Origin of the sequence: Pseudomonas sp. MAG002Y, from assembly GCF_019400845.1 — a bacterium.
In the GTDB taxonomy this organism is placed as follows: Bacteria; Pseudomonadota; Gammaproteobacteria; order Pseudomonadales; family Pseudomonadaceae; genus Chryseomonas; species Chryseomonas luteola.
Genome location: NZ_WOEJ01000008.1, coordinates 57,265 through 114,935, shown reverse-complemented (window position 1 = coordinate 114,935; position 57,671 = coordinate 57,265). Strand labels below are relative to the sequence as shown.

Sequence of the window (57,671 nt, the reverse complement as noted above, 5' to 3'; positions counted from 1 at the left end):
TGAGCGGACAGTCGCTGGAACTGCTCTTCACGGCCGAAGACCAAGCCCGCCAGCTTCCCCAGACCTTGCTGATCTACGCTCGGCAACAAGGGCATCATCAGGGCGAAGGGCTTTACCTGCGCAAGGACAAGCACATCCTGCAGGCCAGCTACAGTCTCCACGCCTTGCAGACCGAGCGGGACGAGACCAACGGATTCCTTCTGACCCTGCAGGACCTTACAGCTGAACGCCTGCAACAGCGGACAGCGGAGCAAAACGAAGCCCGTTACCGGGCTTTAATGGATGTCAGCCCACAGATCGTCTGGTTTGGTGACCGCCACGGTTTCATGGAATACACCAACCGCTATTGGTACACCTATACCGGCCTTGACCCGGACGACATGAATCCGGACAGCTGGATGCGCGCGGTCCACCCGGATCATATCCAGCGCGTCAAAAACACCTGGCGTGACACCATCCTTCGCCGTACAGCCGCCAAGATCGAGGCGCCCTTCCGTGCCGCAGACGGCCAATACCGCTGGTTTGAAGCGCGCGTCACCCCGGCGTTCAACGCAGCCGGCGAAATCGAGCGCTGGGTGGGCGTGGCGCTGGACATTGATGACCGCAAGCGGGCAGAAGCGGCGCGCCTTGAAAGCGAAGCCTTCACACGCCTCTTGATCGACTCGATCAGCGAAGGGTTCTACTCTGTAGATCAGCAGGGCAGGACCACACTGTGCAATGAGGCGTTCTTGCGCATGTTGGGCTTTGCTGACCGCAGCCAGGTTCTCGGGCGAGCCCTGCACGGCATCATCCACCACAGCCGTGCAGACGGGACGCCGCTCCCAGAAACCGAATGCCCGATTTTCCAAACAGCCAACACCGGCACGCCCCACCATATCGAGCAGGATTGGTTTTTCCGCCAGGACGGTAGCCGCTTCCCCGTCGAATACCGCTCCGAGCCCATCTGGCGTGACGGCGAGCTGCAGGGCGCCATCTGCACATTCATGGATATCAGCGAGCGGATTCGTACCCACGACCGCCAGCGCTTCCTGCTTGAACTGGGGGACCGCCTGCACGGCACCCTGACGCCTACCGACGTGGCCGACGCCCTGGGCCAAAGTCTGGGCAACGTACTGGGCGTACAGCGTATCGGCTATGCGCTGCTCGACCGCTTTGGCGCGCTTAATGCCGAGAGCAGCTGGAACGATAATAGTGTTACTCCAGAAATCGGCAGCTTTTCGCTCAGTGACTTCAGTGCGGATTTGAATGCCGACCTGATTAGCGGTGCGATTATCGTGGTAGACGATACGGCTACCGATCCACGTACTCATGCCCAGCGGGAAAATCTCGAACAATGGGCTATTCGCGCCATGATGCTGGTTCCCCAGCATGACAAGGGCCAGCTCAAGGGCGTGCTGTATGTCCACGCCAGCACCCCGCACAGTTGGTCGGCCGAAGATATTGCGCTGGTTCGCGAAGTGGCTGAACGCATCCGTGTAGTCGTCGAGCGTACCCGTGCTGCAGAAGACCTGCGGCTGGCTGAACAACGGATCAGCCTTGCCGTCGATGTCGCGGCGCTGGGTGTCTGGGATTACGATATCGACCGCGATGTGATCACCTGGGACAACCGAATCACCGAGATGACCGGTATTCCAGCCAGCGCCTCCCGCAGCGTGACCGATCTGCTCATCAACATTCTGCACCCGGAGGACAGCGAGAGCGTCCAGGCTATGTTCAGGACGGCTACCGCTGGCGATAGCGATAGCGAAGCACAATTGGAATTTCGCGTACGCGCCCATAGCAGCACCGAACCGGTCTGGCTAAGCGTGAGAGGCCGCCGAGTGACCGATCCGGATGGCACCCGCCGTATCATTGGCATTGCGCGAGACATCAGCAAGGAGCGCCGGAATGCCGATGCGCTCAACGCCATCAATCGCGAGCTCACTCGCCAGATTCAGGAGCGCACCGCTGCCGCCGAGCGACAAACGGCGCTGATCGAGCTGGGTGACGCCCTGCGTGAAGCAAGCGACACCGATGATATCGGCGGTATTGTCTCCCGCACCCTCGCGCACATCCTGAATGTTTCACGGGTTGGTTATGCCCAAGTCGAGCCTGACGGTGAAACAGCCGTTGTTACCCATGACTGGAGCCATAGTACAACTAGCCTGACCGGCACGTTCCATATTAGTGACTACGGCACCTACCTTGACGAACTGCAACGGGGCGAGGCTGTTGTGGTTCAGGATGTCGAGCAGGATCCGCGCACCCGGGACTATCAAGCCTTGTATGAGCCCAACGATGTTAGGGCCTTTGTCAGCGTCCCTCTGATCGAGCATGGCCGCTTTGCAGCCTATCTGTTCATCTGCGATAACCAGGTACGCTCCTGGTCCAATGAGGAAGTCAGCTTTTTGCGCGATATCGCCGATCGCGTCTGGGCGGCTATCGAGCGGGCTCACTCTGAACAGGCGCTCCGGCAGAGCGAGGCGCGCTTCCGGCTGATGGCGGACAACGCACCGGCCCTGATCTGGGCCGTAGATGCCGAAGGTAACACCCTCTTCGTCAACAGCCGCTACGAACGCGAGTATGGCCTTTCTTATGAAAGTGCCCGGGACGGTGGATGGACACGCATGATTTTCGAGGAAGACCGCGAACACTGCGTTGCCGAGTACCAGCAGGCCTTCGAAGCGCGTCAACTCTACCGCAGTGAAATACGGATGCGAGACATCCAAGGTGAGGTTCGCTGGTTACGCTGCGAGGCCGTCCCCCGCTTCGACGACAAAGGCGGGTTCCTGGGTTACATCGGCTGTAATGTCGACATTACCGAGGCACGTCTAGCAACCGATGCCCTGGAAGCCAAGATTGCCGAGCGTACGCAAGAGCTGGGCGAAAGCCATACACGACTCATTACGGAAATCTATGAGCGTGAACGTGCAGAAGAGGCCTTGCGCCAGTCCCAGAAGATGGAAGCCATCGGCCAGCTTACCGGTGGAATCGCACACGATTTCAATAATATGCTGACCGGAATCGTCGGAGCGCTCGATCTTATCCGCATGCGTGTCATCAGTGGCCGTACCGATGATCTGGATCGCTATATCAATGCCGCCACAGCTTCAGCCGACCGAGCCTCGGCGTTGACCCATCGGTTGCTGGCATTTGCCCGCCGTCAAACCCTGGATACGAAGCCGGTCAATCTGAACGAGCTTATCGATTCCCTGCGTGATCTGTTCGTCCGCACCGTAGGCGAGCAGATCAAAATCCGAACACACCTGGACACTGAGCTGTGGATGGCATTCAGCGATGCCCACCAGCTTGAAAATGCCTTGCTCAATCTGGTCATCAACGCGCGCGATGCTATGCCGGATGGCGGTGACCTGAGCATCGAGACCTCAAATGTTACCCTGGACGCCGAAACGGCACGACGTGAAACCATCGAACCGGGCGATTACATTCGTATCCAGGTCAAAGATACCGGCCAAGGCATGACACCCGAAGTCATGACCAAGGCATTCGAGCCGTTCTTTACCACCAAGCCCTCTGGACAAGGTACTGGGCTTGGTCTGGCAATGATCTACGGTTTTATCAAGCAATCCGGCGGAAACGTACGGATCGATAGTGAAGTGGGACGAGGAACAGCCATTACCTTGTTGTTGCCGCGCCACCTCGACCCTGTAATGGAAACTCTCGTGACCGAAACACCCCATGGAATGCCCCGCGCCCAGGAGGGCCAGACGGTACTGGTGGTCGAGGACGAGGCGGCGGTACGCATGATCGTACTCGAAGTGCTGTCCGAGCTTGGCTACACCGCCTTCGAGGCCGGCGATGCCGAACAGGCCATTCCTCTCCTCCAGAGCGACCAGCGAATCGATCTCCTGGTAAGTGATGTGGGGCTGCCCGGCATGAATGGCCGCCAGCTGGCAGAGGTGGCGCGCAAGCACCGACCGAATCTGAAAGTCCTGTTCATTACCGGTTATGCCAAGAATGCCGAGATCCGTAGCCAATTCCTAGGGAAGGATATGGACATGCTGACCAAGCCCTTCGATATCGATGCATTGGCCAGCAAGATCCACGAAATGATTCAGGCGCCCTAAAGCTAGAACCAAGTACCCGCTCGAAAGCCAAGCGGCTCACGTCCTTTGAAGGCACTTTGCCTTCAAAGGAACTCGTTTGGCCCGCGCCTTATCTAAAGGGAACCTTTAGAAGGAGATGTTGCTATGCGCCTCAAGAAGTTTGCATTGGTTCCCCTTGTACTGCTGCCGTTTGCTGCCGGATCTGCTATGGCCGATGCCAAATTCTGGCGTCATGTCGCCACCTCGGGAGCGACAACCGGCTCGACCTACCTGAGCAGCCGTGACGACCACAAGATGGTCATTGCAACCCAGGACGACGCCAGCGCCTTCCTCGCGAGCAATGGTGAAATTCGCGGTCCTTACCTGGAAGCCGCCCTGCGCGAAATGCGCAACGCAACGCCAGGAAGCTCCGCCAGCGATATCGACCTGGCGACCAAGATCCTGACGGCCCAGCAGTAAAACCATGCGGCCATGAAAAAGCCCCGCCGGAATCGCCCGGCGGGGCTTTTTCTTTGAATGGGATCAGTCGTTAGCGGCGCTATAGGCGTCGGCATCCATCAGCTTGTCCAGCTCAGCCGTATCGCTGGGCTTGAGCTTGAAGAACCACGCCGTGTAGGCGTCGGTATTGACTTGCTCAGGCGCATCAGCCAGCGCCTCGTTTACAGCGATGACTTCACCGGAAACTGGTGCATAGATATCCGATGCCGCCTTTACCGATTCCACAACGCCTGCTTCCTGACCAGCCGCCAGTGTTTTGCCAACTTCAGGCAGCTCGATGAACACCACATCACCCAACGCCTCCTGGGCATGGTCGGTAATGCCGACCGTGATAGTGCCATCGCTTTCCTGGCGGGCCCACTCGTGACTGGATGCATAGCGAAGTTCAGCGGGAATCGTGCTCATGTTCGGCTCCTTGTAAGGCAATCGGCTAATCGTTATAGCCCAAGCGTAGCGTGTCGAATGGTCTGCTCGCCACGCCTGACGTGAAAAAAGCGCAAAATAGCCGATTACCTGTCAACGTGCTCAAATAAGTGTCTTGCCAAAACGTACAAAACACGGCTTGACCACACGCACCGGCAGCCATTTCCCACGAATCTCGACCTCAGCCCGGTCTCCTGTCTCTACCGGTACTCGGGCCAGCGCAATGGACTTGCCCAGGGTAGGCGCATAGCTGCCGCTGGTGATCTCGCCTTCGCCACAACCGGCGATACGTACCACCTGATGCGCGCGCAACACACCTCGCTCCTCCAGTACCAGGCCGACCAGCCGTGAGCGGGGTCCGGCATCACGCTCTTCCTCAAGGGCCTTGCGGCCAATGAAATCACGTCCTTCCGGTGCCCAGGCAATGGTCCAGTCCAGATTGGAGGCCAGAGGAGAGACATGCTCATCCATCTCATGACCATACAAGTTCAAACCGGCTTCCAGGCGTAACGTATCGCGCGCCCCCAACCCCACCGGCCCGATTCCGGCCCCTACTAGCTCATTCATAAAACTGACGACTTCATCCGCAGGCAGGATGATCTCCAGTCCGTCCTCGCCGGTATAGCCGGTCCGGGCAATGAACCATTGCCCCTCCAGCATGGCCTGGAACGGCTTGAGTGAGCGAATCAGCTCGGCGCGTTCCGGCGAGACTACATCCGCAACTTTTTCACGGGCCTCTGGACCTTGAATGGCCAGGATAGCCAGCTTCGGGCGGGGCGTGAGAGTAACGGCGTACCCCTCGGACTGCACGTCCAGCCAAATGAGCACCTTTTCGCGGGTCGAAGCATTGGTAACCAGTCGATAGCCCTGTTCGAGGCGATACAGGATCAGATCGTCCACCACGCCGCCATGGGCGTTGAGCATGATGGAGTACAGCGCCTTGCCCGGCGCGGAAAGACGCGCCACGTCACCGACCAGCAGGCGGGAGAGATAACTTTCAGCCTGCGCACCGTCGATATCGACAATGGTCATATGGGAGACATCGAACACACCACAGTCACGCCGCACCTGATGATGCTCTTCGACTTGCGATCCATAGTGCAGCGGCATATCCCAGCCACCGAAATCCACAAGCTTGGCGCCCAGGGCCACATGCAAGTCGTAAAGCGGGGTGCGCTGTCCCATGGGGATCTCCTTGTTGTCCGGCTGGCTGCAGCGGCCGGCATTGTAGTCGTTCGAGATGACAAGCGGGCGTTTGAATTTCTCCCGTCTGTCTTGATGGCAGACACAGACCGCGGCAGACGCGATCAGTGCCGTGCCGAACGACGAATCAGTCCAATGACCGGCAACAACCCTACCAGGACCAGCGTAAGAGCCGGCAGCGCCGCACGCGCCCATTCGCCTTCACTGGTCATCTCGAAGATCCGTACAGCCAGTGTATCCCAGCCGAACGGGCGCATTAGCAGCGTGGCGGGCATCTCTTTGAGTACATCCACGAAGACCAACAAGGCAGCCGACAGCGCTCCTGGCGTCAGCAGTGGAACATACACACGAAGGAACAGCCCCAGTCCGCCGATACCCAGACTCCGGGAAGCCTCCGGCAACGACCGCCGGATACGCGCCAGAGCGGATTCCAGCGGCCCGTAAGCGACTGCCAGAAAGCGGATCAGATAAGCCAGCAGCAGCGCACCCAGACTCCCCAGCAGAAGCGGCTTGCCCGCACCGCCCAGCCATTGAGACGTCGGCACGATCAGCTCACGGTCCAGCAGACTGAATGCCAGCATGATAGCCACCGCCAGTACCGAGCCCGGCAGTGCATAGCCCAGGTTGGCGAGCCCGATAGCGGAGCGAACCGTGCGGCGCGGCGCCTGACGACGAGCAAACACCAGCAGCAACCCTACGCCTACGGCCAGCAGCGCGGCAATCAGCCCCAGCCCTAGGCTATGCAGGATCAAACCGACATAGCGCTCATCCAGATCGAACCGGCCACGCTGCCAGAACCAGACGACCAGCTGCACGACCGGAACGGCAAAGGCGCAGGCAAAAACAAGGCTGCACCAGCCCGTGGCAAAGATTGCCTTCCAGCCTGTCAGTCGATACAGCGCGCCGCTACGAGCCCGCTCATTGGCGGGCCGGGCTACGCCACGCAGCCTGCGCTCTCCCAGCAGCACCACACCGACCCCAAGCAGGAGCAGACTGGCCAGCTGGGCCGCGCTGGAGAGGCTGAAAAAGCCATACCACGTCTTGTAGATTGCCGTGGTGAACGTGTCGAAATTGAATACCGAAACGGCACCGAAATCGGCCAGCGTTTCCATGATGGCCAATGCCAGACCAGCACCAATGGCCGGCCAGGCCATTGGCAAGGCAATCCGCCAGAAGGCCTGCCAGGGCGAAAGCCCCAGTGTGCGGGCCGCCTCTGTAAGCCCTCTGCCCTGCGCCAGAAAGGCGCTGCGGGCCAAAAGATATACGTAGGGATAGAACACCAGCACCAGGACGACGATGACACCGCCCGTCGATCGCACTGGTGGAAACCGCAGACGCATGTGAAACAGCTCGCGCAGAAAGCTCTGTACGGGACCGGAAAAATCCAGCAGCCCCACGAACACAAACGCCAATACATAGGCCGGGATCGCAAAGGGCAACATTAGGGCCCAATCCAGCCAACGTCGGCCTGGAAACTCGCAAAGGCTGGTCAGCCAGGCCAGGCTTACCCCCAACAGTGTGACGCCCACCCCAACGCCAATCAGAAGCATCACGGTATTGCTTAGCAGGCGGGGCAGCTGCGTACTCCACAGGTGCGACCAGATCTCGGTATCGATGTGCTGCCAGCTAAGCAGGAGCACGCACAGTGGCATGAGCACCAGACCTGCTGCCATGAAAGCAATGACATACCAGCGGCGAGCAGCGAAATGAGACACGGGGTATACCTGAAAGCAGTCCAAGGGCGCGCGGTCTAGGCATCGCCTCAGGACGGTATGGCAGTAGATTCGTAACTGACAGGACTGGGCGCACCGCGTGATAGCGGTGCGCTGGATATCAATTCCAGCCGACGCGGTCCATCATCTTGATGGCTTCCGCCTGACGCCGCCCTGCGACCTCGACAGGAATCGTATCGGCCTTGAACTGGCCCCAGCTGGCAACCTCTGCCGAAGCCGGTACGCTCGGGTTGGCCGGGTACTCCTGGTTGATACCAGCAAACAGCGCCTGGGCATCAGGGCCGGTCATCCATTCGACCAGCGCCTTGGCGGCAGCGGGATGGGGAGCATGCTGCGTCAGGCCTACACCCGACAGATTCACGTGCACGCCACGGTCGTCTTGGTTGGGCCAGAACAGCTTCACGCCCAAATCAGGGTTCTGCTTGTGCATTCGACCGTAGTAATAGGTATTCACGATACCCACATCGCACTGCCCTGCATCGATAGCCTGCAACACGGCGTTATCGTCCGGGAAAACGCTGGTAGACAGGTTGCGTACCCAGCCCGCCAGGATTTCTTCAGTCTTGGCGGCGCCATGGGCTTCGATCAGGGTAGCCGTCAGCGACTGGTTGTATACCTTCTTGGCGGTGCGTAGACACAGGCGGCCCTCCCATTCCGGGCCAGCCAAGGCTTCATAGGTACTCAGCTCGTCTTCGGAAACGCGGTCCGGTGCATATGCAATGGTGCGCGCCCGGAGCGTGAGCCCCGTCCAGCGCCCCGTCGAGGAGCGGTACTGTGATGGAATGTTCTGGTCAATGATGGCCGACTGCATCGGTTGCAGAATACCCATCTGCTCGGCCTGCCAGAGGTTGCCAGCATCGACGGTGATCAGCAGATCGGCTGGCGTGTTGGCACCCTCTGCCTTGATCCTGGCCATCAGGGGCGCTTCCTTGTCGGTGATGAACTTGACGCTTACGCCGGTCTGCTGGGTATAGGCATCAAACACAGGCTTGATCAGCTCATCGATTCGCGATGAGTAGACCACCACCTCATCAGCCGCCTGGGTGACCCCAGCCGTTAGCCACACTGCGCACGCAGCAACCACTTTGCGAAACGGCATGTAAAGCACCTCCGTGAAAGACAGGTGCAAATGATAAAGACTCTCGCTTATCGAGCCGTCTCAACAAATGTGTCGAGTTGTGTCATTACCCTCATCAGACACGGGCCAGTGTCGGCAGATCGCCGGTCTGGCCCAATGCCTGACGGACAAAGACAGCCTTCGCCTCAAAGTGATCGTTGACCAGCTTGAGGCCGGTGTTACGCAGCCAGCGCACGGCCAGACTGTCGTTCTGGAACAGGCGCTGAAAGCCTTCCATCGCGCCCATCATGGCAAGGTTATGCGGCATGCGACGACGCTCATAGCGGCTCAGCACGCGCACATCGGCCAAATGTTCGCCCCGCTTGTGCGCGTGCAGCAGGACCTCAGCCAGCACAGCGGCGTCCAGAAAGCCCAGGTTCACCCCCTGCCCGGCCAACGGATGAATGACGTGGGCGGCATCGCCAATCAGAGCCAGCCCCGGCTCGACATAACGCTTGGCATGGCGCTGGCGCAGCGGAATACAGACGCGCGGATCGGACTGCTCGATCGCGCCTAGTCGGTTTTCAAATGCACGACCCAATGCGGCGCAGAATGCATTGTCGTCCATCGCCATCAACCGCTCGCTTTCCTTGGGCGTGCAGGACCAGACGATTGAGCACCAATGTAAGTCCCCCTCGCGATCCAGAGGCAGGAACGCCAGCGGGCCATCGTCTGTAAAGCGTTGCCAGGCGGTTTTCTGGTGGGGATGCGCGCAGCGGACACTGGTCACGATGGCATTATGCAGATAATCCCACTCCCGCGTCTCGACACCGGCCAGACGCCGTACCGCCGAGTGGGCACCATCCGCCGCAATGACCAGCGAGGTGCGGACGGCCTGCCCGCCAGCCAACTGAATCAGCCAATCGTCACCAGAATGACGCAACAGCTCCATGCGGGCGTCAGGCATCAGCTGGACACTAGAGGCCTGCAGACGCTCCATCAGCGCATCCTGAATGACACGGTTTTCAATGATATGTCCCAGCACATCGGCATGAACGCTACTGGCGGTAAAATCAATGGCACCGGTGCCTGAGCCGTCCCACACATGCATGCGTCGATAGGGACTGGTACGGCGGGAGGCAATACCCTCCCAGGCCCCGAGGTTCTGCAGGATACGCCGGCTGGCTTCGGACAAGGCACTGACACGCGCCTCAAAGGGCTGGATGGAGTCGAAGGGCTTTACCGTCATCGGACCGCGGTCCAGGAGGAGCACCTTCAGGCCGCTGCCCTCCAATGCCAGCGCCAGGGCGCTACCCACCATGCCGGCACCGACAATCGCGATGTCTACTTGGGTTTCCACGGTCAAAGCTCCTTTGCAGCGGTTATAGATCTAACAGGACAGAAATGATCAAAACAGGGCATGGGCCGGGCGTGTCCCGAGTCCCATTGCCTGACGGGCAAACGTCCCCTTTGCAGAGGGCCATAGTTCCAGGCCGATCAGCCCGGCATTACGCCCCGCCGCCAGCCACGGATTGCCATTGGAAAACAGCCGCGTTACCTGGTCGGAGAAACCGATGGTCAGGTGCTGATCAAGACGCTGACCCTCCAGGTACTGTTGCAAGGTTGCAAAGTCACCGGGCTTGGCTTCGCTGTTTTCCAGTGCTTCAGCCAACGCGGACACATCCCGTAGCGACAGGTTGAAACCCTGTCCGGCGATCGGATGCAGACTATGGGCGGCATTGCCCAGCACCACAAGGTGCGGCCTTACCTGCTCCTGCGACTTGATCAGGGTCAGCGGATAACTGTGGCGTACACCTACCTGCCGGAATGTGCCCAGTCGATAGCCGAAAGCCTGTTGCAGCTCAGCCAGAAACGATCGCTCATCGATCGCGGCCAGCCGTTCTGCATCAGCCTGCGGGCGGGTCCAGATCAGGGCGCAGCGGTTTTCAGGCAGCGGCAGCAGGGCCAGCGGCCCGGTATCGGTAAAGCGCTCGAAGGCCCAGCCCTGATGCGGATCACCCGGGGTGATGTTGGCAATCAGGGCCGTCTGGTCATAGGTCGTCTGTTCCATATGAATACTCAGCTGCTCGCGCAGCGCCGAGCGGCCGCCATCGGCCAGAACCGCCAGATCGCAGGTCAGCTCACTGTCATCGTCCAGAGTCAGCGTATAGCCTTCCGGCCCTGCAACCAGACGACGAACCTCGGCAGGACAACGCCATTCGATGATGTCACGATCCAGAGCGTGCCACAGGCAATGCCCCAGCCAGGCATTCTCGATGACGTAGCCCAACGCATCGACGCGCTGCTCGGCAGCATCCAGGCGAGCTGCACCAAAGCGTCCACGATCCGAGACATGGATGTGTTTGATCGCTTCGGCGCGCTCGGCCAGGGCCTTCCATACGCCCAGCCGTTCGTAAATCAGACGCGAGCCATAGGACAGCGCCGAGGAGCGGGCATCATAGCTGGGCTGAAAGGCATCACCCGGCGCGAAGGGCTCGACCATCACGATCTTCCAACCTCGCGCCCTTGCCAGCTCCTGAAGCGACAGGGCCAGGCTGGCGCCTACCAATCCGCCACCAATGATTGCCACCGTGCAGCGCTGCATGTCTTCTCTCCTTACACGGCCGCGTCGGACGCCGAAGCGCCACGGGCATCAGCCATCAATCGTTCAATCTCATCGACCGCCTTGGGTACATGGCGGCTCAAAATTTCGCAGCCGTGGCGGTTGACCACGACATCATCCTCGATACGGACGCCAATGCCCCGCCATTTCTTCGCTACGCGTAGATTGTCTGACGCCACGTAAATGCCCGGCTCAACCGTCATGGTCATGCCCGGCTCCAGCATCCGCCACTGATCACCGATGCGATAGTCGCCAACGTCGTGTACATCGAGCCCCAGCCAGTGTCCGGCCCGATGCATGTAAAAATCACGATACGCGCCCTCTTCGATCAGGGTATTGATCTCACCCCGTAACAGGCCAAGATCGACCAGCCCTTCCGTAATGATGCGGACCGTGACCTCATGGGCCTCGTCCCAATGGCGGCCCGGCGCAATGCAGGCAAAAGCCGCCTCGTTGGCTGCCAGCACGATCTCGTAGATAGCCTTCTGTTCAGGCGAAAACCGACCATTGACTGGAAAGGTACGGGTAATGTCACTGGCATAGCAGTCGATCTCGCAGCCGGCGTCGATCAACACCAGATCGCCGTCCTTGAGCAGCGCGTCGTTCTGCTGGTAGTGCATGATACAGGCGTTGCGGCCGGAAGCGACGATGGAACCGTAGGCTGGCATCCGCGCCCCGCCCTTGCGAAACGCATAATCAAGCTCCGCCTCCAGATGATACTCCCTGAGCCCCGGCCGACAGGCCTGCATGGCACGAATATGAGCATCACCCGACACACTTGCCGCCTCACGCATAACCTTGATCTCAGCCGCGGTCTTGAAGAGACGGGCTTCATGCAGGAGAGGATCAAGTGCAATCAGCTCCTTGGGTGGCTGTGCCCCCTGGTTGGCCTTGGCGCGGATCAGGTTGATCCAGTCCAGTAACTGGCGATCGAAATCCGGGTTTGAGCCCATGGCGTAATAGACCCGCTCCCGCCCTTCGATTAGCCCCGGCAGGATGTCGTGGATGTCGCTGATGGGAAAGGCATCGTCAGCCCCGTATTGACGAATCGCGCCTTCCTGACCGGCGCGCGGGCCCGTCCACATCTCCTGGACAGGATCCTTCTCCCGGCAGAACAGCACGTACTCACCGTGTTCCCGCCCCGGAATCAACGCCATGACGGCATCCGGCTCGGGAAAGCCGGTCAGGTATTGAAAGTCGCTGTCCTGACGGTAGGCATATTCAATATCGCGGTTACGCACACGCACAGGCGCGGCGGGCAATATCGCAATACTGCCCGCCGCCATCTCGGCCATGAGCGCTCGACGCCGACGGGCGAATTCGGCCTTCGGAATGCGGATCATGCGAACTCCTTAACGGAAAGCTCGCCCTCGCCCGCCGGGTCAATCCTCAATGGATTGAAGGCTTGGGTGCAGGCGAAGGATTCTTGCCGTACTCGCTATAAAGAATGGCAGGTGCCACACGAAGATACTCGGTGACCTCCATGTAATCGTTTTCGCCCTCCTCGGACTCCTCGAGCGTGTCCTGCACCTGCGCGATGGCGGCAAGATCCTGCAAAACTTCTTTGGCTTCGTTGGACAGCTCCGCCGTACGACTGGCCAGCCCAAAGCCGGACAGGAAGCCCTGGCACCATTGCGCCATAGCGGCCAGGCGCTCCTTGAGCGGCGCTTCGTCGGTTGGCAGGAGCAGCACGATGGCCACTTCGTTGGTGGCAAATTCCTGCTGTACCATGCCCAGAAGCCCTATCAATGCTGACTTCAGGCGGTCACTTGGCGCCCCGCCCAGGAGGTCGGTAGCGGCAACGAGCCAGTCGGATTCGTCAAACCCGGCGCCGGCGCAGATACGGCCCATCAGATGGCCATGAAGCTCGGCCGGGGAGACAGGAAGAGCCGCTTCGCTCAATAATTGTGTGAACGCGGCGTATGCAGATGATGTACTCGTCATGGATGGCTATGGTCGTTAGTCGACGTGATGGCTAGAATGAACCTTGTATCCTACGCGTTGACCTTGTTACCGGCCAACCTTGTATAGCTCGGAGCAGCAGCCATCCATGCGCGAGTCCTCGATCGAAAACGATCTCCAAGTACTGACCGATAAAATTGAGCAACTGCTCGAACACATCGAACAGCTTAGGAAAGAGAATCGCCAGCTGCGCGCCCATGAGCGTGGCTGGCGAGAAGAACGCGCCAAGCTAATCGAAAAGAACGATTTGGCTCGACATAAGGTCGAAGCGATGATTTTACGCCTGAAAGCCCTGGAGCAGGACTCATGAGCACCGACACCGTCACCGTCCACATCCTCGACAAGGACTACTGCATCAGCTGTCCACCGGACGAGCGCGCCAATCTTGAAACCACTGCGCGCTACCTCGACGGCAAGATGCGAGAAATCCGTGCCAGCGGCAAAGTGATTGGCGCCGACCGCATTGCGGTCATGGCAGCCCTTAACATCACTCACGACCTGCTGCACCGCCAGGATGGCGTGAACTTCGAAGTCAGCAGCACGCGCGAGCGCGTTCGCGACCTGCTGGACCGTGTCGACCGGGCTCTGACGACAGAGCAGGACGAACGGGGGGTTTGATTCTCGTGGCGAAGGGGTATACTGGACACACTCTCTGGTGTGTTTGCCAGTCGGTCATGTCCCTGAGCCGATAAGCAACACCACGGGGGTCGCTCGCTGGGCTTGTGTGCATGTCCGCACGCCGGAAAGCCTAATGGCCCACGACTTCTCCCACCTTGAACTCTCGGGTTCAAGGGCTACACCGGCAGCGGCATTCCGGGGAGCTACCTTCACTCATGATCAAAACTTCTGATCATTCTCGTCCGGCCCTGCGCCGAATCCTGCGTCAGAAACGTCGGGCATTGAGCCCTACCGAGCAAAAGCAGGCTGCTCGACAGCTGCATCGTCAGCTCAGCCATCATCCCTTGTTTCGCCGTGCCCGGCAGATTGCCTTTTATCTTCCCAATGACGGTGAAATCGACCCGCGTCCGCTGCTTCGAACAGCCCAGCGCCGCGGCAAGGCCACCTTCCTGCCTGTATTGAGCCGTTGGCCAGCCACACGTATGCATTTTCAGCGTGTCCGCCCCCACGAGCGCTGGGTGCGCAATCGCTTCAGGATCGTCGAACCCAGACCGAATCGGGTACAGCAGCGCAAACCCTGGACACTCGATCTGATTCTGATGCCATTGGTAGGATTTGACGCACAGGGCGGTCGCCTGGGTATGGGTGGCGGCTTTTATGATCGGAGCCTGGCTTATCTCAAACGTCGCATCGCCTGGCGCTCACCTAAATTGTTAGGATTGGCCCACGAATGTCAGAAGGTGGATCAGCTGGCCTTGGCCAGTTGGGATGTGCCGATGAAGGCAACCGTGACGGATAAGGGATGGTACGGGAAGGAAGAGAAGGCCTGAACCCTGCGCCAGACTACAACGCAGGGTATTCCACAGCGTGTTGCGAAGATTCAGCGGGACACTTGCTGAATCACATGAGCGGACGGTGAATTGTCCTGCTGCTTTTCCCAGAGACTTTGGGTATAGCCTGTCGTCACAACGCCCAAGCTAAACAGCGCGACCAGTACCCAAAGCAAGTCCGGCTTGCGTTTCATCTATGTGCCTACCCCTTCATTGGCATAATTAACGACACCGCCGACCTGTTTATATGCCAGGCCGTACGGCTACTCAAAAACCGCGGCATTCTGCGCTAACCAGTTTTCTGACGCAAACATTGCGTCAACCAACCGTCAGAAAATCCAGAACCGTTTTGCCAGGAGCAATCTTCGTGCCTTATTGGCTGATGAAATCGGAACCCGATGAGTTTTCCATCCATGATTTGCAACGTCTCGGCAGTGGGCGCTGGGATGGCGTTCGTAACTATCAGGCACGCAACTTCATGCGGGCCATGGCTGCCGGGGACCTCTTCCTGTTCTACCACTCCAGCTGCCCCGAACCAGGCGTAGCCGGCATTGGCCGCATAGAAAATGATCCCTTTCCTGATCCGACCGCGCTGGATCCGAAAAGCCCATACCATTCGTCGAAAGCCACCCTGGAGAAAAATCCCTGGATCGCCCGCGACGTCAGTATTGTCGAGGTATTCGATCAGGTCATTTCACTGGCGCGTCTGCGCGAGGTGGCTGCCCTGAGCAGTTTTGCATTGCTGCAAAAGGGCAGCCGCCTGTCAGTCATGCCAGTAACTGACGAAGAATGGCAGGCCATCCTGGCCTGCCGATGACTTAGGGCTGAACGATCAGGTTGTTGAACAACAGGTCCTCGACCATTGGTTTGCCTTCTTCGCCATTGATGATGTCCTGGACCTGCTTGAGCGCCGCCTGACGCAGCGCTTCACGGGCGTCGGCACCGGTCAGGGTCTCATCGGTCTGCTGCTCGAACAGCATGATGAGCTGATTGCGGATCAAGGGCTCATGAAAGGACACGCGCGCCGAGTCTTCCTTACTCATCGTCATCAGGGCAATATCGGCTTTGTAGTACTTGAGCTTTGGACCAGAGCCGTAATTACCGACCAGCGCGGGCGTCAGGTTGATGTAGTTAGGTTGCGGGGCGCCCTCTTCGGCCTCCTTTTTTTCCTCCGCCCAGGCTGGCAGAGCGAGTGAGAAAGCAAGTACGAACGCAAGCAGGGCTTTCACGGGGCAATTCCTCGAACAAAAAGAGTGGTGCATAGCCAACCGATAGCTATGCCTGTCACAGCTTATCGACTAAACGGTGCATTTCTGAAGCCATAGGATTCAGATGGGCAGCCACCCGAATATGACAGACTATAAAGACAGTCTCTTTAGTCGTCGCGGACAGGTTCCGCCCAGGATGGCGCCTTGAAACAACAGGATAGCACCCGCCTCACGCTTGACCTTTCATCAGCAGATGCTCACACCCAACCTCTCCACCTGAGCATGCATCGGCATCGCCGTGTAGGACTGGTACTGGTTGCCGCCTTGTCGATTCTGGCTGGCATGACAGATGCCATTGGCTTCTTGTCGGCTGGTGACTACGTATCCTTCATGAGCGGCAATACGACGCGACTGGCCGTAGCCGTTGCCTTGGGCGACAGCACCACCCTCTTGCGGCTGCTTCTTATTATCGGCCTTTTTATCCTCGGCAATGCACTCGGTATTGTCGTGGTGCGCGTGAGCGGCCGTCGGGCGCTGCCTCTCCTGCTGCTGACATCGGCCTTGTTGGCCGCGGCGGCGGGCTGGTCCACCGGCGGTCTTCCTGGTTCAGTCTTGCTACCTCTGGTAGCCGCCGTGCTCGCCATGGGCATGATCAACGCCGCCGTGGAACAGGTGAACAGGCAGTCCATTGGGCTGACCTATGTTACGGGTGCACTTTCACGACTGGGACGAGGCCTGGGACGCTGGCTGATGCAAGCGATTCCGTGGGGCGGCATGCTAGGCGGCGCCATAATGGGCGCATGGCTCCAATACCACCTTGGCTTCAAGGCTCTCTTTATCAGCAGCGCTTGGGCGGCTCTGATCGGCCTGGCATCCCTGTGGATTCCCAGGCGTTGGCAGTTGCATTACATGCCCAAATAGCCGTTAGGGCGTTACCTCGAAGCGCAAGGTGCCGATCATCTGCCCGTCCTCGGTTATGATCTGTACCTGCCATCGGCCAGCCACATCACTCGGGAAGTTCTGCTTGTGTGTCCAGGCACGGTAGCCAGCCTCGCGGCCTCCGCTGATCTCGAGTGGGATACGGTCGACCTCATCCCCATTATGCAGCCAGACATGGTAAATCCGCTCACTCAGCCCACGGGGCGCGTTGATGGCCGTATAGGCATAGAGACCTTGTGAACGCAGCTGGGCGGCACCGATTTCCTTCAGACTCTTACCCGGTTCGCGCTTGAGGTTGTCAAAACTGCTGGTAACCGCCACATCGGTCAGCCACAGCGTGGCGGGCGGCACCCAGGTACGCAGTACCCATCCTAGGCCTCCCACCATCAGGCTCAGACCAAGCACGACAGGCCATTGCCACAGGCGTCGGATCGAGAGCGCCACAAGAATGCTTGGAAACGACAACAACACCGCCACGCCTAATGCCAGCCGGTAGCTCTGCGTGGTGGTCAGCTGCAGGATGATGGGCAGGGACGTAAGCAGAACGGCAAACAACGTCAGCGTGTGATAGCCCAGAAAGATCCAGCGCCGGCTCGACAGCGCTTTGTAGTACAGTTGGTCGACAATCGATACGACAGCCATAGCGGCCAGCAGGCCGGTAAAGATGGCCTGTCCGCTGTTCCAGGTGGTTGTGACAAACAGGAACGGCAGGACAAAGAACAGGCTTTCCTGATGAATCATCTGGGTTGCGTAGCGAAACAGCCCAGGGGGCAGGTTCCAGCCAAACCGCCTAGTCACCCACTGACGCAGCACGTTCTCAACCATCAGCCATAACCAGCTGGCCAACATTACGATGGCCATTACCTTGGCAAAGCCATGCTGGCGATCAACCAGCAGAAAGCTGCACACACCCGAAACAAAGCCTGCCAGGGCAATCAGGCGTGGATAACGGTTGATCAGGACGGTAGCGAGATCAACCAGACGTGATACGTAGCGCTTCCAGGTGGGCATAACGATCAGAACACAGGCGGTTATGGTTGAGACCCATCACGTGCGGTCAAGTGCGGTCCGGCGGGGCAGCATACGCATCCCCTTATAAAACGCCAACCGCGTTCAGTTCACACGTCACAACCTGTGACTGAACGGGCATTAGGACCTGTACGTTCGGAAAACAACATTTTGCGAGCGTTTATTTTCGTTTATCGCACAGCGGTATCGGTCATTTTTCTGAAATGAAACTGTAATATTTGCCCTGCACGTCTCTTCTCATAAAAACAACGATCTTCGGAGCTCAAATGCTTGGTATTTTTCGTCCGGCCCCGCATACGGCGCGCCTGCCTTCCGATCGCATCGATCCTGCTTACAAACGCCTGCGCTGGCAGATCTTTGCCGGTATCTTCATCGGTTATGCCGGGTATTACCTGCTGCGCAAAAACTTTTCTCTGGCGATGCCCTACCTGGTAGAGGAAGGCTACAGCCGAGGAGAGCTGGGTATTGCGTTATCGGCCGTTGCCATCGCCTATGGTCTTTCCAAATTCCTCATGGGCATGGTGTCCGACCGCTCGAATCCCCGCTACTTTCTGCCCTTCGGCCTGCTGGTCTCGGCGGGTGTGATGTTCATTTTCGGTTTCGCACATTGGGCAACCTCAAGCGTGACCATCATGTTCATCCTGCTGTTCATCAATGGTTGGGCGCAAGGGATGGGCTGGCCACCCAGCGGGCGAACCATGGTGCATTGGTGGTCCCAGAAGGAACGCGGTGGCGTGGTCTCGGTCTGGAACGTTGCCCATAACGTAGGCGGTGGTCTGATTGGCCCGCTGTTTCTGCTGGGGCTCGGCTGGTTCAACGATTGGCACTCAGCCTTCTACGTTCCGGCGGCTGTAGCGCTGGGTGTTGCAGTTTTCGCGTTCCTGACCATGCGCGATACGCCGCAGTCCTGTGGGTTGCCACCTATCGAGGAATACAAGCAGGACTACCCGGAAGGCTACGACGAGAGCCATGAACGCGAATTCAGTACAAAGGAAATCTTTGTCAAATACGTGCTGAAAAACCGCATGCTCTGGTACATCGCACTGGCCAACGTATTCGTCTATCTGCTGCGTTACGGCGTGCTGGATTGGGCGCCTACCTACCTGAAGGAAGCCAAGCATTTCACGGTAGACAAATCATCCTGGGCGTACTTTCTGTATGAGTGGGCCGGTATTCCCGGCACGCTGCTGTGCGGCTGGCTATCGGACAAACTGTTCAAGGGCAATCGTGGCGCCACCGGTGTAGTGTTCATGGCTCTGGTGGCAGTCGGCACCGTGGTTTACTGGCTCAACCCGCCAGGAAATCCCATGGTCGATATGTTCGCGCTGATCGCCATTGGCTTTCTGATCTACGGCCCGGTGATGCTGATCGGTTTGCAGGCCCTGGAGCTGGTGCCCAAGAAAGCCGCCGGGACAGCTGCCGGCTTTACCGGCCTATTCGGCTACCTGGGGGGCTCGGTAGCCGCCAACGCACTGGTTGGCTACACGGTGGACCTGTACGGCTGGGACGGCGGTTTCATGCTGCTGGTCGCGTCATGCGTATTGGCCATTGTGTTCCTGGCCTTGACGCTGCGCCATAAAAACCCGGTATTGAGTTAAGGTAGCGGACCGATCCAGCTACGGACTGGATCGGTCCGGCTTACAACCCCAGCGCCTCTCTTGGCGCGTAGGCGAACACGTCGGCCCGCATTTGGTGAGGATCCATCCCACCTTCGACCAGCGCATCCAATGTGGCATAAACCATGGCAGGCGACCCACTGGCATACACGTGCAGTGACTTCAGATCGGCGAAGTCCTCTCGCACCGCTTCATGCAGAAGGCCACAACGTCCCTCCCATCCACACAGGTCACTCACTACCTTGTTCAAGTGAAGACGGGGGTCCTGCTCCCACTCCTCCCAATGGGGTAATGCATAGAAGTCATTGGGATGACGCACGCCCCAATACAGGTGCAGGGGTTGATCGAAGCCGCGCGCGCGGCAATCCTCGATAAGGCTGTGCATTTGTGCCATTCCCGTTCCGGCCGCGATCAGAACAAGCGGGCCTGGAGGCAGATCGGCCAGATGCGCATCGCCAAAAGGCAGCTGGACGCGCACCATGCGTTCTCGCTCAAGCTGCTGAATAATTGCCTGACTGCTCTCTTCACGCGTCAGAATATGCAACTCCAGCTCACGCCCCTGATGCGGTGCGGATGCCAGCGAAAAGGCCGACTGCTTGCCATCGTCCCGCTCAAGCATCAGGTATTGTCCAGCGTGATAGCGCGGGGGCTTGCCTGCTGGAGCCAGCAGCCGGACACGGCGTACATCTCCGCCCACCTCCTCACATGCCAGGGCCTGACAGGCAAAGGTGCCTACTGGAAGCTCGCCCGGCGCCAACACTCCATCCCAATGCAACTCGCATGTTTCGAGCGGCTCGGCCAGGCAGACGAAAATCTCACCGTGGTCGATGACATCGTTCTGCTGCCTGACCCGCCCTTCGATCAACAAGGCTGCACAGACATGGCAATTACCGTTGCGGCAGCTGTGCGGACACTCATACCCCAGCCTGCGTGCCGCATCCAGGATACGCTCGCCAGGTAACGTCTCGAGTACCGCCCCAGAGGGACGTAACGTGACCTTCATCTCAGGACGCCTTGTGAATGGAAGTGGATGTCTGGGGATAGCTCTGCACGAATCCCATGCCTGCAAATTCCTCTGTATGCATAGGATTCGACGCACAATGTGCGCAACTTATCCCCGCCGGGCCAACAGTATCCATCAATCGATCCCCAGGCTGGACCAGATCTCATCGACCCGCTTGACCACGGCTTCGTCCTTGACGATAGCCCGCCCCCACTCCCGATTGGTCTCTCCGGGCCACTTGTTGGTGGCATCCAACCCCATCTTCGAGCCCAGGCCCGAAATCGGCGAAGCGAAATCCAGATAGTCGATAGGCGTGTTGTCGATCATCACGGTGTCGCGCTTGGGGTCCATGCGGGTCGTGATAGCCCAGATCACATCGTTCCAGTCCCGAGCGTTGATGTCATCATCGGTCACGATCACAAACTTGGTGTACATAAACTGGCGCAGGAAGCTCCAGACGCCCAGCATCACCCGCTTGGCATGGCCGGGGTACTGCTTTTTCATGGTCACTACCGCCATACGGTAGGAGCATCCTTCAGGCGGCAGGTAGAAATCGACGATCTCGGGAAATTGCTTTTGCAGGATCGGCACGAACACTTCGTTCAATGCCACACCAAGAATGGCCGGCTCATCCGGCGGACGTCCGGTATAGGTACTGTGGTAGATCGCGTCACGGCGGCGAGTGATACGCTCGACGGTAAACACTGGGAAGCGGTCTACTTCATTGTAATAGCCGGTATGGTCACCGTAAGGCCCCTCATCAGCCATCTCGCCGGGATAGATGAAGCCTTCCAGAATGATCTCGGCGCTGGCCGGTACCTGTAGGTCACTGCCGATGCATTTCACCAGCTCGGTACGGCTGCCACGCAGAAGGCCAGCAAATGCATATTCGGACAGCGTATCCGGAACCGGCGTAACAGCGCCCAGAATCGTTGCCGGATCTGCACCCAGGGCTACCGCCACGGGATAGGGCTTGCCTGGATACTTGGCGCACCATTCACGAAAATCCAGGGCGCCGCCACGATGGCTAAGCCAGCGCATGATGACCTTGTTGCGACCAATGACCTGCTGACGGTAGATACCCAGGTTCTGCCGTTCCTTGTTCGGTCCTTTGGTAACGGTCAGGCCCCAGGTGATCAACGGACCGACATCGCCCGGCCAGCAATGCTGGATCGGCAAGCGGGACAGATCAACCGCCTCGCCCTCTTCGATCACCTCATGGCAAGGGGCGTCCTTCATCACCTTGGGCGCCATGCTGATGACCTTCTTGTAGATCGGCAGCTTTGACCAGGCATCCTTCAGTCCCTTGGGCGGCTCCGGCTCCTTCAGAAATGCCAGCAGCTTGCCAATCTCGCGCAGTTCACCGACATCTTCTGCACCCATGCCCATCGCAACCCGCTCAGGTGTGCCAAACAGGTTGCCTAGCACAGGCATGTCGTATCCGGTCGGATTTTCGAACAGCAGAGCCGGCCCCTTGCGACGCAAGGTACGGTCACACACTTCGGTCATTTCGAGGTTGGGCGAGACGGGGGTCTGGATGCGCTTCAGCTCGCCACGCTGTTCCAGGCCGCGGATGAAGTCGCGAAGGTCGCGGTATTGCATAGCGGGAGGTATCTCGGCAGAGAATGAAGCGGAAAGTGTACCGCTCCTGGCCCCCTTTTCGAAAATGAAAAGCCTGCCCGGAATGTAAAAAGGCCGGGAAACCCCGGCCTTTTCAGTCTTACTTGCGCTTCATCGAGTCGAAGAACTCGTCGTTGGTCTTGGTCTGACGCAACTTATCGAGCAGGAACTCGATGGCACCGATCTCTTCCATCGGATGCAGGATCTTGCGCAGAATCCAGATACGCTGCAGCTCTTCCTCACCGGTCAGCAACTCTTCGCGGCGGGTGCCGGAACGGTTGATGTTGATGGCGGGGAATACGCGCTTCTCGGAGATCTTGCGATCCAGCTGAAGTTCCATGTTACCGGTACCCTTGAATTCTTCGTAGATGACTTCGTCCATCTTCGAGCCGGTATCGACCAGAGCTGTTGCCAGAATGGTCAGGCTACCGCCTTCTTCGATGTTACGTGCCGCACCGAAGAAACGCTTGGGCTTTTCGAGCGCATGGGCGTCCACACCACCGGTCAGTACCTTGCCGGAGCTCGGGATCACGGTGTTGTAGGCACGTGCCAGACGGGTAATGGAGTCCAACAGGATCACCACGTCTTTCTTGTGCTCGACCAGACGCTTGGCCTTCTCGATTACCATTTCAGCAACCTGTACGTGGCGGGTTGGCGGCTCGTCAAAGGTGGACGCCACTACTTCGCCGCGCACGGTACGCTGCATTTCGGTTACTTCTTCCGGGCGCTCGTCGATCAACAGAACGATCAGGTGGCACTCGGGGTTGTTACGGGTGATGTTGCTGGCGATGTTCTGCAGCATCAGCGTCTTGCCCGCTTTCGGCGGAGCGACGATCAGACCACGCTGGCCCTTGCCAATCGGCGCACACAGGTCGATCACTCGGCCGGTGAGGTCTTCGGTGGAACCATTACCGGCTTCCATCGTCAGGCGCTTGTTGGGGAACAGCGGCGTCAGGTTTTCGAACAGGATCTTGTTCTTCGCATTCTCGGGTCGATCATAGTTGATGGTATCGACCTTGAGCAGCGCGAAGTAACGCTCGCCTTCTTTCGGCGGGCGAATCTTGCCGATGATGGTATCACCGGTGCGCAGATTGAAACGGCGGATCTGACTGGGAGAGACGTAGATATCGTCGGGGCCGGCCAGGTAGGAGGAGTCCGCACTACGCAGGAAGCCGAAGCCATCCTGCAGAATCTCCAGCACGCCATCACCGGAAATCTCTTCACCGCTTTTTGCGTGTTTTTTCAGCAGAGAGAAAATCACGTCCTGCTTGCGGGAGCGAGCCATGTTTTCCAGGCCCATGGCTTCCGCCATTTCCAACAGTTCCGTGATTGGCTTTTGCTTGAGTTCGGTAAGGTTCATAGACGTTGCTAACTGAGAAAAGGAGGGAGTAAGAATCTTTTTGGCTTGAGAGGCCTCGCCGCGGCTAACGACAGAATCGCGTTGGTTATTCTAGTAAGAGAATCGGCGAAGGCATGCAGAGGGCGACACGCGTTTGTGTCGTTGCGAGATCGAATGTAGCACCCTGCTAGACAGGACGTCTAGTGCTAAATAACAAAAAGCCCCGCTAAACGCAGGGCCTTTGATCGAGAGCAATAAAATCAGATATTGCTATCGAGGAATGCCGCCAGCTGGGATTTGGACAACGCACCCACCTTGGTGGCTTCAACGGAGCCGTTCTTGAACAGCATCAGCGTCGGGATACCGCGTACGCCATACTTCGGCGGGGTGTCCTGGTTTTCATCAATGTTGAGTTTGCAAACCTTCAGCTTGCCCTGATAGTCCTTGGCGATTTCATCCAGAACCGGCGCAATCATTTTGCAGGGACCACACCATTCGGCCCAGTAGTCGACCAGCACGGGACCGTCAGCCTTGAGCACGTCCTGCTCGAAGCTGGCATCGCTGACGTTGGTGATGTATTCGCTCATGGACTTTCTCCGAATTCGGAAACGACAAAAAAGAACGACCACTATAGCCCTGCCAGCGCTTAACAGGAAGGCACAAGCCATTAAGTCTCTTTATTGGGACAGCTAAAGCCTCTCAATTACACCATTTGGCAGACCGCCGGAAAATCAGCGGGCTGCCTGTACGAATACGCCTTGTTTTGCCCTTCTTAGTGAAGCTGCGCACTAGAACGGAGCAGCATGCCTCATCCGCATGGTCTCAATATCGACACGGCACAGCGGGTGCCGAGAAGCTGGATACCAGACTCGTGCTGGTGCCAATAACCAGCACCAATCGTATTCCTTTTAAAATCAAGGCAAGGTTGATTAAGTGATTTTCAGCCTAGGCAAGAATCTTTAGCAGGAAGCAGCGGGTCCAGGATGGCATGACACTGATCATGATGCCTCATGAGACGCGCTTTGCCGCCAAGTGGGCGATGTACAGGTGTTCATGCATCAAGGCAAGGTGCATGAACTGAGCAATCCCAAGAAATTATCCGCCAACCCCGGGACGCCGGAGCTGGCACAGTTCATCGGTTCGGTTCATTGATCCAGGCCACAGCCCATCGACTGAAACAGTCTGACTGCACGTTGAGGTTTGGCAGACCTCTTCGATCGTGGCACGATTGTCGACGTTTATGTATGAGACCGTCAGCATGCCGCATTCATCCGCAGAACCGTTTCCCCTGATTGCTGCCATCGATCTTGGCTCCAATAGCTTTCACATTGTTCGGGCGCGGACTGACCATGGCGAAATTCGTATCCTTGAACGTATGGGCGAAAAGATTCAGCTGGCCGCTGGGCTGGACGAATCACGAATGCTCAGCGAAGAAGCCATGGAACGCGGGCTTGAATGCCTGCGCCGCTTTGCCCAGTTGATCACCGGCCTGCCACTGGGCGCCGTACGTATCGTGGGCACCAACGCGCTTCGCGAGGCCAGGAACCGCAGCGACTTCATCATGCGTGCCCAGCAGGTACTGGGGCATTCCGTGGAAGTCATCTCCGGCCGTGAAGAAGCCCGCCTGATCTACCTGGGCGTTTCCCATACCATGCCAGATATGGAAGGCCGTCGCCTGGTGACTGATATCGGTGGTGGCAGCACCGAGTTCATTATCGGCCAGCGCTTTGAAACCCATCAGCGCGAAAGCCTGCAGATGGGCTGCGTCAGTTATACCAAGCGGTTCTTCGCGGACGGCAAGATTACGCCGTCCCGCTATGCCCAGGCCTACACGGCCGCCCGGCTGGAGTTGATGAACATCGACCAGAGCCTGCGCGAAAAAGGCTGGCAGGAAGCCGTAGGCGCCTCCGGCACCATCCGTGCCGTAGCCCTGGCCATCCAAGCCGCCGGACGCGGCAAGGGTGAGGTCAATGCCGAAGGCATCGAGTGGCTCAAGCGCAAGATCTTCAAGCAGGGCGATATCGAAAAGCTCGATATCGAAGGGGTCAAGCCCGACCGCCGCACCATTCTGCCGGGTGGTCTCGCCATTTTAGAGGCAATCTTCAAAGCGCTGGAGCTGCAGGAGATGAACCTGTCTGAAGGCGCACTGCGTGAAGGTGTGCTCTATGACATGATCGGTCGCCAGCACCACGAAGATGTACGGGAGCGTACGTTGTCAGCCCTGGCAGAACGCTACCATGTGGACAAGCGTCAGGCCGAACGGGTCGAGCGCCGTGCCCTGAAGGCCTTCGAACAGGTTACCGAAGCCTGGAATCTGAGCAATCCTTGCTACCGGGAACTGCTGACCTGGGCAGCGCGCGTGCATGAGATCGGGCTGGACATTGCCCACTACCACTATCACAAGCACGGCGCCTATCTGATCGAGCATTCCGATCTACCTGGGTTTTCCCGACGCGACCAGCAGATGCTGGCCCTTCTGGTGCGCGGCCATCGCCGGAATATCCCGCGGGATCGCTTCGCCGAGCTGGGTGATGAAGAAGGCGAAAGCCTGATCCGCCTGTGCATCCTGCTGCGCTTTGCCATTCTGTTCCATCATATCCGCAGCAACCAGGAGCGCCCCATCGTGACGCTCAAGGCAGGCCCGCGCAGCCTCGCGGTATGCTTCCCGGTCGGCTGGCTGGAGCAGAATCCGCTGACCCAGGCTGACTTCGAACAGGAAGCGCAGTGGCTCACGCGGATCGGCTATACCCTTACCGTGTGTTGATACCCGGACTGCTCAGGCGCTCCATGAGAGTCGCCTGCACAGTCCGCGGGTTCTGGTTGCCCGTTGGCGAAATGCGCTGGTAACTCCCGTCCTCCTGCAGCACCCAGCTCTGGGTGTTGTCAGTGAGGTAGGCTTCCAGATCCTTCTTGACCCGTGAAATGAGCTTTTTGCCTTCCACCGGGAAGCAGGTCTCCACACGCATGTCGAGGTTTCGCTCCATCCAGTCCGCACTGGACAGGTACATGCGCTCATCTCCCCCATTGAGGAAGTAGTAGATCCGGCTGTGCTCCAAAAAGCGGCCGATGATCGAACGCACCTGGATGTTATGCGACACGCCCGGTACGCCCGGACGCAGACAGCACATTCCGCGAACGACCAGATCGATTTTCACACCCGCCTGGCTTGCTTTGTATAGCGCTCGGATAACCTTGGGATCGGTCAGACCGTTGACCTTGGCCATAATGTGCGCGGGGCGACCCTCCGCAGCTGCAGCGGCCTCACGGTTGATCATTTCCAGCAGGTTCTTCTTGAGCGTAAACGGCGCATGCAGGAGCTTTTTCATGCGCAGGGTCTTGCCCATACCGATCAACTGGTTGAACAGCTTGTGAACGTCCTCGGTCAGGGCTATGTCAGCCGTCAGCAGGCTGTAGTCGGTGTACAGCTTCGCGTTGCCGGCATGGTAGTTACCAGTGCCCAGGTGTGCATAACGCCGCAACTCACCATTTTCACGGCGCAGAATGAGCATCATCTTGGCGTGAGTCTTGAAGCCGACCACCCCATAGATCACCACGGCCCCTGCCTGCTGGAGACGGCTCGCCAGTTGCAGGTTGGATTCCTCGTCGAAACGCGCCCGCAATTCGATGACAGCCGTCACTTCCTTGCCGCTACGCGCCGCTTCCACCAGCGCATCGACGATTTCCGAGTTGGCGCCGCTGCGGTACAGGGTCTGCTTGATGGCCAGAACGCTGGGGTCCTTGGCGGCCTGGCGCAGCAGGTCAACCACAGGCGTAAAGGACTCGAACGGGTGCATCAGCAGCACATCGATCTTGCCCAGTACGTTGAAGAGGTTTTCCTTCTTCTGGAGTAGCTTGGGAATGCTGGGCGTCAGCGGGGCGTTCTGCAGCTCAGGGTGGCTGTCGAGTCCCGTCACACTGAACAAGCGCGTCAGGTTGACCGGGCCGTTGACCTTGTACAGCTCGCTTTCAGCCAGATTGAACTGCTTGAGCAGATAGTCCGTAAGGTTCTTCGGGCAGCTTTCGACCACCTCTAGGCGTACCGCATCCCCGTAGCGGCGGGAGAACAGCTCGCCTCGCAGTGCGCGGGCCAGGTCGTCTACATCTTCGGCGTCCACCGACAGGTCGGCGTTACGGGTCAGACGGAACTGGAAGCAGCCCTTCACCTTCATGCCGGGGAACAGGTCGTCGGCATGGGCATGGATCATCGAAGAGAGGAAAACGTAGTTGTCGCCCGGGCCGCCAATTTCTTCGGGCACGCTGATGATACGCGGCAGCGAACGCGGCGCCGGAATAATGGCCAGACCCGAGTCGCGGCCAAAGGCGTCCATCCCTTCCAGCTCAACGATGAAGTTGAGACTCTTGTTAACCAGGAGCGGGAACGGGTGTGTGGGATCGAGCCCGATGGGCGTGATAATTGGGGCGATCTCGTCGCGGAAGAACTTACGCACCCAGCCCTTGATCTTCAGATCCCAGTTGCGGCGGCGAATGAAGCGGATCTGATGTTTGGACAGCTCCGGCAACAGCACATCGTTGAGAATGGTGTACTGGCGCGCCACCTGCTCATGCACGATGTCGCTGATACGGGCCAGGGCCTGATGCGGCAGCAAGCCGTCGGCACCGGCCTGCTCGCGGGCAAAGGCGACCTGTTTTTTCAGACCCGCGACACGAATCTCGAAAAACTCGTCCAGGTTGCTGGAAAAGATCAGCAGGAACTTGAGCCGTTCAAGCAGCGGATAGGACTCATCGAGGGCCTGTTCGAGCACCCGGATGTTGAATTGCAGCTGAGACAGTTCCCGGTGAATATACAGGCTACTGTCGTCAACACTTAAGGCTGGCACGGCCGGTGCTTCTGGCACCGCGACCGCAGGCGTGGTTTCAACGGTGGGCGTAGCGTCGGTCAATGCGGCCTCCTCGGTGCGCGCAGTAGTATCAATGAGTCCTTGGCTGTTCATGGCAGCTCCTTGGGAGCGTTAACGCTCCTGACGTAATTGTTGGGCAGCGCGTTTGGCAAAGTAAGTCAGAATGCCATCAGCGCCGGCACGTTTGAAAGCGAGCAGAGATTCCAGAATCACCGCCTCGGATAGCCAGCCGTTCTGGATTGCGGCCATGTGCATGGCGTATTCACCGCTGACCTGATACACAAAGGTCGGCACGCGGAACTCGTCCTTCACCCGGCGCACAATGTCCAGGTAAGGCATGCCCGGCTTAACCATGACGGAATCGGCCCCCTCGGCCAGATCGCCCGCCACCTCCTGCAAGGCTTCGTCACTGTTGGCCGGATCCATCTGGTAGGTCGCCTTGTTGCCTTTGCCCAGGTTGGCGGCCGAGCCGACCGCATCCCGGAAAGGCCCATAATAGGCACTCGCATACTTGGCCGAGTAGGCCATGATCTGCACGTTGTGATAACCCGCGTCTTCCAGGGCCGCGCGAATGGCCCCTACCCGGCCATCCATCATGTCCGACGGCGCAACGACTTGGGCACCGGCGGCCGCATGGGACAGCGCCTGCCTGACCAGCACCTCGACGGATATGTCGTTCAGCACATAGCCCTTCTCATCGAGAATGCCATCCTGTCCGTGGGTGGTAAACGGATCGAGCGCAACGTCAGTAATCACGCCCAGCTCTGGAAAGTGTTCACGGAGCGCACGCGTGGCCCGCTGGGCGATACCATCAGGGTTGTAAGCCTCGGCACCATCGAGAGATTTCTTCTCAGGCGGTGTGACGGGGAACAGAGCGACGGCAGGAATGCCTAATGCTACAAGCTCAGCCGTTTCTTCCAGTAGAAGATCGATGGATAGACGCTCGACGCCCGGCATGGAGGGCACGCTTTCACGGCGATTTTCGCCGTCGAGCACGAACATCGGCAGGATCAGGTCGTCTACGGTCAGCGTGTGCTCACGCATCAAACGGCGGGAAAAGTCATCCCGGCGCTGGCGGCGCATCCGCGTGAATGGAAAGGAACGGCTTACTGAAGTGAAACTCACGGTGTACTCCCGGACTCAAGCAGAGTCATTGTGATGAGTTATAAGTCACTATCATGACCGAATGGTAACAACTGATGACAATAAGGCATGTCTATCAACCCTGTTTAAGGCAGACGACCTCTAGCTTCGGCTTGGCACATCGCTATGCAAATCCCCTGCTTTTAAAAAGGGTTAGGCGAAGCGATAGCTTCCTTCCGGCGGCTAACCGAGTTAGGCTGCGCCTTCATTTCGCCCTGTTGTCGTGACGATGCTGCAACAATTCCTCCATGATTTCGGTTATTTCGCCCTCTTCCTCGGCACGTTCTTCGAGGGTGAAACCATTCTGGTTCTGGCAGGTTTTCTAGCCTTCCGCGAATACATGAACATCCAGACGGTCATCATGGTGGCCTTCATGGGAAGTTATGCAGGCGACCAGCTGTGGTATTTTCTGGGTCGCCGTCACGGTCGTAAGCTACTCAAGCGAAAGCCTCGCTGGGAAGCCATGGGAGACAAGGCGCTGGATCATATTCGCCGTCATCCCGATCTATGGGTGCTCAGCTTTCGCTTCGTCTACGGCCTGAGAACGGTAATGCCGGTGGCCATTGGCATGTCGGGCTATCCTCCGGCGCGCTACCTGTTGCTCAATGGTATCGGCGCCATTGTCTGGGCCACTGTCCTGGGATTAGCGGCCTATCACTTTGGAGCAGTGCTCGAAGGAGCCCTGGGCAATCTCAAACGCTACGAACTAATGGTACTCGGCGCCCTGCTGGTCCTGGGTGTAGTCCTCTGGCTATGGCGCCGGGTACGTGCTCCGAAAAAATAGTTTCCCTTCTTTTTCCCGCCTCCACCTGTCGGTCACCCTCAAGCTTGGCCGACGGGCGGCCGATAAGGCCATTACCAACGTATTCAGTAGCCTTGCCGTGGCGATATTGAAGATATCGATGCAGTAGGATGTCCTTTCGAGTCTGTAATCATGTTGCTTGCCACATCCCTGCCTGACGGCTTCGTACCGGTCGGCTCCGATCATCATCATTTCGTTCTGGTTCTGCTGTCCTATCTGGTAGCGACAGCGGCCGGTTATACCGCGCTTTACATGGCCAGACGCGCCTCGTCGGCCGCCTTGAGTAAGAACCGTCTGCTCTGGTGTGGTGTAGGCGGCCTGGCGCTGGGGAGCGGTATCTGGTCAATGCACTTCATTGCGATGCTTTCCTATGCCTCGCCGGTCAGCATGCAGTACGGCTACAGCATGACGTTGCTGTCGTTAGGCATCGCCGTTGCCGTGTCCTGCGTTGTCATGTGGCTTATCAGTCGTGAGCGGCTTGCTACCTGGGAATACCTGGCAGCATCGGTCGCAGCGGGCTGCGGCATTGCAGCCATGCACTACACCGGAATGTCCGCAATCAATTCCATTGGTGTCCAGGTGTACGACCCGCTCCTGTTCCTGGTCTCCATCCTGGTGGCTATCCTGGCGTCTCTGGCGGCATTGATCATGGCGTTTTACGTCCGTAACCAAGCCGGTCGCCATACCCAATTGCTCATGATCCTGGGTAGCCTGATTCTAGGCGGTGCGATCGTGTCTATGCACTTCACTGGCATGGCCGCCCTGACACTGGCAGTGCCTGAAAACACGCCCCTCATGATGTCCCATGAAACCCATCATGGGCTTCTGGGCACCATCATCGCGTTTCTGACCATGACTGTGATCTGTGCAGGCCTGACAGCCGCCCGCCTAGAGCAACGCTTCCATGAGCAGAGCGTGCGCCTGGAGGAAGTATCGACGGCGCTGAGTCAGGTTACGCTGCTCGATCCGCTTACCCAGCTGCTGAATGATTACAGCTTTACACAGACGCTGGCGCGCATCATCAACAAGGCCACCCCTGAAGAAGGCCTTGCCCTGCTCAATCTGGATCTGGATCACTTCAAGCGAATCAATGACAGCCTGGGCTACAACGTGGGCGACGATCTGCTTACCCAGGTTGCCCAACGCATCACGGCCGTGCTTGATAGCACTGTGCACGTCGCTCGTCAGGGTAACGAGTTTCTAGTCCTGGTTCCTGAGGCACAGCCTGAGCACAGCGAAAACCTTGCCATGCGGCTGTTGGAACAACTCCGTCCGCCTTTCAATCTGAGCGGACAGCAGATAGGCATGACGCTGAGCATCGGCATTGCCCACTATCCCAAGGATGGCCGTTCCGCCAATGAACTGCTGCGCAATGCAGGCCTTGCCTTGGGGCAATGCAAGCGCAACGGGCGTAATCGCTTCCTGCATTTTGCTCCAGAATTGCAGACCCAGGCGGAGGAAACACTTCACTTGGAGCAGGAACTGCGTCAGGCCATTACTGAAGGCACGCTGGAAGTACATTACCAGCCTATTGTTACCAGTGATGCGCGGACCACCGCCAGCCTGGAGGCATTGGTTCGCTGGAATCATCCGACGCTTGGTCCCATCAGGCCTGACCGCTTTGTCCATGTAGCAGAGTTGAGCGGGCAAATTGGTGAGCTGGATCATTGGGTCATGCGGCGTGCCTGTCGAGACCTCAAAATCCTACGGGAGCTGGGTTATAGTGATCTACGGGTCGCTGTGAACTGCTCGCCGCTGAACCTCACCGACCGCACGCTTCCCAAGCGGGTGGAAGAAGCGCTCAGCGCGGCCGACCTGCCGCCCGAGGCGCTGACGCTCGAGCTGACTGAAAATGCTCTGATGCATAACCTCAACCTGGCGATTGAGTTGTTAGAACGAATTCGAGCGCTTGGCGTAAAGGTTTCGATCGATGACTTTGGCAGTGGCTACTCCTCCCTGGCGTACCTAAGCAAGTTCAAGGTCGATACGCTCAAGGTCGATCGCTCGTTTGTGCGTGATATTCCTAATCAGCAGACCGATATGGAGATTACTGCCGCGATTATTGCCATGGCGCACAAACTGCAGCTCAGAGTTGTGGCCGAAGGTGTGGAGACCCTAGAGCAGCTGACTTTCCTCAGGGAAAACCAGTGCGACTTCATCCAGGGTTATTTCTTCAGCAAGCCCCTATCATTGCCGCAGCTGCAAGTCTGGCTGGCAAGAGCCGACCAGGAGCAGAACGTAGAGCCAGCCTGAGCCAGCTCTACGCCGAGCGGGTCAACCGGGTAAGCAGGCGGTCGAGCGAATTGGCAAAGGCCTGCTTTTCCTTTTCCCCATAGGGCGGCTGACCACCGCCCATCTGGCCCTGATCGCGCAGATCAGTCATCAGGTTACGCACCGCCAGACGCTCGCCCATGTTACGGGTATCGAACTCCTTGCCACGCGGGTCGAGCGCATCCACGCCCTTTTTCACCAACCGATCCGCCAGCGGCACGTCGCTGCAGATGACCAGATCACCCGGCTGGGCCTGTTCGACCAAGTAATCGTCTGCCGCATCCATCCCGCTTTCCACAATAATCAACCGCACGCAGGCATACGGCGGTTTGATCTGTGGCTGGCCCGCCACCATGATCACGTTGAGCTTGCGCTTCAGGGCAAACTTGAAGACCAGCTCTTTGGCAGCCCGCGGACAGGCGTCCGCGTCGATCCAGATATGCATGTAAACCTCTTACGCGTTTCCGACAGAGCCGCCTGACACCTCACGACGGCGTTCGGCATAGCGGCTGCGGGCATAGAGTAGCGCAATGGCCACGATCGCGATGCCCTGGGCGGTCAAGGTATAGGCATCGGCGTGGATACCCAGCCAGTCGAGATCAAAGAACGGTACCGGACGGGTGCCGATCACACCGGCTTCTTGCAGCGCCGCCACGCCATGCCCGGCGAAAATTACCGACAACAGACACAACAGGACGGCATTGGCGCTGAAGAACAGGCCCAGCGGCAGACGCATGGAGCCTCGCAGGATGATCCAGGCAAGCCCTACCAGCAGAACAACCGCGGTAATCGCACCGCCCAGTACCGCCGCATGACCTGCCGGGCCGGCCTGTAGCCACAGGGTCTCGTAGAACAGGATGACTTCGAATAGCTCGCGATAGACCGAAAAGAACGCCAGCACGGCAAAGCCGAAACGACCACCGCCACCCACGAGGCTGTTCTTGATGTAGTCCTGCCAAGCGGCAGCGTTGCGGCGGTCATGCATCCAGATACCGACCCAGAGCAGCACCACACTGGCGAACAGACCGGTAATGCCTTCCATCAATTCCCGCTGCGCACCACTGATATTGAGCGCATACGCTGCCACCGCCCAGGTAGCGACACCAGCCAGCATGGCCAGGCCCCAGCCGATGTTCACGCTACGGATGGCGGACTGCTGGCCGGTTTTGCGCAGGAAAGCCAGCACGGCGGCCAATACCAGAATGGCTTCCAGACCTTCACGGACAAGGATCAGAAGGCTGGCGAAAAAGCTCAGCGAGGTGGACATGCCACCGCCGCTCAACAGGTCGCTGGCTGCTGCCAGTTTCGTCTTGGCTATGTCCAGGCGAGCCTGGGCTTCCTCCACGGCAAGGCCATCCTGTAAGGACTGCCGATAAGCCATGAGCGCCTTTTCGGTGTCCTTGCGCAGGGTCGCGTCCAGGTTATCCAGGGCGCTTTCCACCAGTTCGAATCCTTCCAGATAGGCTGCCACCGATAGGTCATAAGCCTGGTCATGCTCGCCTTCGCGGTAGACCGCCAGGCTTTTATCCAGAGTTGCCCGGGTGTAATCGATCAGCTGGGCAGGGCCGCGTTGCTGTACAGGCGGTTTGGCACGCTGGGCACGGAACGCGGCCGCAACCTCATCTCCTTGTGCGGCGGCCACTTCGGCAGGTGTGCGGCCCGCCAGCTGCGCTAGATCGAACGAGGCCGCACCCGCTTTCGTCGGATCGGCACTAAAGCTTGCAATGTAGGACGCCACATCCCAGCGCTGACGCTCATCGAGTTGATTGGCAAAGGAAGGCATGTCCGTGCCGTCGATGCCCCGCGTGACGGTGTTGTAAATATCGTAGAGGCTCAGGTGATCCATTCGCGCCGGATCGCGCAGATCGCCGGGAGGGGGTTCCAAACCGATGCCGGCCGGGCCGTCGCCCGCCCCGGTATTACCATGACAGACCCCGCACTGTTGGGCGTAGAGCGGTGCGCCACGGGTTGGGTCTGGGGTAATAGCTGGCGCCTGCGCCACGTGGTACAGCTGAGCCAGTCGAGCGGCTAGCGCCCTCGCTTCCTGTCCGACCGCATCGCCGTCGGCCTTCTGCGTGATGGCCTCGCGCAGGTGGGTGACGCCCTGCTCCAACTCGGTCCGTTCAGGACGCGCCGGCAGACCTTCGATCAGGGTTTGCAAGGTATGCAGGAGATCCAGCTGATCGCGGTATTCCGCTTCCTTGATAACGGCGCCCTTACTCACCGTGGCGGGATAATCCGCGCCAAGGTAGCCCAGGATATGCAAGGCGTGGGCGGCCTCATCCTCGGGCTCGGCCTGCACGGCCGGACTGAGTGAAGCAAGCAGGGGCAACAACAGTACAGCAAACAGCCGGTACAGCTTAAACATGAACGGATTCCAAACAAGAATGGATGGCATTAGCCATAGTGTTCTACTTGTAATGCTTTGTTACAAGCCTGCCGAGTCGCTGTTTTCAGGTTTTCGTCGGGAGACGGGATTGGCGCAAGGGCGCGCAACGAGATATCAACAGGCGAGAGCGCTCAGCCAAACCGCTCTGGCAAGCGGATCAGCTGGCATGAAAGGATTAGCGGTGTAGCAGACTCAGCTGACAGCTTGCCGAACCGTGGCCAGCAGCCCGGCAGCGCCCATGAATAAGCCAGAGAAGACGCGGTTGGTGAGCCGCTGCTGACGTGGCGTGCGCAATACGCGCAGCACCCTGGCGGCAAGACCGGTATAGCCAGCCATAACGATCAGGTCGACCGTGACCATGGTAGCGCCAATGATCAGGTACTGAGCCAGCAACGGCTGACTGGGATTGATGAACTGAGGCAATACCGCCAGCATGAACACAACGGCCTTGGGGTTGCTGGCATTCACCAGGAAACCACGAAAGACTAGCGAAGAGGCGCTGGCGGTAGCGCCGGGTTTGGGTGCGTTGGAAAAGTCCATGGGTGCGGCTTTCCACTGCCGGATGGCGAGGTAGACCAGGTACAGCACGCCGAACCATTTGATTACCGCGAACGCCAGTTGCGAGGTTGCGAGCAGAGCCCCTACCCCGGCGGCCACGATCGCAATCTGCAGAGCAAGCCCCAACTGCAGGCCAATAGCGTTCCAGTAGCCATGCCAGAAACCATGACGCAACCCCGCCGACATGGAAGCAATGGCGCCTGCGCCAGGGGAAAGACTGATCACCCAGCAGGCCAGCAGAAAGGCCAGCCATGTATGCAGCGCCATCGGGAACTCCTTTTATCAGCGATCCAGGAAGGTGAAGGGTACGTCTGTACCACGCCAGCGGCGAACAGCCTTCTGGAAAAACAGCGAATTGGGAATCTGCAACAGCGCAGCTTCCTCGCTGTTGACGCCTTCGGTCATGTCTTCCAGCGTGGTATACAGCATGTTGATCGCCACGACACGTCCTTTCACGCCGGGCTTGTCCGCCGCATCGATGATCTCGACCCGATCGCCCAGCCGAAACGGTCCCACCGTAAAGATGAGCAGCGCACAGAACAGGTTGGACAGGACGCTCCAGATGGCAAAGAACGCAACTGCAGCCACCGCGATAAAGCCGGAAAGGGCCGCCCAGAGAACCGAGCCGGACACACCAAAACGCTCCAGGACCATGAGCAGTGCACTGCCCATGATCAGCCAGCGCAGCAAGCCCCGCATGACCAGTACGAACTGCGGCGGCAAGTGATAACGCTCGCCGATGCGGGTAATGGCCCGTGCGATGAAGCGTTGCAGGATATACCCGGCAAGCAGGATAGCCAGGACCTGCACGCCCAGAATGACGCCGCGCTCCCAACCTGCCGGAATAAGAGAATGAAGTTCTTCGATCACAAGGCGTTCTCCAGTTCCAGCTGCAGGCTTTCCAGCCGCTCGAGGGCTTCCAGCCAGCCTTCTTCCAGTTCGCTCTCGCGTGATTTCAGTTGTGCCTGTTCCGCCAAGGCCACTCGAAGCTCCTCTTTACGTGATGCTTCATACAGACCACTGTCGCCCAGACGTGTTTCGAGTGCGGCCAGCTTTTCCTGGACCTTGCCCAGCTCCTTTTCGAGCTTGTCTGCCTCGCGCTTGAGCGGGGCGAGCTGCTGGCGCAGCGCAGCCGCCGCCTGGCGCTGGGCACGCTTGTCGACCTTGTCGGCATTGGCATCCGGGGCGGACACAGGTTGCTGGCGGGCGCGAAACTCCACCAGCCACCGCGCATAATCGTCCAGGTCGCCGTCAAAAGCCTGTACGCGGCCATCGGCGACCAAGAGAAACTCATCCGTCGTGCTCTTGAGCAGATGACGGTCGTGGGAGACCACCAGCACCGCGCCGGAAAACTCCTGCAGGGCCATGGTCAGCGCCAGGCGCATATCAAGGTCCAGGTGGTTGGTCGGTTCGTCGAGCAACAAGAGGTTGGGCTTTTGCCAGGCGATCAATGCCAGGGCCAGACGCGCCTTTTCACCGCCGGAAAAATTCAGGACAGCCTCATCGCAGCGATTGCCACGGAAGTCGAATCCTCCGAGAAAATCCCGTAGCGTCTGCTCACGCTCACCCGGAGCGATACGCTGCAGGTGCAACAGCGGGCTGGCCTTGGGGTCAAGCGAGTCCAGCTGATGCTGGGCAAAATAGCCGATGGCCAGATTCTCACCGCAGGTCAGGCGGCCGCCCAGCAGTCGCAGTTCGCCAGCCAGGGTCTTGATCAAGGTGGACTTACCCGCCCCGTTCGGTCCCAGCAGACCAATACGGGCACCGGGCGCCAGTTGCAGCTTGACCGGGTGCAGAATGGTCTTGTCGCCATAGCCGAGGCGGCCTTCGCTAAGGTCCAGCAGCGGATTGGACAGCTTGTCGGACTCACGAAAACTGAAATCGAACGGCGAATCCACATGGGCAGGCGCCAGTTCTTCCAGCCGCTCCAGGGCCTTGATCCGGCTCTGGGCCTGGCGTGCCTTGGTGGCCTGTGCCTTGAAGCGCGCAATGAATTTTTCCATGTGCGCACGTTGCGCCTGCTGCTTCTCGTACGCTTGCTGCTGTTGGGCCAGCCGCTCGACGCGGGTACGCTCGAAAACAGAGTAACCGCCACGATAGAGCGTCAGCTTTTGCTGTTCGAGGTGAACGATCTGATCGACCACGGCATCAAGGAAGTCGCGGTCGTGGGAGATCAGCAGCAACGTACCGGGATAGCCCTTGAGCCAGTCTTCCAGCCAGAGGATGGCGTCGAGATCAAGGTGGTTGGTGGGTTCATCAAGCAGCAGCAGGTCGGAAGGACACATCAGTGCCTGTGCAAGGTTCAGACGCATCCGCCAGCCGCCTGAGAAGTCGCCTACACGACGCTCCATCTGCTCCGGCATGAAACCAAGCCCAGCCAGCAGTTTGCGGGCTCGGGCGTCCGCAGTATACCCATCGGCCGCTTCCAGCTCGGCATGCAGGCGCGCCAGAGCATTGCCGTCGTGCGCGGCTTCTGCCGCTACCAGCCCGGTCTGAATATCACGCAGGTGAACGTCCCCATCCAGGACATAGTCGACTGCCAGCCGATCAAGGGTATCGACTTCCTGGCGCATGTGGGCAATTCGCCAGGCCGCCGGTAGCTGGCAATCACCGGCATCCGGCACGAGCTGCCCCCGCAGCAGGGCGAAGAGACTGGACTTGCCCGCCCCGTTGGCACCCACAAGACCGGCCTTCTGGCCTGGGTGCAGCGTCAGTTCGGCACCTTCCAGCAAACGCTGTGGGCCACGTTGTAAGGTAAGGTTATGTATTCGAATCATGGCGGCGAGTGTAGAGCCTATTGACCTGGTGAGGCGAGCCGGACAGCACCGGTGCCTTTGGAAACTGGCGAGTAAAGGCGGTTTCGCGCCCGCTGGCAAGCACTCTTCGCTGACCGTCATGCCCATCGTCAACAGGACCGCCTTGCCTACAGGACTCTTATCATGGAAAAAATGCTCTGGCCCTATGCACTTGCGCTGTATGACAGATCCGATGTCACCCAGGCCTGCCTGACGTTACAGAGCGCCGGCGCGGATGTCTGCCTGCTGCTAACCGGTGCCTGGCTGGGCAACCGAGGCGTGGCACCAATGATTGAGCGCCAGCGGCTATTGGAGATCGTGGCGGCCCCCTGGCGAGCAACTGTTGTGGAGCCCCTGCGCGTGCTACGCACTTACTGGAAGCCAGCCGCGCAAACCGATACGGCACTCGCCGCGCTGCGTGAACGCTTGAAACAATTGGAGCTGGACGCCGAGCACGAACTGCTTACACGACTGGAGCAGGCCAGTGTAGGCTGGCCCCTTACTTCCCAGCCTGACCCGGCTGGCTGGCTGACCGCACTGGCTGGCCCGGCGGGTACGGCTGAACCTGGCGCCCTGGATACGCTTATCCAGGCCGCTCTTCATGCATGAGGATGTTGTAGATGTTACGCCTTTCGCTGTTAAGCCTGTGTCTGCTCCTTCCTCTGGCGGCGCACGCCGAGGACAAGGTCAAGGACGAGCTGGCCTATAGCCTGGGGACCGAAATCGGCAACCGCTTGAAAAGCGAGCTGCCGGATTTGCAAATCGACGACCTGATCAAGGGCCTGAATCAGTCCTACAAGGGCGAGCCGCTGGCAATGGATCAGAAAAAGATCGATGAGCTGGTGGCCCAACATGAGGAAGCGATCGACCAGCAGGAGGAATCCAGCAATGTGGAAGCCGCCAGGCAGGCGGAAACCCGCTTTCTGGTCAATGAGAAGACCCGTTATGGTGTGAAGGAATTGCCAGGCGGCGTGCTGGTAACCGTTATCCGCCAGGGTACCGGGCCGCAGCCCAAAGCCGATGGCCAGGTGCAGGTCCGCTATATCGGTAAACTGCCTGATGGCAGCACTTTCGATGAACAGCAGACTCCTCAATGGTTCAAGCTGTCCAGCGTCATTCCCGGCTGGCGTACAGCCCTGACCCAGATGCCGGTTGGCTCGCAATGGCGCATCGTGGTGCCCTCGTCACAGGCCTATGGCGATGAAGGTGCCGGAGATCTGATCCCGCCTTATTCGCCGCTGGTCTTCGAGGTCACGCTGGAGGCCACCCGCTAGGATCGAAAAGTGTTCAATAATTTGAACATATCAGCCTTGTAACAAAGGCTTTGTTAAATATTGCTAACACCCTTGGGCTGGTTTAGGGTGGCTGACAGCTTTGCGGATGCGCCAGGCTTCACGGCCACCGCCTCTTCTACCCTGTTTGAGAGGAAACCAGCATGAGCACGCCAACCCGCGCCGAATGGGAACAGCGCTTCCAGAGCCTGACCATTGAAGGCCGCGCCTTCATCCAGGGCGAATACTGTGATGCCGCCTCCGGTGAGACCTTTGACTGCATCAGCCCCGTCGACGGCCGCTTTCTGGCCAAGGTAGCAAGCTGTGATGTTGCCGATGCCGACCGGGCAGTTGCCAGCGCCCGTGCCACGTTCGAATCCGGCGTCTGGTCGCGCATGGCGCCCGTCAAGCGCAAAGCGATCATCATCCGTTTCGCCGATCTGCTCGAGCAGCACGCTGCAGAGCTTGGCCTTCTGGAAACGCTGGATATGGGCAAGCCCATCAGCGACTCCTATCACATCGATATTCCACTCTCCGCCCGCGCCCTGCGCTGGAATGGCGAGGCCATCGACAAGATCTACGATGAAGTCGCAGCCACTGCCCACGACGAGCTGGGCCTCGTCACGCGTGAGCCGGTGGGTGTCGTTGCCGCTATCGTGCCGTGGAATTTCCCGCTGATGATGGCCTGCTGGAAGCTCGGCCCGGCCCTGGCGACCGGTAACTCGGTCGTGCTCAAGCCTTCCGAGAAGTCCCCGCTGACCGCTATCCGTATTGCCCAGCTGGCCATCGAGGCCGGCATTCCGGCGGGCGTACTCAACGTGCTGCCAGGCTATGGTCATACCGTAGGAAAGGCGCTGGGCCTGCACATGGACGTGGACACCCTTGTGTTTACCGGATCGACCCGCACCGCCAAGCAGCTGATGGTCTACGCGGGCGAATCCAACATGAAGCGCGTTTGGCTGGAAGCGGGCGGCAAGAGCCCGAACATTGTGTTTGCCGATGCACCAGACCTGGAGGAAGCCGCCAAGGCAGCAGCCAGTGGCATCGCCTTCAACCAGGGCGAAGTCTGTACAGCCGGATCACGCCTGCTGGTCGAGCGCTCGATCAAGGATCAGTTCTTGCCGTTGGTGATCGATGCGTTGAAAACCTGGAAACCAGGCCACCCGCTGGACCCGGAAACCAATGTCGGCGCCCTGGTGGATACGCAGCAGCTCAATACCGTGCTTGGCTACATCGAAGCCGGTCACGCTGACGGTGCTCAGCTGGTAGCTGGGGGCAAGCGCACCCTGGAGGAAACCGGTGGTGTGTATGTGGAGCCGACCATTTTTGATGGCGTTTCCAATGCCATGAAGATTGCTCAGGAAGAAATCTTCGGGCCGGTACTGTCTGTCATTACCTTTGACACGGCTGAGGAAGCGATCAAGATCGCCAACGACACCCAGTACGGATTGGCCGCGGCGGTCTGGACGCGTGACATCTCCAAGGCGCATCTGACAGCCAAGGCGCTACGGGCCGGCAGCGTATGGGTCAACCAATATGATGGTGGTGACATGACAGCTCCCTTCGGTGGCTTCAAGCAGTCGGGCAATGGGCGGGACAAGTCGCTGCATGCCTTTGACAAGTACACCGAGATTAAAGCGACCTGGATCAAGCTATAAGCCGATCGACCTTTTCTGCGCTGCGCTTATCATTGCCCTGCCGCAATTGAGCGTAGCGCAGCACCCTTACCAGCCCAGCCCCAGCGCTCCTATAAGGGGTAGTTTTGCGTCATCGTTGCTGCTGGCGCGTACCTGTTCAGGGTGGAAACCTATGGCGAAGCGAATTAATAAGGCCTGATTTGCTTTGCCGATCACGCTTCTGACTAACGGTGTGAGCAAATCCCTCTCTAGCCTGTCTCTAGCGACAGCGCGTACTATGCGCGCCGGTCAATCCCTTAACGAGCAGGACATGCGTATGAGAGAGTACACTTTGGGTCAGCCTGCCATGCAAGGGGTGGGCTATCAGCAAGCCGATCGTTCTGTCAGCCAGTCGATCCAGGCCGCTATCAATGTACAGCGCAACCGCGTGACCAGTCAGGTCCAGCGGATCAACGATCAGTTGTGGGAAGTTTGGCCCGATGGCCGTCGTAAACTGCTGAATCGCTGAAGCAATGGATGTAAGAAAGCCGTGCCGGTTTGACCGCGCACGGCTTTTTTGTACCTGCCTTTCTGAACGCCACAACCGGAAGGCTTATCCTCGGTAATAGCGCTGCGGTACGAAAGGCATCCTGGCGACCTTAACGGCAACCGGCTTGTTGCGCACCATGGCAAACAGCTCGGTGTCCAGAGCTGCATAGGCGCTGTCGACGTAGCCCATCGCAACCGGCGCACCCAGGGTTGGGCCAAAGCCGCCACTGGTCACCCTTCCGATCACCGCACCGTTTGCGTCCACCAGTTCCGCGCCCTCACGGACCGGCACCCGCTCCTGCACCAGCAAACCGACACGCTTACGCGCCACACCATTCTGTTGCTGGGCAAAGATGGTCTCGGCGCCAGGAAAACCGCCAGCTCGGGCACCGTCTGCACGGCGCGGCTTGGATAGCGCCCAGACCAGACTGGCTTCAACCGGCGTTGTCTGCGTATCCATATCATGGCCGTACAGGCACAGGCCTGCCTCCAGACGCAGGGAGTCACGCGCGCCCAGGCCAATGGCTTGTACTTCCGGCTCGGCCAGCAGGGCTCGGGCCAGCGTTTCGGCGCCTTCTACCGGCACGGAAATTTCAAAGCCGTCTTCACCGGTATACCCGCTGCGGCTGACGATGCAGTCGTAATCCAGCAGCGTGACGCGGGCAATGTTCATGAACGTCATGCCGGACACCTGCGGCGCCAGTCGCGCCAGCACGGTCACGGCTGCCGGCCCCTGCAAGGCAAGGAGCGCCCGCTCTTCAAACAAGGGTTCGACATGACAGCGCGAGCCGATATGCTCTTTGAGGTGCGCCAGATCCTGATGCTTGCACGCGGCATTCACGACCAGATACAGGCAATCGCCCAGGTTCGCGACCATGAGGTCGTCGAGAATGCCGCCCTGCTCGTTGGTGAACAAGGCGTACCGCTGCATGCCTACCGGCAGGCCTACGATATCGACCGGAACGAGCCCTTCCAGCGCGGCGGCGGTACTGTCGCCCGTCAGCAGGATCTGGCCCATGTGGGAAACGTCGAACAATCCAGCCTGGGCGCGGGTGTGCTGATGCTCCTTGAGCACGCCAAGGGGGTATTGCACCGGCATGTCATAACCGGCGAACGGCACCATGCGTGCGGCCAGTTCAAGGTGCAGGGTATGGAGTGGGGTTTTGAGCAGTGATTCGGTCATGGGGACTCCTTCATGAGTCGTGCAGTCGCGTCCAACGCGAGCAAAAGGGCCGGTCAGGCATGACTAACGGCACACCGCGCCAAGCATGGACGTGCCTTACAGTAAAGCCGTAACGGTGAAACCGCGTTGAGGCCATGCGCCCGGCCAGTTGACAGGCATCACGGCGCTCCATCTCCTTCTGCGGAATAGGCAGGAGGAGATGGGCAAGGTGATACGCATCCGCTGTGGATCACGCGTCCTGATACGCCTCGATCGGCGGGCAGGAGCAGATCAGGTTGCGGTCACCGTATACGTTGTCGATCCGTGCCACGGGCGGGAAGTACTTGCCGTTTACCAACGATGGCAACGGGTACACCGCCTGCTCGCGGCTGTAAGGATGCGTCCATTCGCCGGTAAGCTCGCGTGCGGTATGCGGCGCATTCTTAAGCGGATTGTCATTGGCATCCAGCGTACCGGCCTCGATGGCACGAATCTCTTCGCGAATGGCTATCATGGCGTCGCAGAAGCGATCCAGCTCGGCCTTGGACTCGCTCTCAGTCGGCTCGATCATCAGCGTACCGGCCACCGGGAAGGACATGGTGGGCGCATGGAAGCCGAAGTCGATCAGGCGCTTGGCCACATCGTCCACAGTCACGCCACTGGTATCCTTGAGCGGGCGCAGGTCGAGAATGCACTCGTGCGCCACCAGACCGCCCTCGCCCGAGTACAGCACCGGGTAGTGGGTTTCCAGACGACGGGCGATGTAGTTGGCATTCAGGATCGCAATCTGCGAGGCGCGGGTCAGCCCCTCGCCACCCATCATCTTCATGTACATCCAGGAGATGGGCAGGATACTCGCGCTGCCGTAGGGCGCCGCCGATACTGCACCTTCCTTGCGCTCAAGCCCGGCATGACCCGGCATGAACGGCGCCAGATGGGATTTCACACCAATCGGGCCTACGCCCGGACCGCCACCACCGTGCGGGATGCAAAAGGTCTTGTGCAGGTTCAGGTGAGACACATCGCCGCCAAACTTGCCCGGCGCGCACAGGCCCACCATGGCGTTCATGTTGGCGCCATCAATGTAAACCTGACCACCATGCTCGTGAACGATGCTGCAGATCTCGCGGATCGCCTCTTCGAACACACCATGAGTGGAAGGATAGGTAATCATCAGCGCGGCCAGATTGGCAGCGTGCTGCTGGGCCTTGGCACGCAGATCACCCACATCCACATTGCCGCGGCTGTCACAGGCCACCACGACCACACGCATACCAGCCATCGAGGCGGTTGCCGGGTTGGTGCCGTGGGCAGACGACGGAATCAGGCAGATGTCGCGTTGGGTATCGCCGCGGCTTTCATGATAGGCGCGAATGGCCAACAGGCCCGCGTATTCACCCTGGGAGCCGGCGTTGGGCTGCAGGGAGATGGCGTCGTAGCCCGTAGCGGCGCATAGCATCTGCTCCAGCTCGGCGGTCATCTGGGCATAGCCCTCGGTCTGGTCGGCTGGTGCGAAGGGATGCAGATTGCCAAATTCGGCCCAGGTGATCGGGATCATCTCGCTGGCCGCGTTGAGCTTCATGGTGCAGGAACCCAGCGGGATCATGGTGCGATCCAGCGCCAGATCCTTGTCCGCCAGGGTGCGCAGGTAGCGCATCAGCTGGGTTTCGGAACGGTATTGGGAGAAAACAGGGTGAGTCAGGAAGGCGGACTGACGACGCAGCGTCGCAGGCAAATGCTCCTCGGCCTGGTCCAGCAGGCTATCCAGGGAAGGGACGGGCTGGCCATCGCTGAAAATCTCCAGCAGGGCCATGACGTCTTCGACTGTGGTGGTCTCGTCCAGCGAAACCCCCAGGTCGGTGTCACGGATCACGCGCAGGTTGAAGCCTTTGGCGCGGGCCGCTTCGTGAATCGCCTTGGTTTTGTCGCCAAATACCAGCGTCAGCGTATCGAAAAAGGTTTCCTGGGTGCGATGGCCTAGTGCATGCAGACCGGTCGCCAGCAGGGCAGTCAGGCGATGAATGCGCGTAGCGATGTGCTTGAGACCTTCCGGACCGTGGTAGACGGCATACATGCTGGCAATATTGGCCAGCAGGACCTGAGCTGTGCAGATGTTGCTCGTCGCCTTCTCACGACGGATGTGCTGCTCACGGGTCTGAAGCGCCAGCCGATAGGCCGGGTTGCCATGACGGTCAATGGATACGCCCACCACACGGCCGGGCATGTCACGCTTGTATTTGTCCTGAGTGGCAAAATACGCAGCGTGCGGGCCGCCAAAGCCGAGCGGTACGCCAAAGCGCTGGGCCGTGCCGATAGCGACATCCGCGCCAAACTCGCCGGGTGGGGTCAGCAGTGTCAGGGCCATCAGGTCAGCCGCGACGGCGACCAGGGCACCCGCCTGATGGAAGGCCTCGATGACTTCACGGTAATCGCGGATTTCGCCCGTGGTCATCGGGTACTGGAACAGGGCACCAAAGAAACGGCCGTGATCGTCGATGTCCGTTTCCACACCCACTACGATTTCAATACCCAGCGGCTCGGCGCGGGTGCGGATCACATCGATGGTCTGCGGGTGGCAATGCAGGGAAACGAAGAAGGCCTCGGCCTTGCTTTTGGACAGACGACGGCAGAATGTCATGGCCTCGGCAGCCGCCGTGGCCTCGTCCAATAGGGACGCATTGGCTACAGGAAGCCCGGTCAGATCACCGATCAGCGTCTGGAAGTTCAGCAGTGCCTCCAGACGACCCTGGGAGATTTCCGGCTGGTAAGGCGTATAGGCCGTGTACCAGGCGGGATTTTCCAGCAGGTTGCGCAGGATGGGCGCCGGGGTATGGCAGTTGTAATACCCCTGTCCGATAAAGGACTTGAACAGCTTGTTCTTGCGGGCGATGCCACGCAATTCGGCCAGGGCGTCGGCTTCGGACAGCCCCTGAGGCAAATCCAGTACGCTGGTGCCCTTGATGCTATCCGGGATGACCTTGGCTGTCATGGCGTCCAGCGAATCGTAGCCCAGCAGGTCGAGCATGGACACGATGTCCAGCTCGCGCGGGCCGATGTGGCGCGAAATGAATTCGTCAGCGGTGCTGAATGAGTCGCGGAAATCGGTCATGGTCACCTCCTCAAGCCTTGATCAATTGAGCGTAGCCGTCTTCGGTAAGCAGCGTGCCGAGTGCTTCTGGATCGGCAGGACGCATGCGGAAGAACCAGCCGGCGTCGAGAGGGTCCTGGTTGACTTTCTCAGGGGCATCGCCAAGCGCTTCGTTGATTTCCAGGATCTCGCCATCGATCGGCATGGCAATGTTGCTGGCGGCCTTGACCGACTCCAGTACCGCCACCTCTTCGCCCTTGGCGTAGGTGCGCAGCTCCGGCAATTGCACGAAGACCAAGTCGCCCAGCGCATCCTGAGCATAGTCTGTAATGCCTACGGTTACAGTGCCATCGGCTTCCAGACGCAGCCATTCGTGTTCTTCGGTAAAGCGCATAACCATTGCAGACTCCTGAATAGGGGTAACCCAGCTGGGCACTAGCTGACCTCCTTCATAGCAAGGCAGATGCCAAGGTCTTACCGATGGCGCAATGCCAGAGCACGCGCGGCCTACAGGAAAACGAGGTAATAAAAGGCGGTGTAACGAAAGTGCTACACCCTATGGAAAGAAGTCTCCCAGAGGCCTTGCGAGCCTAGAACAGATAAGGCATTGCCAGCGATCGTATCGAATTCATTACAGCGCAATGAATTCGATACAGGCTTACTCCAGAATGAAGTGGGGCAGGAAGCGCGAGCTGTCTTGGGTAATCAATGTTGCATCCTCACGGATACCCACCCCACAGGCCGTGTCACCTACCACCCAACTGCCAATAACAGGGTAGTTACCGGAAAAACAAGGCAACGGGTGACATTGCTGCACGATGCAGGGCCCCGCGTACGGGCCCGGCACGTCCAGACGCGTGCCGTCCAGACTGTGCAATTCGATGTTGGCACCCTCCCGAGAGAACAGCGGCTTGCGTACCCAGCCTGGCGCGACCGGACTACCGGCCTCTTTATCGAAAAAGGCTGGAAGCAGATTGGGATGCCCTTCATGTCGCTCCCACAGCAAGGCCAGAATACCTTTGTTGCTGAGCAGCGCCTTCCACGGCGGCTCATAGAATTGCGTAAAGGAGCTGGGAATAGAATGTCCAAACGCCTCGTCCAGCATGAACTCCCAGGGGTAGAGCTTGAACAGTGACGGGATGAATTCATCGTTCAGGTCAACAAACCCCTGTGACCTGTCCAGCCCGATATCCTCCACAGCGATATAACGCGTCTGAATACCCGCCTGGGTGGCGCAGTCCCGCAGATATTCGACCGTGCCGCGATCCTCCAGCGACTCTCTGACCGAGGCCAAATACAGGGGCTGATGCGGTCGCAAGGCGTGAATCGTCTGGATCAGCTGCTCCTGAATGCTGTTGTACTGATCCGCCCCGGCGGGAAGCCTGCCCGCCTGCTGCATCTGCTCCAGCCATAGCCACTGGAAAAAGGCTGCCTCGTACAGCGAGGTCGGCGTGTCGTAATTCAGCTCAAACAGCTTGGCCGGTCCCTGACCGCTATAGGCCAGATCCATACGGCCATACAGATGGCGGTCCCGACGTCTCCAGCTGGCAGCCGCACACGCCCAGAAGTACTCCGGTACAGCCAGACGCGAGAGCAGTGCCTCGCTGCCGACGATCTCGTCGACCAGTGCCATGCACATCTGGTGCAGCTCGGCCGTGGGGGCTTCCAGATCGTTTTCGATCTGCTTCAGGCTGAACTGGTACGCGGCCCGCTCATCCCAGTAGGGTTCGCCGTCAAAAGTGTGGAACAGAAAGCCAAGCTGCTCTGCCTGTTCGCGCCAGTCCGGGCGCTCGGTCATCTCGATCCGCTTCATGATCCGCTCGACCGTGACGAGTAGGAGGCTGCCCGTGCACCAAAGCCGCCCCGGCTGACGACCCGAGACTCGCTGGAGGTATAGGCACTCTTGTTCAGATAGGCGATACCCGGTCGTGAACCGACCACCTCGTTATTGGCAGTGCGGTAATGCGCCAGGTCGTCCCGTGACTGGTACAGCGGCTGGCTGGGAAAGGTACGCGTGTACTCACGCTCACGTTGTCCTCCGCTGACGCTACTGGAATAACCATAAGAGGCACCGCCCGAGGACGATGATTCGCTCTCCCGCGACGGGCGCTGGCCCAGCAGAAAGCCGGTCATGAGCGGAACGTAGAACGAAGACCGGGGTTCCAGCAGCTCGCAACCATTGGTGCCAAAGTCGATCTCGCATTCACCCAGGGAGGCGTAACGCGGCGCACTGCGGTGATGGACCGCGCGGGAAGATTCATACTCCGAGGAGCAGAGGCTGGGCGTGAAGGTGCCGTCGCGGATGCACTCGGCAACGGATCGGTACAGATAACCCGGCTTGGGTTGATCACACCCGGCCAGCATGAGCGGTGTGACTCCAACCAGTACCAGCTGGATAGCTCGGCTGCGTTTCATGCCCTGCCCTCACCCGCTGATGGCAGCGGCATTAAGCACGCCAATCGATACAGACATCGTCGCCACGAGAATACCGCTGGCCATTTCGTTATTGCTGAGCCGTTGGGGCAGCCCCGGCACGAGAAGGCGCAGCACGACGAATGTAACCAGCTGAGCGACTGCTGCGATCAGGGCCCAGAGCAGATAGTCCAGCGCACTGACCGAGACCCGCATCGCGCTGGCCAACGGCAGGACGAACCCCAACAGCGTGCCACCGAACGCCAGGGCCGCCGCTGGCACGTTGTTGCGAATCAGCTGCCACTCACGGTGTGGAGTAAGCCAGCTGAAAGTGAAGGCAAACGCGCCCAGAAGCGCGAGCGAGAGAATGAAATAAATGGCGAACGCCGGCAGACCACTGAGGTAGTCAAGCACGCTGGCAAGCATGGGACACTCCTTGTCACGAATGAGCCGGCAGGCTAAGGCACCTGCCGGGGGCGCGCATTTTCGCAACTTCGCGCCCGTTCATCCATGCTCTCTATCCGCCAGCCGCTCCGCTGGTCACTCCCCCTTGCTACGGTGGACCATGTCCTGCACGCGGGCTGCCAGCATCTCGATCGGGAAAGGCTTGGTGATCATGGCCATGTTTGGCTCCAGAAACCCATTGGCAATCACCGCATTTTCCGCATACCCGGTCATAAACAGGACCTTGAGGTCTGGCCGCGTGACCCGGGCCGCATCAGCCATCTGCCGCCCATTGATGCCCGGTAGACCAACGTCGGTTACCAGCAGGTCGATGCGCAGATCGGACTTGAGTATCTCCAGACCGGAAGGGCCGTCGACAGCCTCCAGCACCCAGTAACCCAACTCACTCAAGACCTCTACCACCAGGCTGCGGACAGCATGCTCGTCTTCGACCACCAGCACGACTTCGCTGGCCTCGGACTGCCGACTCAACGATACCGGCTGCCGGACCTGAGGTTCTTCCCTGCGCTCACCGTAGTAGCGCGGCAGGTACAGCTTGATGGTCGTACCCCGACCAACCTCCGAGTAGATCTTGGCTGCCCCTTCCGATTGCCGGGCAAAGCCATAGATCATCGACAGCCCAAGCCCGGTCCCCTCGCCCAGCGGCTTGGTCGTAAAGAACGGGTCGAACGCCTTGGCGATAACATCTGGAGTCATCCCGGTTCCGGTGTCGGTCACGCTGATGCAGATGTACTGGCCAGGCTTGATGTCCCGATCACGAGACGCATAGGCCTCGTCCAGATGAGTGTTGCTGGTTTCGATGGTCAGCCTGCCCCCGTCCGGCATGGCAGCGCGGGCATTGATGGCCAGATTGAGGATGGCGTTTTCCAGCTGATGAGGATCACACAGCGTCAGCCAGAGCGCCCCCGTCTTGACGATTTCCAGCTGCACCGATTCACCCATGGTGCGGTGCAATAGATCATCCATACCGGTGATCAGGTCATTGGCATTGACGACTTTGGGCACCAGCGGCTGCCGGCGGGAAAAGGCCAGTAGCCGGTGCGTCAGAGCGGCCGCTCGACTGGCCGAGGACATGGCCGTGCTGGCGAAGCGGTCAAGATCCGCCAATTTGCCCTGTTGGATTCGCATGCGGATCAGGTCGAGCGAGCCGATGATCCCGGTCAACAGGTTGTTGAAGTCATGGGCAATACCGCCTGTGAGCTGGCCAACCGCTTCCATTTTCTGACTCTGGCGGAGTTGCTCCTGCGCCTGAGCCAGCTCGGCTGCTGCCACTTTTTCCGACTCGATATCACGGCCAACCGCATGGATGTAGCGCGCATCGGGCACAGCGGTCCACGAAAGCCACCGGTAGCTACCATCCTTGTGCCGATAGCGGTTCTCGAACCGCAGTGTGGTATGCCCAAGGGAAAGTTTGCCCACTTCAGCCAGGGTGCTTTCCACATCGTCGGGGTGAACGAAATCCAGCAGTACCTTGCCCAGCAGTTCATCTTCCTGCCAGCCCAACAGGTGCTTCCAGGCCGGGTTGGCGGCCATCACGACGCCGTCAAAGCGCGCGACCAGCATCACATCGGTGGTCAGGCGCCACATGCGGTCAAGGTCTGCGGTACGCTCGGCCACCCGCTGCTCCAGGGTCTCCGTCAGACGCCGGGACGCTTCCTCGGCCTCCTTGCGGTCATGGATGTCACTGTTATTGCCCATCCAGCCGGTGACGTTTCCGGCCTCATCACGCAAGACCTCCGCACGGATATCGAACCAGCGATAGGCTCCGTCCTTGCGCCGTAGCCGTGCTTCAAGCTGATAAAACACGCCTCGGCTGCGGGCATCGAGCCAGACATCCAGGAGCCGCTGGGTGTCATCAGGATGAATGACTTGCGCCCAGCCCATCGGCAGCGCTTCTTCTGGTGTCTGGCCGGTGTAGTCGTACCAGTAACTGTTCAGGTAGCTGAGCGAGCCATCAGGATTACCGAACCAGACGATGGCAGGTGACAGGTCTGTCATTTGCCTTAGTCGCGTCTCGCTGACTTCCAGCCGCCGTAAGGTCCGCCGCTGCTCGGACAGATCGCGCGCAATGGCAGCAATCCCCATGACCTCGCCTCGTTCGTCCCGTATCGAGAAGACGGAATAGTGGACCGGGATAGCCGCTCCGGTGTGATGATGGCGGAACCGAAATTCGCCTACCCACTTGCCCTCATTCAAAACGGTCGGAAGAATGGTCGACTCGGCAAAGGCACGATCCTCAGGCAGGAAATAATCCAGCACATGGCTCTGCCTGACCGCCTCTTCACTGGCCAACCCAACCAGCCGGCGTCCGGCTTCGTTGACAAAATAGGCCTGACCGTCCGGCGCAGCGATGCCAATGAAGTCATCCGACTGCTCCACGATCATCATTGCCCGGCGCCAGCCCTCATAGGCGCGGACCTGCTCGCTGTTATCCACGATCGTACAGATGGCACCCTGTGGATTGCCATCCTGGAAAATGGCCTGGGCCCGATATTCCACTGGGATACAGGAACCGTCACGCCGGTAAAAGGCACCCTCCGCCACGTATTCAGCCGTTCCCTCGCGGGCCGTGCGATAAATGGGATGATCCGCCATCGCCCGGCGTGCCGCCTCATGAGCCGGATCAATCAGCTCCTCCAGGCACCATCCGACAATATCCTTTTCACTTTCGGCACCGAACAGCCTGACGAAAGCAACGTTGCACAGGGTAACCACGCGGTGCTGGTCGATTGAATAGAATCCTTCAGAAATCGAATCCAGCAGCAGGCGATAACTGTCGCGGCTGGCGCGAAGCTCCTGTGCGGCCAGACGCTGCTCGGTACGGTCACGGAGAATCTTGATGAATCCGTCGACCTGACCGGATGTATTCCTAAGTGGCATGAGTTCGCCACTTGCCCAGAAGCGCTGTCCGCTTTTAAGCACATGCCAGCGCTCGTCCATGCTGCGCCCCTGTTTCAGGGCTGTGTCGCGTTCTTTTTCAGGGATATTGGCAGCGCGGTCCTCGGGTGTGAAGATGATCGCAGCAGGCTTGCCCAGCACTTCCGCCTCTGTCCAGCCAAGCGTGCGACGAGCACCTTCGTTCCACGTGGTGATGTGACCCTCAAGGTCCATGCAGAAAATGGCGTAATCCACCGCGCTGTCGAGAATCTGTTCGCGTTGGGAAGTCGCATGTTCTGCATATTGCTGCTCTTCAGCCTGGCGGGCCCTGTTTCGCTCGACCGTAAGGCCGTGAATCTCCAGTTGCGCCACGGTTGAACGGGCCAGCTCCTGAAACAACAGGCGCTGCGTAGCATCCAGTCGGCGTGGCACTGTGTCCATGAGGCTAAGCACACCAACAGGCACACCCGCAGCCGTTTTCAGCGCAACCCCTGCATAGTAGGACGAACCGGTACTGGCATTCAGGGCCGAAGGCGCAGTAAAGCTCAGATCGCTCCTCGGCTCGCTGAACTCCAGAATATCGGTCGCCGTTAATGCCTCCTCCCAGGGCGCATAGGCCTCGGCCGCAGGGCAGCCGCCCTGCTCTGCGGCCAGCCAGAGCCCTTCTGCATCACATAAGTGGATGACGACTTGCGAAACGGAATAGGTCTCCTGGGCTCGCCGGGCGATATCGGCAAGTTCGGGCAAACGTGGATGGGCTAACAGGCCGTAGCGTTCAAGCGCATCCTGTAGCGCAGCAGGTGGCTGCTCGGGGTCTTGGTGAGCGTTGGTCATGTACAACTGGGTCGTGTTTGGGGGCATAAGCACCGCTCATCCTTGAGAAACTAATGACAGCCCCTCCATGGAGGTCCGTCGCGAACGGTCTATGGCTCATAGACCAGCAAGACGCGGACGAATTCGCCCAGGTCTTCAAACAGTGTCCCTGTAGAGGAACACTCAGCTCTTGCCGGGAATGCCATACTTGCGCAGCCGGTGGGCAATGGCGGTGTGAGAGGTCTTGAGACGGGCCGCCAGTTGCCGGCTGGACGGGTAGTGTGGGTAGAGTTTTTCGAGCAGGGCTTTCTCATAGCTTGAGACTGCCTCATCCAGGCTGTCTACCTCGCCATCTACCTGCCGTGCGACTTCTGTACCGGCAATATCCAGATCGCCAATATCCACCACGGTGCTTTCGCTGATGGCCGCCGCCCGGAAAATGACGTTCTGAAGCTGCCGCACATTGCCGGGCCAGCGATTGCTCAGAAGCGCCGGATACGTTCCCGGCGCCAGTCGGCAAGGGGGCCGCTGGATCTGGGCGCAGGCCTGCTGCATGAAATGCCGGGCCAGCACCAGAATATCCTGCCCACGCTCACGCAGCGGCGGTACGTCGAGATTCAGGACGTTGAGTCGGTAGAACAGATCCTCCCGAAAGGTCCCTTCGGCAACGCGCTTTTCCAGATCCCGGTGCGTGGCACTCAAAATACGTACATTGACCTTCAGTTCGCGCTCACCGCCAACCCGGCGAAACGTACCGTCGGACAAAAACCGCAGCAACTTGGCCTGAAGATACGGGGACATCTCCCCAATCTCGTCGAGAAACACGGTGCCTTTGTCGGCCAGCTCGAGCAGACCGGGCTTGCCGCCGCGCTGGGCACCGGTGAACGCACCCGGTGCATAACCAAACAGCTCGCTTTCCGCGAGGCTTTCCGGCAGAGCCGCACAGTTGAGTGCCAGAAACGGCGCATTGCGACGAGGGCTGACCGTATGACAGGCCCGCGCTACCAGCTCCTTACCAGTCCCTGTCTCACCCTGAATCAGCAGCGGTGCATCCAGCGCTGCGACTCGCTGAGCGCGGGCCTTAAGTGCGCGTATCGGTGCCGAGTCGCCCAGGATCGATTCGAAGCCTTCGGCCGGGTCATGGCGCAGCGCTGAAAGACGGGCTCCGATCCGGCTGGGGGCGTAAAGCGTCAGCAGACCACCGGCCAACCGCTGGGCGTTGCCTTCGGCAGCCTCGCTGATTGGGGTCGAATCCAGCAGGAGTGCCTGCCCGCGCAAGGTGACCTCACGCATGGGAATCCGAAAGGCCTGCTCCAGCAGTTCCCGCTGTAGAGCTGGATCATCGAACAGCGTAGCCACCGTCGCGCCCTGGGGCGACGGGTCGTCCACCATGGCGGCAAAGGCCGGGTTGGCCAACAGAATGCTACCTTCGCGGTCCACGGCCAGAACCGGGTCGGCCATAGCGGCAAGTAAGGCATCCAGGTGCAACGTGCGGCGCTGCCCTGGCAGGATATCCACCACTCGGACAGCCTGTACCCCACGCACCGTGAGCAGGGCACCACGCAGCTCTTCCAGTACCTCGGCACTCAGAGTCGGCGCATCGATGTAGACATTGGGCGGCACCATCTCGACCGCATCGAGGTTGAGGTTGCGCGCTCCCAGAAGCGCCAGCACTTCCTGGGTAATGCCGACACGGTCGATAAAACTGACGTGGATTCGCATGGGGTGGGCGGGGTCTCGAACAGGTATAGCCAAGGGCAAGCCCGTATCGTACCGGATGCCACTTCCCCATGGGCACCCAACCCCAGAATTCCTTGTATTTATTGTTGCTCCGCCTGGCGAAGCGTCTACGCTAGAATGATGGCTCTTTTCTATTAGCCGGGCCGTCCTGCGAGACCTCCATCCTATGAAAGACGAAGACCGTTTGAAACTTGATCAGCAGCTCTGCTTTGCCCTGTATTCCACCTCCCTCGCCATGACGAAGGTCTACAAGCCGCTCCTGGAAGCCGTCGCCCTGACCTATCCGCAATACCTGATGATGCTGGTGCTCTGGGAAAGCGACGGTCTCACGCTCAAGGAATTGGCCAAACGCCTGCATCAGGACTCCGGCGCGCTGACGCCAGTACTCAAGCGGCTCGAAGCGGAAGGCTATGTCACCCGCAAGCGCAGCCTTCAAGACGAACGCAACCTCTCGATCGAGCTGACGGCTGCCGGGAAGACCTTGCGTAAGAAAGCCGAAGAAATCAACGGCTCAGTACAACTGGCCTGTGGCCTGGGTAATGATGACATGGGGCAGCTTCGGTCCAGCCTGATTAAGCTACGCGACAGCCTGAATCAATAGAGGCATGCCTAAGCGGCCGCAGCACTGACGCGCCCTCCAACCCATGGAATAACCGTTCGTCGGACTCATAAATAAATAGTTTGCGCGATAATCAATATCGGAATAACTTAATTCCTGTAGACAACGCGGTAACGAGCAACGACTTCCACGTCGTTTTTTAAAGACCAAATGATTATCGCAATAATCAAATTAATCCGAGGACGATGCACATGAACATTCTGTACAAGACTTCCGCAACCAGCACCGGTGGCCGTGACGGTCGTTCCATCAGCGCCGACGGTATTCTCGATGTAAAACTGGCTACCCCAAAAGCGCTGGGCGGACAAGGCGGCGAAGCAACCAATCCTGAGCAGCTGTTTGCAGCGGGTTACTCGGCCTGCTTTATCGGCGCCATGAAGTTTGTAGCGGCTAAGGAAAAAGTGGCGCTGCCCAGTGATCTCAGCGTGACGGCAGAAGTCGGTATCGGTCCGATCCCCACCGGCTTTGCCCTGGACATCGAACTGCGCGTCAGCGTGCCGGGCCTGGATCGTGCCAAAGCCCAGGACATCATCGAGAAGGCCCATCAGGTCTGCCCATACTCAAATGCCACCCGCGGCAACGTGGATGTACGCCTGACCCTCGTCTAAGCCTGACGCGGGACGCCCCAGCGCGGCGTCCCTGGAGAACCGGATCATGAAAATGCTTGCTCAGCTGTTCACTGTTTCTGCCCTTTCCCTGGTCGCTGGTCATGCCCTGGCCGCAGATGACGCCGGCCTTGAACGTACCACCCAAGGTTTTCTGAACACCTTGAACCAGAGCGGGGGTAAGCCTCTCGAGCAACTTTCGCCCAAGGATGCCCGTGCTGTCCTGACGGGTGCCCAATCAGGCGTGAAGGTCGATCTGTCCAACGTAGAGGTGAGCGAGAAGACTATTACCGCTGACGGGCAGAGGATTTCGCTGACCATCGTCCGACCTGCCGGTGTCACCAAGGCGCTGCCGGCGTTCATGTTCTTCCACGGTGGCGGCTGGGTGCTGGGTGACTTCCCTACTCACCAGCGTCTGGTGCGGGATCTGGTGGTCGACTCGGGTGCGGTGGCCGTTTTCGTGAATTACACGCCTTCGCCTGAGGCGCATTATCCGGTAGCCATCAATCAGGCCTATGCCGCTACCCGCTGGGTCGCCGAGCATGGCAAAGAAATCAACGTAGATGGCTCTCGCCTGGCTGTCGCAGGCAACAGCGTAGGCGGCAACATGGCGGCAGTTGTCAGCTTGATGGCGAAAGAGCAAGGCACGCCCAAGCTCCGCTATCAGGTACTGCTCTGGCCTGTCACCGATGCCAACTTCGACACCGGCTCGTATGACACTTATGCCGAAGGGCACTTCCTGACCCGCAACATGATGAAGTGGTTCTGGGATAACTACACCACCGATCCCAAGCAGCGCCAGGAGATTCACGCCTCGCCGCTGCAGGCCACGACTGAGCAGCTCAAAGGCTTACCGCCCGCACTGGTGCAGACCGCAGAGTACGATGTGCTGCGCGATGAGGGTGAGGCATACGCCCGCAAGCTTAATGCAGCCGGAGTGGATGTGGTGCAGGTCCGCTACAACGGCCTTATCCATGACTACGGCTTGCTTAACGTCTTCCACGACGTTCCTGCGGTACAGAGCGCCATCTCCCAGGCGGGTGATGAATTGCGCAAGCATCTGAAGTAACAGACAGGCCCCTGGTTCGGAATGACTCTAGGGGCTCTGCTCTTTTTTATTACTGCTAACAAGATGCTCAGGAAAAGCAGAATCCACCAATTTCCGCTGAAAACCTATGCTTGGGTGTCGCAAATACCCTTTCCAACCTTATCTTTAGCAACCTAACATCAGCACTACTCTCCTAGGATGAGCGTATCGCCCTTCTGTGGATGTTCGCGCATGTCCTTTTCTTCGCTCACGACAGGTTCATCGGTTGCCGACACCGAAGCGTCCGCTTTCTCCAACCGGCGTGCCGCCGAAATTTCGGCACGCATCGACCGGCTACCCGCCACGGCAACGCTCTGGCGACTAATCGCCCTGCTTTCCATCGGCGGTTTCTTCGAACTGTACGACCTGTTCCAGACGGCCTATATCAGCCCTGGGTTGATACGCGCCGGGCTGTTCGCCACTGGCAGCGCCGGTGTATTCGGTATCGCCGACCAGGCTGCGTTCGCTTCGGCAACCTTTCTGGGCCTGTTCGTAGGGGCAAGTCTGCTGAGTCCCATCGCAGACCGTTTCGGCCGCCGGCGCATTTTTACCTTTGCGCTTATCTGGTACACCGCGGCTACGGTGCTCATGGGTCTGCAAAGCACAGCACTAGGCATTATCGTGATGCGGTTCTTCGTTGGTATCGGGCTGGGAATCGAGCTGGTCACTATTGACGCCTATCTATCCGAACTGGTGCCCAAGCGCATCCGTACGTCAGCCTTCGCCTTTGCATTTTTCGTCCAGTTCCTGTCCGTACCCGCGGTCGCCCTGATGTCGGCCTGGCTGGTGCCGCAGGACCCCTT

General features: G+C 59.1%; 49 protein-coding genes, 1 other RNA gene and 1 pseudogene (2 of these 51 only partly in view). 21 read left to right on the top strand and 30 right to left on the bottom strand.

Annotated elements, in window-relative coordinates:
- Both GM154_RS13295 and GM154_RS13290 read left to right on the top strand, forming a co-directional pair.
- Positions 1-4,067 carry the 3' portion of a PAS domain S-box protein gene (locus GM154_RS13295; RefSeq protein WP_219652501.1) on the top strand. Its footprint begins 646 nt before the window's first position, so only the last 4,067 of its 4,713 coding nucleotides appear in the window; its start codon lies off the left edge, out of view; it ends in the stop codon at positions 4,065-4,067.
- Positions 4,068-4,190: 123 nt separating this feature from the next.
- Positions 4,191-4,505: a DUF2388 domain-containing protein gene (locus tag GM154_RS13290; RefSeq protein WP_010796716.1), complete on the top strand. Its 315-nt coding sequence runs from the start codon at positions 4,191-4,193 to the stop codon at positions 4,503-4,505.
- Positions 4,506-4,568: 63 nt separating this feature from the next.
- Here the strand turns inward: GM154_RS13290 and gcvH (GM154_RS13285) are convergent, their stop codons facing one another.
- From gcvH (GM154_RS13285) to GM154_RS13250, 8 genes are all read right to left on the bottom strand, one after another.
- Positions 4,569-4,949 (bottom strand): glycine cleavage system protein GcvH, encoded by a 381-nt coding sequence (gcvH, locus tag GM154_RS13285; RefSeq protein ID WP_150348185.1) that lies wholly within the window; start codon positions 4,947-4,949, stop codon positions 4,569-4,571.
- Between the two features lie 120 nt (positions 4,950-5,069).
- Positions 5,070-6,152 (bottom strand): glycine cleavage system aminomethyltransferase GcvT, encoded by a 1,083-nt coding sequence (gene gcvT, locus GM154_RS13280; RefSeq protein WP_219652500.1) that lies wholly within the window; start codon positions 6,150-6,152, stop codon positions 5,070-5,072.
- 122 nt (positions 6,153-6,274) lie between these two features.
- Positions 6,275-7,885 carry an iron ABC transporter permease gene (locus GM154_RS13275; RefSeq protein ID WP_219652499.1) on the bottom strand — a complete coding sequence of 537 codons (1,611 nt, stop codon included), beginning with the start codon at positions 7,883-7,885 and terminating at the stop codon, positions 6,275-6,277.
- A 118-nt stretch (positions 7,886-8,003) separates the two neighbouring features.
- Positions 8,004-9,002 (bottom strand): extracellular solute-binding protein, encoded by a 999-nt coding sequence (locus GM154_RS13270; protein WP_219652498.1) that lies wholly within the window; start codon positions 9,000-9,002, stop codon positions 8,004-8,006.
- A gap of 94 nt (positions 9,003-9,096) precedes the next feature.
- Positions 9,097-10,320, bottom strand: a complete 1,224-nt coding sequence (locus GM154_RS13265; RefSeq protein WP_219652497.1) for a 2-octaprenyl-3-methyl-6-methoxy-1,4-benzoquinol hydroxylase — start codon at positions 10,318-10,320, stop codon at positions 9,097-9,099.
- Positions 10,321-10,368: 48 nt separating this feature from the next.
- Positions 10,369-11,565, bottom strand: coding sequence for a 2-octaprenyl-6-methoxyphenyl hydroxylase (gene ubiH, locus GM154_RS13260; RefSeq protein WP_219652496.1), 1,197 nt, complete (start codon positions 11,563-11,565; stop codon positions 10,369-10,371).
- A gap of 11 nt (positions 11,566-11,576) precedes the next feature.
- Positions 11,577-12,926 carry a Xaa-Pro aminopeptidase gene (gene pepP / locus GM154_RS13255; RefSeq protein WP_125888640.1) on the bottom strand — a complete coding sequence of 450 codons (1,350 nt, stop codon included), beginning with the start codon at positions 12,924-12,926 and terminating at the stop codon, positions 11,577-11,579.
- Between the two features lie 46 nt (positions 12,927-12,972).
- Positions 12,973-13,527 carry a UPF0149 family protein gene (locus GM154_RS13250; RefSeq protein ID WP_219652495.1) on the bottom strand — a complete coding sequence of 185 codons (555 nt, stop codon included), beginning with the start codon at positions 13,525-13,527 and terminating at the stop codon, positions 12,973-12,975.
- 106 nt (positions 13,528-13,633) lie between these two features.
- Between GM154_RS13250 and GM154_RS13245 the strand changes: the two genes are divergently transcribed.
- The 4 genes from GM154_RS13245 to GM154_RS13230 all read left to right on the top strand — a co-directional run bounded on the left by GM154_RS13245 (position 13,634) and on the right by GM154_RS13230 (position 14,993).
- The gene (locus GM154_RS13245) at positions 13,634-13,855 is read left to right on the top strand and encodes a TIGR02449 family protein (RefSeq protein ID WP_010796707.1); all 222 of its coding nucleotides are present in this window, start codon (positions 13,634-13,636) and stop codon (positions 13,853-13,855) included.
- Positions 13,852-14,163: a cell division protein ZapA gene (locus GM154_RS13240; RefSeq protein ID WP_010796706.1), complete on the top strand. Its 312-nt coding sequence runs from the start codon at positions 13,852-13,854 to the stop codon at positions 14,161-14,163. Before GM154_RS13245 ends, GM154_RS13240 begins: the two co-directional genes overlap by 4 nt.
- 28 nt (positions 14,164-14,191) lie before the next feature.
- Positions 14,192-14,369, top strand: a non-coding RNA gene (gene ssrS / locus GM154_RS13235) — 6S RNA.
- A 9-nt stretch (positions 14,370-14,378) separates the two neighbouring features.
- A complete protein-coding gene (locus GM154_RS13230) occupies positions 14,379-14,993 on the top strand; it encodes a 5-formyltetrahydrofolate cyclo-ligase (RefSeq protein WP_219652494.1) in 615 nt (204 codons plus the stop codon).
- Positions 14,994-15,043: 50 nt separating this feature from the next.
- Here the strand turns inward: GM154_RS13230 and GM154_RS13225 are convergent, their stop codons facing one another.
- On the bottom strand, positions 15,044-15,187 hold the full coding sequence (locus GM154_RS13225) for a hypothetical protein (protein WP_010796704.1): 144 nt from the start codon (positions 15,185-15,187) through the stop codon (positions 15,044-15,046).
- Positions 15,188-15,360: 173 nt separating this feature from the next.
- On the opposite strand from GM154_RS13225, the gene GM154_RS13220 reads away from it, so the two are divergent.
- A complete protein-coding gene (locus GM154_RS13220) occupies positions 15,361-15,810 on the top strand; it encodes an EVE domain-containing protein (RefSeq protein ID WP_260466395.1) in 450 nt (149 codons plus the stop codon).
- 1 nt (position 15,811) lies between these two features.
- Here GM154_RS13220 and GM154_RS13215 read toward each other — a convergent pair whose 3' ends face one another.
- A complete protein-coding gene (locus GM154_RS13215; RefSeq protein WP_010796702.1) occupies positions 15,812-16,222 on the bottom strand; it encodes a flagellar basal body-associated FliL family protein in 411 nt (136 codons plus the stop codon).
- Positions 16,223-16,483: 261 nt separating this feature from the next.
- Here GM154_RS13215 and GM154_RS13210 point away from each other — a divergent pair, with 261 nt between their 5' ends.
- A complete protein-coding gene (locus GM154_RS13210; RefSeq protein ID WP_219652546.1) occupies positions 16,484-17,122 on the top strand; it encodes a YoaK family protein in 639 nt (212 codons plus the stop codon).
- A gap of 3 nt (positions 17,123-17,125) precedes the next feature.
- Here GM154_RS13210 and GM154_RS13205 read toward each other — a convergent pair whose 3' ends face one another.
- On the bottom strand, positions 17,126-18,151 hold the full coding sequence (locus GM154_RS13205) for a DUF5924 family protein (RefSeq protein WP_219652493.1): 1,026 nt from the start codon (positions 18,149-18,151) through the stop codon (positions 17,126-17,128).
- A 284-nt stretch (positions 18,152-18,435) separates the two neighbouring features.
- Here GM154_RS13205 and glpT point away from each other — a divergent pair, with 284 nt between their 5' ends.
- Positions 18,436-19,767, top strand: a complete 1,332-nt coding sequence (gene glpT, locus GM154_RS13200; RefSeq protein ID WP_074821554.1) for a glycerol-3-phosphate transporter — start codon at positions 18,436-18,438, stop codon at positions 19,765-19,767.
- 40 nt (positions 19,768-19,807) lie between these two features.
- Here glpT and GM154_RS13195 read toward each other — a convergent pair whose 3' ends face one another.
- The 4 genes from GM154_RS13195 to trxA all read right to left on the bottom strand — a co-directional run bounded on the left by GM154_RS13195 (position 19,808) and on the right by trxA (position 24,334).
- Positions 19,808-20,788, bottom strand: coding sequence for a CDP-6-deoxy-delta-3,4-glucoseen reductase (locus GM154_RS13195; protein WP_219652492.1), 981 nt, complete (start codon positions 20,786-20,788; stop codon positions 19,808-19,810).
- Positions 20,789-20,923: 135 nt separating this feature from the next.
- Positions 20,924-22,390 carry a 4-hydroxy-3-polyprenylbenzoate decarboxylase gene (gene ubiD / locus GM154_RS13190; RefSeq protein ID WP_010796696.1) on the bottom strand — a complete coding sequence of 489 codons (1,467 nt, stop codon included), beginning with the start codon at positions 22,388-22,390 and terminating at the stop codon, positions 20,924-20,926.
- Between the two features lie 118 nt (positions 22,391-22,508).
- Positions 22,509-23,768, bottom strand: coding sequence for a transcription termination factor Rho (rho, locus tag GM154_RS13185; protein WP_010796695.1), 1,260 nt, complete (start codon positions 23,766-23,768; stop codon positions 22,509-22,511).
- Positions 23,769-24,007: 239 nt separating this feature from the next.
- Positions 24,008-24,334 carry a thioredoxin TrxA gene (gene trxA / locus GM154_RS13180; RefSeq protein WP_010796694.1) on the bottom strand — a complete coding sequence of 109 codons (327 nt, stop codon included), beginning with the start codon at positions 24,332-24,334 and terminating at the stop codon, positions 24,008-24,010.
- A 380-nt stretch (positions 24,335-24,714) separates the two neighbouring features.
- Here trxA and GM154_RS13175 point away from each other — a divergent pair.
- Together GM154_RS13175 and ppx are read left to right on the top strand one after the other, a co-directional pair.
- Positions 24,715-24,899: pseudogene (locus GM154_RS13175) on the top strand (amino acid ABC transporter ATP-binding protein); the annotation flags it as partial.
- Between the two features lie 106 nt (positions 24,900-25,005).
- Positions 25,006-26,511 (top strand): exopolyphosphatase, encoded by a 1,506-nt coding sequence (gene ppx / locus GM154_RS13170; RefSeq protein WP_074821752.1) that lies wholly within the window; start codon positions 25,006-25,008, stop codon positions 26,509-26,511.
- Here the strand turns inward: ppx and ppk1 are convergent.
- Both ppk1 and hemB read right to left on the bottom strand, forming a co-directional pair.
- A complete protein-coding gene (gene ppk1, locus GM154_RS13165; RefSeq protein ID WP_010796691.1) occupies positions 26,498-28,699 on the bottom strand; it encodes a polyphosphate kinase 1 in 2,202 nt (733 codons plus the stop codon). The genes ppx and ppk1 overlap by 14 nt on opposite strands.
- A gap of 18 nt (positions 28,700-28,717) precedes the next feature.
- A complete protein-coding gene (gene hemB / locus GM154_RS13160; protein ID WP_010796690.1) occupies positions 28,718-29,731 on the bottom strand; it encodes a porphobilinogen synthase in 1,014 nt (337 codons plus the stop codon).
- A 247-nt stretch (positions 29,732-29,978) separates the two neighbouring features.
- On the opposite strand from hemB, the gene GM154_RS13155 reads away from it, so the two are divergent.
- The gene (locus GM154_RS13155) at positions 29,979-30,533 is read left to right on the top strand and encodes a DedA family protein (RefSeq protein ID WP_219652491.1); all 555 of its coding nucleotides are present in this window, start codon (positions 29,979-29,981) and stop codon (positions 30,531-30,533) included.
- A 150-nt stretch (positions 30,534-30,683) separates the two neighbouring features.
- Complete coding sequence (locus tag GM154_RS13150) at positions 30,684-32,804, top strand: bifunctional diguanylate cyclase/phosphodiesterase (RefSeq protein ID WP_258019839.1); 2,121 nt, start codon at positions 30,684-30,686, stop codon at positions 32,802-32,804.
- Positions 32,805-32,811: 7 nt separating this feature from the next.
- Here GM154_RS13150 and GM154_RS13145 read toward each other — a convergent pair whose 3' ends face one another.
- The 5 genes from GM154_RS13145 to GM154_RS13125 form a co-directional block, all read right to left on the bottom strand.
- The gene (locus tag GM154_RS13145) at positions 32,812-33,267 is read right to left on the bottom strand and encodes a YaiI/YqxD family protein (RefSeq protein WP_010796687.1); all 456 of its coding nucleotides are present in this window, start codon (positions 33,265-33,267) and stop codon (positions 32,812-32,814) included.
- 9 nt (positions 33,268-33,276) lie between these two features.
- A complete protein-coding gene (locus GM154_RS13140) occupies positions 33,277-35,190 on the bottom strand; it encodes an FTR1 family protein (RefSeq protein WP_219652490.1) in 1,914 nt (637 codons plus the stop codon).
- 213 nt (positions 35,191-35,403) lie between these two features.
- On the bottom strand, positions 35,404-36,036 hold the full coding sequence (rhtB, locus tag GM154_RS13135) for a homoserine/homoserine lactone efflux protein (RefSeq protein WP_010796685.1): 633 nt from the start codon (positions 36,034-36,036) through the stop codon (positions 35,404-35,406).
- 15 nt (positions 36,037-36,051) lie between these two features.
- Positions 36,052-36,636, bottom strand: coding sequence for a mechanosensitive ion channel family protein (locus GM154_RS13130; RefSeq protein ID WP_233432108.1), 585 nt, complete (start codon positions 36,634-36,636; stop codon positions 36,052-36,054).
- Positions 36,636-38,546, bottom strand: coding sequence for an ATP-binding cassette domain-containing protein (locus GM154_RS13125; protein ID WP_219652489.1), 1,911 nt, complete (start codon positions 38,544-38,546; stop codon positions 36,636-36,638). The genes GM154_RS13130 and GM154_RS13125 overlap by 1 nt, the downstream gene beginning before the upstream one ends.
- A gap of 162 nt (positions 38,547-38,708) precedes the next feature.
- Between GM154_RS13125 and GM154_RS13120 the strand changes: the two genes are divergently transcribed.
- The 4 genes from GM154_RS13120 to GM154_RS13105 all read left to right on the top strand — a co-directional run bounded on the left by GM154_RS13120 (position 38,709) and on the right by GM154_RS13105 (position 41,980).
- Positions 38,709-39,173, top strand: a complete 465-nt coding sequence (locus GM154_RS13120) for a TIGR02444 family protein (RefSeq protein WP_219652488.1) — start codon at positions 38,709-38,711, stop codon at positions 39,171-39,173.
- A gap of 11 nt (positions 39,174-39,184) precedes the next feature.
- On the top strand, positions 39,185-39,838 hold the full coding sequence (locus GM154_RS13115) for an FKBP-type peptidyl-prolyl cis-trans isomerase (protein WP_125888650.1): 654 nt from the start codon (positions 39,185-39,187) through the stop codon (positions 39,836-39,838).
- A gap of 161 nt (positions 39,839-39,999) precedes the next feature.
- A complete protein-coding gene (locus GM154_RS13110; protein WP_197873018.1) occupies positions 40,000-41,493 on the top strand; it encodes an aldehyde dehydrogenase in 1,494 nt (497 codons plus the stop codon).
- A gap of 295 nt (positions 41,494-41,788) precedes the next feature.
- Complete coding sequence (locus GM154_RS13105) at positions 41,789-41,980, top strand: hypothetical protein (protein WP_074821529.1); 192 nt, start codon at positions 41,789-41,791, stop codon at positions 41,978-41,980.
- A gap of 84 nt (positions 41,981-42,064) precedes the next feature.
- Here the strand turns inward: GM154_RS13105 and gcvT (GM154_RS13100) are convergent, their stop codons facing one another.
- The 8 genes from gcvT (GM154_RS13100) to GM154_RS13065 all read right to left on the bottom strand — a co-directional run bounded on the left by gcvT (GM154_RS13100) (position 42,065) and on the right by GM154_RS13065 (position 54,539).
- Positions 42,065-43,183, bottom strand: a complete 1,119-nt coding sequence (gcvT, locus tag GM154_RS13100; RefSeq protein ID WP_219652487.1) for a glycine cleavage system aminomethyltransferase GcvT — start codon at positions 43,181-43,183, stop codon at positions 42,065-42,067.
- Positions 43,184-43,412: 229 nt separating this feature from the next.
- On the bottom strand, positions 43,413-46,271 hold the full coding sequence (gcvP, locus tag GM154_RS13095; protein ID WP_219652486.1) for an aminomethyl-transferring glycine dehydrogenase: 2,859 nt from the start codon (positions 46,269-46,271) through the stop codon (positions 43,413-43,415).
- 10 nt (positions 46,272-46,281) lie between these two features.
- Positions 46,282-46,650 (bottom strand): glycine cleavage system protein GcvH, encoded by a 369-nt coding sequence (gcvH, locus tag GM154_RS13090; RefSeq protein WP_010796676.1) that lies wholly within the window; start codon positions 46,648-46,650, stop codon positions 46,282-46,284.
- A 258-nt stretch (positions 46,651-46,908) separates the two neighbouring features.
- Complete coding sequence (locus GM154_RS13085) at positions 46,909-48,063, bottom strand: glutathionylspermidine synthase family protein (RefSeq protein ID WP_219652485.1); 1,155 nt, start codon at positions 48,061-48,063, stop codon at positions 46,909-46,911.
- Entirely contained in the window at positions 48,060-48,665 is a 606-nt protein-coding gene (locus GM154_RS13080; RefSeq protein ID WP_219652484.1) for a DUF1190 domain-containing protein, read from the bottom strand. Before GM154_RS13080 ends, GM154_RS13085 begins: the two co-directional genes overlap by 4 nt.
- Before the next feature lie 9 nt (positions 48,666-48,674).
- Positions 48,675-49,088, bottom strand: coding sequence for a DUF350 domain-containing protein (locus GM154_RS13075; RefSeq protein ID WP_010796673.1), 414 nt, complete (start codon positions 49,086-49,088; stop codon positions 48,675-48,677).
- Between the two features lie 114 nt (positions 49,089-49,202).
- The gene (locus GM154_RS13070; RefSeq protein ID WP_219652483.1) at positions 49,203-52,865 is read right to left on the bottom strand and encodes a PAS domain-containing sensor histidine kinase; all 3,663 of its coding nucleotides are present in this window, start codon (positions 52,863-52,865) and stop codon (positions 49,203-49,205) included.
- A gap of 135 nt (positions 52,866-53,000) precedes the next feature.
- Positions 53,001-54,539 (bottom strand): sigma-54-dependent transcriptional regulator, encoded by a 1,539-nt coding sequence (locus GM154_RS13065; RefSeq protein ID WP_074821513.1) that lies wholly within the window; start codon positions 54,537-54,539, stop codon positions 53,001-53,003.
- Between the two features lie 184 nt (positions 54,540-54,723).
- On the opposite strand from GM154_RS13065, the gene GM154_RS13060 reads away from it, so the two are divergent.
- The 4 genes from GM154_RS13060 to GM154_RS13045 all read left to right on the top strand — a co-directional run.
- Complete coding sequence (locus GM154_RS13060; RefSeq protein WP_219652482.1) at positions 54,724-55,158, top strand: MarR family winged helix-turn-helix transcriptional regulator; 435 nt, start codon at positions 54,724-54,726, stop codon at positions 55,156-55,158.
- Between the two features lie 209 nt (positions 55,159-55,367).
- Positions 55,368-55,784 (top strand): organic hydroperoxide resistance protein, encoded by a 417-nt coding sequence (locus tag GM154_RS13055; protein WP_010796669.1) that lies wholly within the window; start codon positions 55,368-55,370, stop codon positions 55,782-55,784.
- 46 nt (positions 55,785-55,830) lie between these two features.
- Entirely contained in the window at positions 55,831-56,850 is a 1,020-nt protein-coding gene (locus tag GM154_RS13050) for an alpha/beta hydrolase (protein WP_219652481.1), read from the top strand.
- Between the two features lie 210 nt (positions 56,851-57,060).
- Positions 57,061-57,671, top strand: partial view of an MFS transporter gene (locus GM154_RS13045; RefSeq protein WP_219652480.1) — the start only. 829 nt of this gene lie beyond the right edge of the window; 611 of the gene's 1,440 nt are visible here — the first part of the coding sequence; the start codon lies at positions 57,061-57,063; its stop codon lies beyond the right edge, outside the window.

Coding starts and splice junctions, on each gene's coding strand:
- GM154_RS13230 (WP_219652494.1), top strand. CDS start 14,379: ATGATCAAAACTTCTGATCATTCTCGTCCGGCCCTGCGCCGAATCCTG.
- GM154_RS13155 (WP_219652491.1), top strand. CDS start 29,979: ATGCTGCAACAATTCCTCCATGATTTCGGTTATTTCGCCCTCTTCCTC.
- GM154_RS13125 (WP_219652489.1), bottom strand. CDS start 38,546: ATGATTCGAATACATAACCTTACCTTACAACGTGGCCCACAGCGTTTG.
- GM154_RS13240 (WP_010796706.1), top strand. CDS start 13,852: ATGAGCACCGACACCGTCACCGTCCACATCCTCGACAAGGACTACTGC.
- pepP (WP_125888640.1), bottom strand. CDS start 12,926: ATGATCCGCATTCCGAAGGCCGAATTCGCCCGTCGGCGTCGAGCGCTC.
- GM154_RS13205 (WP_219652493.1), bottom strand. CDS start 18,151: ATGCCCACCTGGAAGCGCTACGTATCACGTCTGGTTGATCTCGCTACC.
- ppk1 (WP_010796691.1), bottom strand. CDS start 28,699: ATGAACAGCCAAGGACTCATTGATACTACTGCGCGCACCGAGGAGGCC.
- GM154_RS13050 (WP_219652481.1), top strand. CDS start 55,831: ATGAAAATGCTTGCTCAGCTGTTCACTGTTTCTGCCCTTTCCCTGGTC.
- GM154_RS13110 (WP_197873018.1), top strand. CDS start 40,000: ATGAGCACGCCAACCCGCGCCGAATGGGAACAGCGCTTCCAGAGCCTG.
- GM154_RS13075 (WP_010796673.1), bottom strand. CDS start 49,088: ATGCTTGCCAGCGTGCTTGACTACCTCAGTGGTCTGCCGGCGTTCGCC.
- GM154_RS13060 (WP_219652482.1), top strand. CDS start 54,724: ATGAAAGACGAAGACCGTTTGAAACTTGATCAGCAGCTCTGCTTTGCC.
- GM154_RS13080 (WP_219652484.1), bottom strand. CDS start 48,665: ATGAAACGCAGCCGAGCTATCCAGCTGGTACTGGTTGGAGTCACACCG.
- rhtB (WP_010796685.1), bottom strand. CDS start 36,036: ATGGCGCTGCATACATGGCTGGCCTTTCTGCTGGCCTGCTGGGTGATC.
- gcvH (WP_150348185.1), bottom strand. CDS start 4,949: ATGAGCACGATTCCCGCTGAACTTCGCTATGCATCCAGTCACGAGTGG.
- GM154_RS13070 (WP_219652483.1), bottom strand. CDS start 52,865: ATGCCCCCAAACACGACCCAGTTGTACATGACCAACGCTCACCAAGAC.
- trxA (WP_010796694.1), bottom strand. CDS start 24,334: ATGAGCGAATACATCACCAACGTCAGCGATGCCAGCTTCGAGCAGGAC.
- GM154_RS13225 (WP_010796704.1), bottom strand. CDS start 15,187: ATGAAACGCAAGCCGGACTTGCTTTGGGTACTGGTCGCGCTGTTTAGC.
- GM154_RS13055 (WP_010796669.1), top strand. CDS start 55,368: ATGAACATTCTGTACAAGACTTCCGCAACCAGCACCGGTGGCCGTGAC.
- GM154_RS13120 (WP_219652488.1), top strand. CDS start 38,709: ATGGAAAAAATGCTCTGGCCCTATGCACTTGCGCTGTATGACAGATCC.
- GM154_RS13085 (WP_219652485.1), bottom strand. CDS start 48,063: ATGAAGCGGATCGAGATGACCGAGCGCCCGGACTGGCGCGAACAGGCA.
- GM154_RS13140 (WP_219652490.1), bottom strand. CDS start 35,190: ATGTTTAAGCTGTACCGGCTGTTTGCTGTACTGTTGTTGCCCCTGCTT.
- GM154_RS13195 (WP_219652492.1), bottom strand. CDS start 20,788: ATGAAGGTCACGTTACGTCCCTCTGGGGCGGTACTCGAGACGTTACCT.
- GM154_RS13270 (WP_219652498.1), bottom strand. CDS start 9,002: ATGCCGTTTCGCAAAGTGGTTGCTGCGTGCGCAGTGTGGCTAACGGCT.
- GM154_RS13250 (WP_219652495.1), bottom strand. CDS start 13,527: ATGACGAGTACATCATCTGCATACGCCGCGTTCACACAATTATTGAGC.
- gcvT (WP_219652487.1), bottom strand. CDS start 43,183: ATGACCGAATCACTGCTCAAAACCCCACTCCATACCCTGCACCTTGAA.
- GM154_RS13065 (WP_074821513.1), bottom strand. CDS start 54,539: ATGCGAATCCACGTCAGTTTTATCGACCGTGTCGGCATTACCCAGGAA.
- gcvP (WP_219652486.1), bottom strand. CDS start 46,271: ATGACCGATTTCCGCGACTCATTCAGCACCGCTGACGAATTCATTTCG.
- ubiH (WP_219652496.1), bottom strand. CDS start 11,565: ATGCAGCGCTGCACGGTGGCAATCATTGGTGGCGGATTGGTAGGCGCC.
- glpT (WP_074821554.1), top strand. CDS start 18,436: ATGCTTGGTATTTTTCGTCCGGCCCCGCATACGGCGCGCCTGCCTTCC.
- rho (WP_010796695.1), bottom strand. CDS start 23,768: ATGAACCTTACCGAACTCAAGCAAAAGCCAATCACGGAACTGTTGGAA.
- GM154_RS13115 (WP_125888650.1), top strand. CDS start 39,185: ATGTTACGCCTTTCGCTGTTAAGCCTGTGTCTGCTCCTTCCTCTGGCG.
- ubiD (WP_010796696.1), bottom strand. CDS start 22,390: ATGCAATACCGCGACCTTCGCGACTTCATCCGCGGCCTGGAACAGCGT.
- ppx (WP_074821752.1), top strand. CDS start 25,006: ATGCCGCATTCATCCGCAGAACCGTTTCCCCTGATTGCTGCCATCGAT.
- GM154_RS13245 (WP_010796707.1), top strand. CDS start 13,634: ATGCGCGAGTCCTCGATCGAAAACGATCTCCAAGTACTGACCGATAAA.
- gcvT (WP_219652500.1), bottom strand. CDS start 6,152: ATGGGACAGCGCACCCCGCTTTACGACTTGCATGTGGCCCTGGGCGCC.
- GM154_RS13210 (WP_219652546.1), top strand. CDS start 16,484: ATGCATCGGCATCGCCGTGTAGGACTGGTACTGGTTGCCGCCTTGTCG.
- GM154_RS13145 (WP_010796687.1), bottom strand. CDS start 33,267: ATGCATATCTGGATCGACGCGGACGCCTGTCCGCGGGCTGCCAAAGAG.
- GM154_RS13150 (WP_258019839.1), top strand. CDS start 30,684: ATGTTGCTTGCCACATCCCTGCCTGACGGCTTCGTACCGGTCGGCTCC.
- gcvH (WP_010796676.1), bottom strand. CDS start 46,650: ATGGTTATGCGCTTTACCGAAGAACACGAATGGCTGCGTCTGGAAGCC.
- GM154_RS13290 (WP_010796716.1), top strand. CDS start 4,191: ATGCGCCTCAAGAAGTTTGCATTGGTTCCCCTTGTACTGCTGCCGTTT.
- GM154_RS13105 (WP_074821529.1), top strand. CDS start 41,789: ATGAGAGAGTACACTTTGGGTCAGCCTGCCATGCAAGGGGTGGGCTAT.